This is a genomic window from Chelativorans sp. M5D2P16, assembly GCF_034427935.1.
Classification (GTDB): domain Bacteria; phylum Pseudomonadota; class Alphaproteobacteria; order Rhizobiales; family Rhizobiaceae; genus Chelativorans.
Genome location: NZ_JAXQNM010000003.1, coordinates 279775 through 324495 on the forward strand (window position 1 = coordinate 279775; position 44721 = coordinate 324495).

Here is a 44721-nt window from a genome sequence, read left to right on the forward strand (position 1 = left end):
GATCGCCATCGGGTCCGGAACCGAGCCGCTCGCCACAGCGGCCGCCGCGCTCAAGGATCTCGAACACATCCTGACGGCAAGAGCGGCTGGGGTCACTCAAGGTTCAGGAGGAGAAGCATGACAGGCAGGACCGCGCAGGCCATTCGCCATATCGGCTTCGAGGACCTGGGCAGCTTCGCGGTCCCGTTGCAGGAGGCCGGCTACGACATCGAATATATCGATATCGCGGAGCGCGATCCGGCGGCGCTCGACCCCCTCGGCCCCGATCTCCTCGTGGTTCTGGGCGGCCCGATCGGCGTTTACAACCACGATGCCTATCCGGTCGTCACCAGCGAGATACAACTGCTGCGGGTACGGCTCGCGGCCGACCGGCCGACGCTTGGCATATGCCTCGGCGCGCAACTGATGGCGGCAGCCCTCGGTGCGCGTGTCTATCCGGGTGCGGCCAAGGAGATCGGCTGGTCGGCACTCGATCTGTCGGACGCGGCCGCGCCCAATCCTCTCGCCGTGCTGCGCGACGTTCCAGTGCTTCACTGGCATGGCGATACGTTCGACCTGCCGGAATGCGGCACTCTCCTCGCATCTACCCCGCTCTGCGCAAACCAGGCCTTCTCGCGCGGATCGAATGTGCTCGGCCTCCAATTCCACCCGGAAGTTCTGGGCGCGAGGTTCGAGCACTGGCTTCTGGGCCACGCCAATGAACTAGTCACAGCAGGTATTAGCCCCATTACGCTGCGCCGCGATGCTCGGCGCTATGCCAGCAGGCTTGAGCAAGCCGGCGCGGCCCTCTTGACCAGTTGGCTGTCGCGCCTGACACGGTAGTTCCTTGGCAAGCCTTTGCCTGCAGGGCGCCGCCCGTGACCAATCACTGCAACGCGATGACACGTAGCGGATCGCGCACTGCCCGGCGATAATCGGTCGGGCTCATGCGTTGATGCTTGACGAAGACCCGGGCCAGCACCTGGTTCGAGGAATATCCCACCTCTTGGGCGATCTCGGTGACTGGAAGGTCCGTCCTCTCAAGGAGTTCGCAGGCTTTCTCCATCCTCAGTCGGGTCAGATAGACCCGCGGCGGCACGCCGACGCTCTGCTTGAACATGCGTGCGAAGCGGAAAGGAGACAGCCGCGCCTCGGCTGCCAGTTCGTCGAGGCTGATGTCTTCGGAAAGCCGCTCTCGCATGAGGTCCAGACAGCGCCGCTGTGCCCAGGGGGCCAATCCTCCGCGCTCCGAAGCGAGCGGCGAGCCAGCCAGGCGGCAAAGCTCGGCCAGGATCTCGCAACCGGCGGCTTGCGCCAAAAGTCGCGACGGCGCGCCCTCCTCGTGGCAAAGGCGCCAAAGTTGGCGCTGCGCGGACCGGATGTTGGACGAGGCGAACGTACCGCGATGCAACGCGCCGAAATCGAAAGAGGAGGCCCGATCCGGGGTGTCCTCGAAAAACCGCCTCCAGTAGGCGGTCGAAAACGTCATGGAGCGAATCTGGTGGTTTCTGTCCACCCTGACCGAGTTGGCGAAGTTCGGCGCTGCCAGCAAGAAGTCGCCTTGGTGGGTGGTCGTACTGAAGCGACCCGAGCCAAGGTCTGCGTCCAGGCCAAAGCCGCCGATCAGATCGTAGTGCAGGACGAGGTCCGGCACAGCGGGATCCGACATTTCGACCGCGGGCATGGCGGTCTCCATCAGATCGAGAAAGCCGCCGGGGGACTTGATCGTGCGTACATAGGACGCAAAGGGGCCCTCACGGAACCACTGGGTGAAGGAGGAGTAGCGCGGCGGCGTCATTGTCATGCCTCTGCCGCCGCGAGCGCAGTCTCTTGCGCGTTCAGAAAGATTTGGCGCGCCGGATCGCGGACTGCGCGGCGATAGTCGGAGGGGCTCAAGTGCCGATGCTTGATGAAGACCCGGGCAAGCACCTGGTTAGAGGAGTAACCGACCTCTTGGGCGATCTCGGTGATCGGAAGGTCCGTCTGTTCGAGAAGCTCGCAGGCTCTCTCCATCCTCAGTTGTGTCAGGTAGACCCGTGGCGGAACGCCGACGCTCTGCTTGAACATGCGTGCGAAGTGAAAAGGAGACAGCCGCGCCTCGGCTGCCAGTTCGTCGAGGCTTATGTCTTCCGAAAGCCGCGCCCGCATCAGCTCCACGCTGCGCCTCTCTGCCCAAGGGGCGAGGCCGCCCTTGACTTGCCCGAATGGCGCCCCGCCCAATCGGCAGAGCTCGGCCAGGATCTCGCAACCCGCAGCCTGCGCCAGCAGCCGCGACGGCGCGCCCTCCTCATCGCACAAGACCCACAGGTTCCGGATTGCCGATCGGATAGAGGGCGAGGCGAAGGTCCCCATACATAGTTTCTGGTAGTCGACAGGGAACCGCCCCTCGGCGGCTTCATCCAGAATGGACTGCCACTGCGCCAACGGAAACGACAAGCTGCGAAGCTCATGAGCGGCGTCAACAATGACCGTATTTGCGAACCTCGGAGCGGAGAGAAAAAAGCCGCCCTTTTCGCTCCTCGCATCGAAACGCCCCCCTCCCATATCGCCGCTGACGCGGCTGCCACCATGCAAATCTTGATAGAGGACGATATCCGGGACGGCGGGGTCGGACATGTCCCCGGCCGGCTGCGCGGCTTCAAGCAGATGAATGATACCACCTGCCGACTTCTTCGTGCGCACATAGCTCGCCAGGTGACCGTCGCTGTACCATTGGGCAAAAGAGCTATAGGCAGGCACGCTCATGCTGTGTCTCCAATGCTATCGCTGATCGGGCTGAGCCGGCGGCCCCTTCGCGCTTCGCAGATCGATCGGGCGCGAGTGTCAAACCGGTGGCGTGCGAAAGGCACCGCCGCGATCCTCGTCTCAAGCCACCCGCAGCCAATCACAAATACCCGTTGAAGCCCGTTTCAACCTCTTCTCACTCATTGGTTGAAACGCTACCGTTCCATCCACAGTGGAGGATTTTTGGATGGAACGCAAGAGTATCGACCGCAAAAAAAGGCGGAAACCGAGCGGGGCGGCTGTCATGCGACCTGAACTGACGACAGCCCTGTACAGGGCGCTTTTCGAGGAGTGGGCGCAGACCGGCTACACGGGAATGAGCCTGGAGCGGGTGGCGGATCGGGCAGGCGCGGGCAAGGCCGCCATCTATCGGCGATGGCCGTCGAAACTTGAGTTCGCGTGCGACGCGATACAGAGCGTCGCGTTCATGCGGTTGGGTTTCGCCGACCAGGGCTCTCTACAGGCAGATATCCTTGCATACCTTAGAGCCACGCGCACGGTTCTGCGACATCCTCTTGTGCGCCGGATAATCCCTGATCTGATTGCACAACGTTCACGTTCGAATGAACTGTCGGCGATTCTGCATGACATAGCAGTGGCACGGAGACAGTTCGGAAATCAACTGCTGGACCGCGCAATCGCCCGGAATGAACTCCACGAGCACCTCGACAGGGAACTCGCGATGGATCTGCTCTTTTCCGCGCTCTATGGGCGCATGATCATCCGGAGGAAAACCTTCACGAATTCTGACCTCGACAGGCTGGCCATTGCTATGGATGCAGCAATCAAGGCCTGCTGACCAGCCCGCTGGCTGCTGCGTTAGGCCTCCACAAATCAAAGCGCAAGATCGGCATCTTCACAGCATGGATCGCGACGCGGCTGCTGCAGCTTCTCTCTAGGGTTCTTTCCTGTACACCGTTCGGCGCCTCGCTGCCGAGCGACGGGGTCACGGACCAGCCCCTGATCGTCCGGAAAAAACTGAACCATGAGGAAGAGACCGACGACCATGCCCCCGCACGACGATCAGAACCTGCGCCTGACAACAACCGCCGGCACCCCCGTTTCCGACAACCAGAACAGCCTCACCGCGGGCGATCGCGGACCGGTTCTCATGCAGGACTGGCAGCTGATCGAGAAGCTGGCTCATCAGAATCGCGAGAGGATTCCCGAGCGCGTCGTCCACGCCAAGGGTTGGGGCGCGCACGGGCTGTTCAGGATAACGGGCGACATATCGCATCTGACCTGCGCCAAGGTGCTGCAGCCCGGCGCCGAGACTCCCATGATTGCGCGTTTCTCGACGGTTGCGGGAGAAATGGGGGCGGCCGATCATGAGCGGGACGTTCGTGGCTTCGCGCTTAAATTCTATACGGAAGAAGGCAATTGGGATCTGGTGGGCAACAACACGCCGGTCTTCTTCGTGCGTGATCCGCTCAAGTTCCCCGATTTCATCCACACGCAGAAGCGCCACCCGCGCACCAATCTGCGATCAGCGACGGCGATGTGGGACTTCTGGTCCCTGTCGCCGGAGAGCCTGCATCAGGTGACGATCCTCTTCTCCGACCGCGGCCTGCCGGTCAGCCCGATGCATATGAACGGCTACGGCAGCCACACCTACAGTCTTTGGAACGACAAGGGCGAGCGGGTCTGGGTCAAGTTCCACTTCAAGACGTCTCAAGGGCATCGCCACTACACGAATGCCGAGGCGGAGGAGGTCGTGGGGCGAACCCGCGAAGGGTATCAGGAAGCGCTGTTCGGCGCGATCGAGGAGGGAAACTATCCTCGCTGGATCGTGCAGGTTCAGGTCATGACGGAAGCGCAGGCGGGCGAGTTGCCCTTCAACCCGTTCGACGTCACGAAGGTCTGGCCCCATGCCGATTTTCCACCGATCGAGATCGGCGTGCTTGAACTCAACCGCAATCCGGACAATTACTTTGCCGAGATCGAGCAGTTGGCCTTCAGCCCATCGAACGTTGTGCGCGGCATCGGCCACTCGCCCGACAGGATGCTGCAGGGCAGAATCTTCGCCTATGCCGACGCCCATCGCTACAGGCTGGGCACGCACTACGAGGCGCTGCCGGTCAACCGGCCCCGGTGCCCGGTGCATCATTATCACAAGGACGGGGCGATGCGCTTCTTCGGCAACATGCCCAATGCCGATGCCTATTACGAGCCGAACAGCTTCGGCGGCCCGGTGGAGGACCGATCGTTCATCGAACCACCGCTCCAGATCGAAGGTCCGGCTGCCCGGTTCGATCACCGGGACGGAAACGATGACTACAGCCAGCCCCGCGCGTTGTTCCTGCTGTTCGACGACGCGCAGAAGGCCAGGCTGTTCGCCAACATCGCCGCCGCAATGAAGGGCGTTCCCGAATTCATCATCGAACGCCAGATCGAACTTTTCCGCCAGGTCCATCCGGATTTCGGCGCCGGCGTCTGCGCGGCGCTTGACGCGGTGGACCCGCAATTTTGATCTCGCCGGGCCGATGCGAAAACCCATCTGAAGGTCCATAAGCAATAAGGGAAACCAGGCGCGGAAGGCATCACGGGAATGACCAGCGGCATACACCACGTCACCGGCATCACCTCCAATGTGCAGGCCAACGTCGACTTCTATGTCGGCTTTCTGGGGCTAAGGCTTGTGAAGCGCACCGGAGGCTACGCGGACGCCGAGCAGTTGCATCTTGTCTATGGAGATGGGCTCGGCAGTCCCGGCTCGTTGCTGACGTTCCTTGTCTGGGAGGCGGCGGGCCGCGGCCGTACGGGCATCGGCCAGGTATCGGAAGTGGCGTTGGCGGTGCCGCCAGTTTCGCTCGGTGACTGGATTACCAAGGCGCTCGCCGCCAACATTCCGCTCGAGGGTCCATCTCGCGAGTTCGCGGAGCCGGTCCTCCGGCTGAAGGATCCGGACGGGCTGATCGTAAAGCTGGTCGGAGTGGACATGGCAACGCCGGCCCCACTTCCGGACGCACCCACCCGGCTGCGGGGCGTCACACTCCTGACAGACAAGGCGGTAGAGACCGCACGCTTTCTCACACGTTTCGGGTACACGGAAGACCAGCGCTCAGGCGTTACACAGCGCATGGGTTCCGATACCGACATCGTCGATATCAGGGAGGTGTCGGGTTTCGTGCCTTCCGTGTCCGGCGGCGGGGTGCCCGACCATGTCGCCTTTCGGGCGCGCGACATCGATGAGCTCCGCTCCATGCGGCTTTCGCTGAAGAGCCACGGGCCAACCGAGGTTCATGATCGGAAGTACTTCGTGTCCCTCTACGTTCGCGATCCCGCCGGCATACTGATGGAATACGCGACCGATGGGCCGGGCATGACCATTGACGAAGCGCCTGCCGAGCTTGGCCAGACACTGTTTCTGCCGCCGCATGATGCCGATCGCGCAGAGGATCTGAGGGCAATGCTTCCACAGTTTGCCCTGCCCGGCGAAGAGCGGTTTCCGGCCCGCGACCTTCCTTTCATACACCGTTTCAACCGGCCGCAAAATCCGGACGGCACGACCTTGGTGCTGCTGCATGGCACCGGCGGCAACGAAGCCGATCTGATGCCGATCGCACGACGCATAGCCCCGCATTCGGCGCTGCTCGGCGTGCGTGGCCGAGCGACCGAGGAAGGAACCAATCGCTGGTTCCGCCGTATCGATGCAACGACGTTCGATCAGCAGGATATCCGTGGCGAAGCCGAAGCCTTCGCGGCGTTTGTCGAAGGCGCCGTAACCGGCTATGGCCTCGACCCCGACAAACTCGTCTTCCTCGGCTATTCCAACGGCGCCAACATGCTGGCGGCGGTCCTCCAACTTCATCCCGGCGTCGTGCGCCGCGCGATTCTGCTTCGTGGCATCCAGCCCCTGGCGAAACCACCGGCCTTGGATCTCTCGGACACGAGCGTACTGGTGCTAACCGGACGTGATGATGCCTTTGCTCGCAACGCGCCGACGTTGGCGGACGCCCTTCTGGCTCATGGAGTGCGCGTCAACAGTCTGGAGCTCTCAGCCAATCATGAACTGGCCGCTGCAGACGTCACTGAATCAACTGAATGGATTCAGCGAAAACTCTCTATGAACAGGTAGTCCCTTTGCACGAGCAGTCCTATTCGTGGGCAGGCCTCGCGATCACCTCGACGAATGCCGCTTACGATCAGCCCCTGCGCATCAGGATCATCTTTTCCTGTGTCATGTCGCGCATTGTGTAGGGAATGCCGCCGGTGCCGTATCCGGACTCCCTGCGGCCGGCAAAGGGCATCCAGTCGGTGCGGAACGCGGTGGGGTCGTTGATCATCACGGCTGAGGCATCGAGGCGGTCGGCGGCGCGCATCGCGACGTCGATATCCTGTGCGAAGATGCTGGCCTGGAAGGCCGTCGGTAGCCCGTTGGCCTGACGGATTGCATCGTCGAGATCGCGGTAGCGATAGACCGCGACCACCGGGCCGAACACCTCCAGCGTCGATATCTTCGCGTCGGCGGCCGGGTTGAGCAGAACCGCCGGCTCCAGCGTCGTCTCGGAGAGGCGCTTGCCGCCGGTCGCCAGCTTGGCCCCTCCGGCAACAGCCTCATCGATCCACTGCGCGACCCTGTCGGCCTCGCGCGGCAGGATCAGCGGCCCGACTTCGGTGTCTTTCAAGATGGGATCGGCGGTACGCAGTTTTTCGACGCGGGCGACGAGCCTCTGCGTGAAATCCTCGGTGATGTCGGCATGAACGAAGATGCGCTGCGTCGACACGCAGACCTGCCCGGCATGATAAAACCCTCCCTTGACGATGGGCTCGATGACCTTGCCGACATCGGCGCTGCGGTCGACGATGGCCGGTGCGGCCCCGCCATGCTCCAACGCCGAACGCGTGCCGGGGGCGAGCTTAGCATGCAGCGACCAGCCGACCCGGGCCGAGCCGATGAAGCTGAGGAAGGCAACGCGGCCGTCGGTCGCCAGCTTTTCGGCCAAAGCGTTGTTGTCGGTGACGAAGGTCTGGCACCACGGCTCGGTTAAGCCCGCCTCGCGGGCCAGCGCCACGAAGTCGAGGCAGGAAAGCGGTGTCGTGATCGCCGGCTTGACGATGACCGGGCAGCCGACCGCGATGGCCGGCGCGACCTGATGGACGATCAGGTTCAATGGATGGTTGAAGGCGGAGATCGCCGCGATGACGCCGATGGGTTCCTTCGTGGTGAACGCCCAGCGGTTCTCGGCTGCGGTCGACAGTCCCATCGGGATCTCGCGGCCGGCGGAGTTGCGCAGTTCGTCGGCAGCGTTGTGGACCCCATCTATGGCGCGATTGGTCTCGACAATGGCATCGGGCAGCGGCTTGCCGCCCTCGCGCGCGATCTGCATCGCGAGATGATCGCGTTTGCCCTCCATCAGCGCGGCCAGCCTGCGCAGGATGGCAATGCGCTCGTGAGGCTTGAGCCAGCCGTCGCGATCCCTGAACGTGCGCTCTGCCGCTTGCAGCTTGCGCTCCAGCGCGGCGGCATCGTCCGTCTCGATTTCCGCGATCGGCACGCGGTCAAACGCCTGAACGACCTTCAGCATTTTCGGTCTCCCTGAACTTCCGTTACTTGCACTCCACGTCCGGTGTACGGTTGCGCAGCTCGTCGACCAGCACGCGCGTGTTCTCAGAATAGTCGATCGGCACATCGACCAGATGAACACCGCCGCCGGCGAACGCCGCCTCGAGCGTCGGCACGAGATCCTCGACCGCGCTCACCCGGGAACCCGTCGCGCCATACGCCTCTGCATAGCGCACGAAGTCGGGATTGCCGAAGCTCATGCCGAAATCCGGAAAACCGTCGACCGCCTGCTTCCAACGGATCATGCCATACGCGCTGTCGTTCAGAATGACCACGACGAGGTTCAGCCCGAGCCGCACGGCGGTCTCCATCTCCTGCGAGTTCATCATGAAGCCACCATCGCCGCAGACCGCCATGACGCGGCGGTCCGGATGGAGCATTGCCGCCATCATCGCCGAGGGCAGGCCGGCGCCCATCGTCGCGAGCGCATTGTCGAGCAGCAGCGTGTTGGCGACATGGGTGCGGTAGTTGCGCGCGAACCAGATCTTGTACATGCCGTTGTCGAGGCAGACGATGCCGTCTTCCGGCATCACCTCGCGGACATCGTGGACGAGGCGCTGGGGCGTGACCGGGAAACGCTCTTCTTCGGCGCGGTCATTGAGGCGGGCGAGGATACGCTGGCGTAGATCGAGCATTCCCTCGTCAGGCGTCAGCCTTCCTTCGAGCCGTGCGGCAAGCGCCTCGACGGCGGCACCGATGTCGCCGATCACCTCGATATCCGGGTGATAGACCTGCTCGACAGTGGCCGACTGGTAACCGATATGGACGACCCTTGACCCGCCGGCGCTCTTCATCAGGAAGGGCGGCTTCTCGACCGTGTCGTGGCCGATGGCGACGATCAGGTCAGCGCGTTCGACAGCCTCGTGGACATAGTCGCCCTCCGAGAGCGCTGCGGTTCCCATATAGAGGTTCGAGCCGCCGGTGACCGCGCCCTTGCCCATCTGGGTATTGAAGAACGGCAGCCTCGTGCGCCTCACGAAGCTCGAAAGCGCCTCGACCAGCGCAGGCCGGTTGCCTGCCGCGCCGATCATCACGAGCGGCCGCTTGGCGCCGAGGATCATCTCCGCGCCCCTGTCGAGCGCGGTGGCAGGGGGAACGGAGCGCTCCAACGAGTGGCGCGGAATGACCGAGGCATTCTCGACCTCCTCGGCCGCGACGTCCTCCGGCAACTCCAGATGCACCGGCCCCGGCCGCTCCTCCATCGCGACGCGAAACGCGTCCCGCACCGTCGCGGGGATGGCGCCGGCGCTGACGATCTGCCGCGTCATCTTGGTGAGCGGCTTCATCGAGGCGACGATATCGACGATCTGGAAGCGGGCCTGCTTTGCGCTCATCACCGGCTTCTGGCCGGTAATGAGGATCATCGGCATGGCGCCGAGGTGAGCGTAGGCCGCGCCGGTCAAGAAGTTCAGCGCGCCCGGTCCGAGCGTGGCGAGGCAGACGCCGGGCTTGCCCGTCAGCCGCCCATGCGTCGCGGCCATGAAGGCCGCGGCCTGTTCATGACGCGTCAGGACCAGTTCGATGCTGGAGGTCCGCAGCGACTCCAAGAGGTCGAGGTTCTCCTCGCCCGGCACACCGAAGACGCGGTCCACGCCCTCGTTCTCCAGCGCGGCGACAAAAAGGTCCGATCCTTTGAGCATGGTTTAGAGCCTTGTGTTGACGGTTTCGACGGAACGCGCGGCGATCATGAACGGTCAGACGAACCTTCCGATCACGTATATTGCGCTGGAGGCTGGGGACTCTTGGAATCAGGTCCCCGCACGGGTTTTCTCAGGCACATGCGGTTGTGCCCATCCGACCATAGACGAGCGGTCCGCGATCCCGTCTGCTCTATAGCGCTGCAGTGACCTTCACCAACACCTCTACAGGTTCAAGCCTCGGCCGCGGAGCTCTCACCTGCGCCATATCAAGGCCCCGCCGTAATGGCGATCATCGCCGTTCCTGCCAGCATCGCGATCACCGATCGACGGGAGTGCCCTGGTGTGATGAGCGAGCATTGACGTGTCACGCTTGCTCGGAGCCGGACGGCGCAGTGGCTTCTCGGACAGCCGCTACCGCCTCGGCGATGGGTACGTCGCCGCCGGTCACCTCCAGGATCAGGCGGCTCAGGTCGGGCGATTTGAGCAGCGCGACGACCGTGGTTGCGACGTCGTCGCGCGTGATCTCCTCGTGGACCTTGGCGAGACCAAGATCGACCCGACCCGTCCCCGGATCGTTGAGAAGCGCAGAGGGGCGCACGATCAGCCAGTCGAGATCTGTCTGAACGAGCGCGATTTCCGCCCGCTTCTTCTGAACCATGTAGTGCTCGAACGAAGCGTCCATGCGCCGCTCGCGCCAAGCTTCGGGGAAGACGGAGACGAGTATGAACCGTCGCACGCCGGCGAGCGCTGCCGCCTCTGCGAGCTTGCCCGGTCCATCGCCATCGATGCGGGTCGTCGCATCGTCGCCGTCCTTGCCGCCGGCGCCGGCGCTGAAGACGACCGCGTCGGCGCCGCGCACCGCGTCGGCGAGCTCATCGACCGACATCGCGACGAGGTCGCCGAACTTGGCCTTGATGCCGAGGGACGCCAGCGCCTCGACCTGACGCTGCTGACGTACAAGACCGGTGGGTTCGTCGCCCGCCGCGGCGAGTTGCTCCCGGACACGACGGCCGACGCCGCTGCCGATACCAACGATGAATACCTTCATGCTTTTTCTCCATCGTGGGGAAGCGCAAGATCGCGACCCCGTCGACCGGCTCGCCCTCAAGCACCTCGTGAGGGCCGTAGAAGGCGAGCGGTTCTAGCGGATGCGCGTTGCGCGCGGCCGGCGTCCGCTCCCGGTAGCGATCGAGCGCCTGCTCGTCGGTAACCGTGTCACGGACGAAGACCACGTAGGCGCTCATGCCGACGCTCCGAGTTCCTCGACCAGGCGCCGGGCGGCGCCTGCGGACGAGGCCGGGTTCTGGCCGGTGATCAGCAGGCCATCCTGTACGAAGTACGGACCCCAGTCAGGACCCTTCGAATAGATGCCGCCCTTGGCCTGCAACTCGTCCTCGACGAGGAACGGCACGACTTCCGTCAGGCCGACGGCGGCCTCCTCGCTGTTGGTGAAGCCGGTGACCTTCTTTCCTTCGACGAGCGGACGGCCGTTCGGCGTCTTAACGTGACGGAGCACGCCCGGCGCGTGGCACACCAGCGCGACCGGCTTGTCCGCGGCAAGGAAGCTTTCGATCAGCGCCGCCGAGACCGGGCTTTCGGCGAGATCCCACATCGGGCCGTGGCCGCCTGGATAAAAGACCGTATCAAAATCAGCCTGGGATATGTCGGCGAGCTTCACGGTATTCGCCAGCGCTTCTCGCGCCTCGGCGTCGGCCTCGAAGCGGCGCGTGTCCTCGGTCTGGAAGTCGGGCTCGTTGCTTTTGGGATCAAGCGGCGGCTGGCCGCCGTCCGGCGACGCGAGCGTGATCTCGTAGCCAGCTTCCTTGAACACATAATAAGGCGCGGCCAGCTCTTCGAGCCAGAAACCGGTCTTGCGGCCGGTGTCGCCGAGCTGGTCATGCGACGTCAGAATCATTACAACTTTCATGACTTTATTCTCCAATAGGATGTTGGTACGGGCCGCCGCAGCGGCAAGAATAATCGCGGGCGCGGAGGTACTCACGCACCGAATGCTGGGGTTCGTGAAGCTCCGCGTCCTCATGGTAGATGGTCCGGATCGCCGCGATGCGCCGTGTAGGGTCGCGCTCGCCGAACACCAGGTCGAGATTGGCCTGCATGAGCTTCTCGAAATCCATCCGTGCCTCCATTGTGTAGTTCTGGGCGGCGACATGGATGACGAGGCTTGGACCTTTCCGGGCCGCCTCGCCATCCCTGCTCGAATCAACCCGCCGAGCTCGGCACCGGCGTGTTGAGCAGTTGCTGTTCCCACAGATAGGCGATGGCGCTGCCGCCGAGATGGTTCCTGAGGGCGTCGTTCAATTCGGTCGCGGTCTCGGCCCGAGCCCAATCGCGCTGCCATTCGGACGCCAGGGCCAGCCACGTCATCATGTTGATGCCGCCCGCGATCATGCGCTGGATCGCGACCTCGTGGGCCTCGACCGACGTGCCGCCGGACGCGTCGGTGATCACGGTCACGTCCCAGCCTTCGCCCGCCGCCTGGATTGCCGGCATCGCCACGCATATCTCTGTCCACAGACCGGCGATGATCAGTTGCTTGCGCCCCGTCGCCTTGACCGCATCCACAACCTTCGGATCCTCCCAGGTGTTGATCGTCGTGCGGTCGATCACCTCCTGGTCGGGGAACACCTCGGTGACATGCGGAAAGATGTCACCGCCCCGGGCAGCGACGACGCTGGTCAGGATCGTGGGCACGCCGAACACCTTGGCGACCTTGGCGAGCGCGGTCGTGTTGTTCACCACCGCCTGCGGGTCGTGGCTGTTCAGGTTCGCGAGCTGGTAGGGCTGGTGGTCAATCAGAACGAGGACCGAATCCTCGGGGCGAAGAAGCGAGGCAAGGCCGTTGCGAAAAGTCATTCCAATCTCCTAGGTCTTGAGGGAAGCGCTCATTGGGTGCTTGAAACTACCAAAGGCTCTCGGGCACTGCGGTGCAGGTCGTGCCACTCTGGTGCCGTTCTTGCTCCGAATCAGGCTCGTCGCTGCGCGAAGACTTGAGTTCGTTAGGTTTCTTGGAAAGGGTACGACGGCATTCGCCTATCTGCTGCCGGAACGAGTGAGTGCCGGGCTGCCCGGCGAGTGCGGAAACTGACATCTCCATCGGTGATACGGTACGGCCTGATCCTGCCAAGCTGTGTTGCGAAACGGGGAGCCGAATAGACACTGAATACTTTTGGACGTTCGTGGAAGTTGCCGATGCGGGGGGCGTTTCGGCCGCCGGCTACGACGATCGCTCGGCAGGATCAGGCGATCCGACGACAGAGGATGATGCACATGAGTTGGAACCCAGCACTCGAACCCGGTTGTCCCGACGAGGTCGGCATACACGCAATCGAGACCCTGATCGTCCCGCGTTCCCGCGACCTCGGCGATTTCCAGGTCCGGCGCGCCCTGCCGGCGCCGAAGCGGCAGATGGTCGGGCCGTTCATCTTCTTCGACCAGGCAGGGCCGGCAGAGTTGCTGACCGGGCAGGGCGTCGACGTCCGGCCGCATCCGCATATCGGCCTCGGCACGGTCACCTACCTGTTCCAGGGCGACTTCCATCACCGCGACAGCACCGGCGCTGACCAGATCATCCGTCCCGGCGCGCTGAACTGGATGGTCGCCGGGCGCGGCGTTACTCATTCGGAACGCACGTCGGCGGCTGCGCGGAGCGGCCCGAATAGCCTGTTCGGCATCCAGACCTGGTTGGCCCTGCCGGACAGCCACGAGGATGTGGCGCCCAGCTTCGAGCATCACGGCAAGGAGACGCTGCCAGTCATCGAGGATCGCGGCGTCTCGGTTCGGCTCATTCTCGGGAACGCCTATGGCAAGACCGCGCCCGCGACGATGCTCTTCGAGACGTTCTACGCCGATGTGGAGCTTGAGCCGGGAAGCCGGCTGCCCATGCCGGACAACCACGAGGACCGCGGCATCTACATCGTCGAAGGCTCGATCTCGGTCGCGGGGCAGGAGTTCGAAGCGGGGCAGATGATGGTGTTTCGGCCGGGCGACCGCATTACGGTGGCCGCCGGAGACGAGGGCGCGCGGCTGATGATCCTCGGCGGCGCGACCTTCAACGGACCGCGTTATATCTGGTGGAACTTCGTCGCCTCGTCGAAGGAACGCATAGAAAGCGCGAAGGCCGAATGGCGCGCCGCGAACTGGGGCAAGGGACGCTTCGACCTGCCTGTCGACGACCGGAATGAGCACATTCCCCTTCCGGAATGACCGGAACCAGCGTGGAGAAACGGCAATGAACAAGTGGCCCCAACTCGATTACCTTAGCTGGCGCGAAACGTGTTCGGCCCTGCATCTCTATCTGCAGATCGCAGGCAAATACCGGCTCGCGCGCACGCCGTGGCTCAACCATTCGTGGCACGCGACCTTCTACGTGACGCCGAACGGCCTGGCCTCCTCGCCCATCCCGGACGGGCCGGGCATCGAGATCCTGTTTGATCTGCGCGAGCACAAGGTTGTGGGCACCTGCGGCAACGGTCGTAGGAAATCTTTCGATCTCGGGCCGATGACCGTCGCGACATTCCACGCGAGCTTCGTGCAACTGATTTCCGAACTCGGCGGCACCCCTACCTTTAACGGCCGCCCGAACGAGGTGCCGTTCCCGGTACCGTTCGCCGAGGATGACCGCGACCGTCCCTATGACCGCGAAGCCGTTCAGCGCTTCCATCAGGGCCTGATCGCGGTCGACAAGGTCTTCAACCGGTTCCGCACCTCCTTCCTCGGCAAATCCAGCCCCGTTCATTTGTTCTGGGGCAGCTTCGACCTCGCCCTCACGCGCTTTTCCGGACGGCGCGCGCCGCTTCATCCCGGCGGCGTCCCGGCACTGCCGGACGACGTGGCGCAGGAGGCCTATGACCGCGAGGTCTCGTCAGTGGGCTTCTGGCCGGGCGGCGGCATCGACTATCCCGCCTTCTATGCCTACGCCTATCCGGCGCCGGGCGGCTACCGCGCCGCATCCGTGCAACCCGATGCCGCGTTCTGGCACGAGGGCCTGTCGGAATTCGTCCTCCCTTACGACGCTGTCCAGGCCTCCGCCGATCCGGACAAAGCCCTCATGCAGTTCCTCGTCTCGACCTATGAGGCCGCGGCCGATCTGGGCGGATGGGATCGAGACCTTCTGGAATGCGCGAACGGCAAGCCTCGACAGGTGCGCACGCCCGACGCGGCGCTGGCACGTTACGCGCCCTCGGTGGGAGACGAGAAGGTCGAGCGGCAAGATGGTCCATCGAAGGGACGCTATCGACTGGTCGTCGATGGCGTCGAGGCAGAAATGACCTACAGCCGCGCCAGCGACGGCTTAATCATCATCGACCACACGGAAGTGCCCGCGGCCCTGCGCGGACGCAAGGTGGGCGAGCGACTGGTGCGCCAGGCAATCGAGGATGCGCGGCGCGACGGGGTCGAGATCATTCCGCTGTGCCCGTTCGCGAAGGCGCAGATCGGTCGCCATTCGGAATGGCAGGACGTGCTGCGTCGGTGATGGGAGGATGGCGGCGAATCTGCGCGGCTCTGCACACCTTCCTTTCCAGCCATCTCCGGAGCGAGAGCAAAAGGTAGGAACATTCCACACGGCAGGAGCGATGAAATGAACGACGTAAAGTATCGGATTGTCGAACACGACAGCGGCTGGGCCTATCGGGTGGACGGGACTTATTCCGAGACCTTTCCCAGCCATGATGCGGCCTTCGGCGCGGCGCGGCGGGCGGCCTGCAAGCAGTTGCGGCCGGGCGAGACCACGGGCATCGTCTGGGAGGACGCGACCGGCCACTGGCACGCGGAACTCTCGCGCGCCGGCGACAGGCCCCAAGCAGAGGTCATCGGCTGATGCAGCACTGCGGGGTGAGGAACGCTCAGACCGCTTTTGGAATGGTACTCGCGCACGCCCTCGTAGCAATCCCGGCTATTTTGGCGTGGCCGCGCCGTAGCGCAGGCCATCCAGCAGCAGCATGACCATTTGTTCGATGTGTGCCGCCCCATCGTCCCCGGACGCCACGGCGAGATTGCCGATCGCGCGCAGCAGATCATAGGCAGCAACGTCGTCACGGATGTCACCCGCATCGGCAGCGGCATTCAGCAGCATCGACAAGGCGGGCGCGAACCGGATTCTGAAATGGTCCGGCAAGGTTGCGAATGCCGGATCGCCAGAATGGAGCGCGGCGGCCAACCCCTGTTTGGTGGCCAGGAAGCGCGTGTAGAGCATCAGCCAGGCCGCCAGGGCCTCCGTTGGGCTCCGCTCGGCGGCAAGCGGTTTAGCCGCATCGGCACAGGCATCGACCTCGCGACGGAACACCGCCGCCACCAGGTCGGCCCGGGTCGGGAAACGGCGGTAGAGCGTACCCAGTCCGACACCGGCTTGTTTCGCGATCTCCCGGATCGGCGCATCAACCCCTGAGCGGGCGAACACAATCTTCGCTGCTTCCAGAAGCGCTTCCTCGTTTCTGCGGGCATCGGCGCGCATTCGCGGCACCGGCGTCTCGTCATCGCTCGCGCTCGATGGCGCGATCTCGGCTGCATTCCAGTTTTTCGGCGACGCCACTTTCACAACCCTCCTTGATAAGCGGATCACTGTTCCGTATATAGGGACCGGATCATTGTTCCGTTTATTAATTCGGAGGTTCGCAGTTCCATGTCAAGTTCATCCACGGAAGACCGGGCAAAGAGCTCCGGCTTACCTGCTGTCATTTCTATCGCTCCCATCGGCTTGCCCTCGCCGAGGCGGGGCGTCGACCTGCAGGTGCGGGTATCCGCGCCGATCGCAGGCGACGCGCTGCCCGTCATCATCTTCTCGCACGGCAACGGACAGTCGCTTTACGCCTATGGCCCCCTCGCTGATTATTGGGCGGCACATGGCTTTGTCGTGATCCAGCCCAAGCATCTGGACTCGCGGATGCTCGGCCTTGCACCGGACGATCCTCGCCGCCCCCAGTTCTGGCGATTCCGCGAGGAAGACCTGGCAACCATTCTCGACGGGCTCGACCGCATAGAGAGCGAAGCACCTCTGATCCGGGGGCGGCTCGATCGCTCGCGCATCGCGGTTGCCGGCCATTCGTGGGGCGGGCAGACCGCCAGTACGCTGCTTGGCGCCACCCATCCCGATCCCGATGACGGATCGGTGGTCAACAGGAAGGATGCTCGTATCAAGGCGGGCGTGCTGCTGGCGACACCCGGCAATGGCGGTGAGGATCTGAGCGAGTTCGCAGCCCGCTCACTGCCGTTCATGCACCCGGATTTCTCCGGCATGACCACGCCCACGCTGGTCATAGCAGGTGACGCGGACAAGGGTGGACTGACCACGCGCGGACCGGACTGGTGGCGCGATGCCTACGACCTGAGTCCGTCGCCAAAAGCGCTGTTCACTGCCTTTGGCGGTGAGCATGCTCTTGGCGGCATCCCCGGTTACGAGGCGCGGGAGACGACGGACGAGCGCCCCCAGCGGGTCGCTGTGATCCAACGTCTTTCAACCGCCTTCCTCCGTAGCGCGCTCTACCCCGGCGACTCCGCCTGGGCCGATGCAGTCGCCACGCTCGCGGCCCACGCCGCGCCGGAAGGCAGCATCGAGACAAAGTGAGCGCGTCCGCTCCATCCCTCACAATCACCACCAACCCCATTGGAGTTTGCATGAACACGATTCTCATCACCGGCAGTTCGTCCGGCTTCGGACGTGAGACTGCCCGCTATTTCCTCGATCGCGACTGGACTGTCATTGCCACGATGCGCTCGCCGCGTGGGGACGTGCTGCCTGCGTCCGAGCGCCTTCGCGTCGTCGCGCTCGATGTAACCGACGCCACCAGCATTGCCCGCGCCGTGGAGGAAGCAGGTCCGATCGACGTCCTCGTCAACAATGCGGGTGCCGGCCTCATGGGCGCGCTGGAAGGCGTGTCGATCGACGCAACGCGCCAGCTCTTCGAGCTGAACACATTCGGCACCATGGCGATGACGCAAGCCGTGCTGCCCGGCTTCCGCGCGCAAGAATCGGGCGTGATCGTCAACGTGTCGTCGGCCGTGACGCTCAAGCCGCTGCCGATGCTGTCGGCCTATACGGCCAGCAAGGCGGCAGTGGAGGCGTTCAGCGAAGACCTCGCGCTGGAGGTGGAACCGTTCGGGATTCGCGTGCGGCTTATCATTCCCGGCCGTGCACCGGAAACGTCCTTCAGCGCAGCCGCCCGTGCCCGCTCGCAGAACGGCATACCCGAAGCCTATGCTGCCTGGGCCAAGCAGGTCTTCTCCGCGGCACCACAGCAGAAGGCCGAAGTCACCACCGCAAGCGACGTGGCGGAAGCGGTCTGGCAGGCGGTGACCGATGCATCCTCTCCGTTCCGCATCCCGGCTGGCGCGGACGCGGTAACGCTTGCTGCCAAGGCCGCATAACGGCGGGGTCTTGACCCTTCACTGGCCGGATCGTTCTACGCGATCCGGCCTTCCCAGCGGCAAGATCAAACGAGACGCGAAGCGGTCGTCCAAGACCATCGGCGTTGAAATCGCTGCGCTAGTCTGTGTTCGAAGTTGCGCTCTTACCGCACCGCCGGACAGGGAAAGTTCTCATTGGATCAGCTTGCTTGGGCGCCCGCGGCGAACTGCCGGAGCAACGCATACCGGGGGTGAGCTGCTCCTTGCGTTTCGAAACAACTCTCTTCCGAAATTTGAGACATGGGTTATCGTTCGCCCAGGTTTTTAGGCTTCCTAACGAACTTCGTGAGGTGTCGAATGGACTCCGGGGGTCTTGAGGTGTTCATCTGCGCAGTGCGCAAGGGCAGTCTTTCCGCCGCAGCCCGGCACCTCAAATTGACAGCTATGTCCGCCACCAGGCGCTTGGCTGCATTGGAGGAAGAGCTGGGGGTACGCCTACTCCACCGAACGTCTCGATCGCTGGCGCTCACGCCCGAGGGCGAGGCTTTTCTCCCGTTCGCGTCCGAGATGCTCGACACGCAGGAAGCTGCAATGGCGACGCTCAGTCCCAGAGAAGGCAGCGCGACCGGACTGCTAAGGGTTACGGCACCCTCGACCCTCGGTCGCAAGAGGATCATGCCAATCATTCCTGAACTGCTGGAGGAAAATCCGCGACTCCGGATAGATCTCGACCTGAACGACGCCATGGTCGATATTGTCGCCTCCGGTGTGGACGTTGCGATCAGAATTGCGCCACTCAAGGACTCAGGTTTGATCGCCCGACGGCTCGTGGACAATCCAAAACATATCTATGCCTCCCCCGCGTACCTGGAGCAGCACGGAACACCTCACACCATCGAAGATCTTGCAGGCCATGAATGCCTGACGTGGACTAATTTCACCCACTGGCGGTTCGTCATCGACGGCAAAGAGCGATCGGTACCGGTGAGCGGCCGTTTCTCATCAAGCAGCGTCGACGGTTTCCTGTCGGCTTGCGTCTCAGGCTTTGGATTGGCGCAACTCTCCGCCTGGGATGCCCAGGACGAGGTAGCGAAGGGAAGGCTAGTCCCTGTTCCGATTGAGGATGCATCACCGCGCGAGCTCACTATTTGGGCTGTCTTTCCGTCGCGGCGGCAAGTCCTTCCCAAGCTCCGTGTTTTCTTGGACAGGTTTCAGAAAAGCTTGGCCTGAACCTGCTGGTCCAACTTGGTCGTGGGGGACCGGACCGCTTTGCCTTGCAGCTCCTGCAACGCTACCGGGTTAAGACATCCTGTTACCTGCAACCGCGAATGGGGTGCCCGTTGGCGGCGTCAATTTCTATAACGATTCACGTTACTAAGCTTCACATAGAATGTATATGGTAACGATAATTGGAGCGATTTACATCCTCGCCATGAAAACCAGCAGAGGTTCACATGGCACAGGACAATCTTTTTACTCCGCTCCAGCTAGGTGCGCTCACCCCAAAGCACCGTGTGGTTATGGCCCCGCTCACCCGCATGCGCGCCAAGCAGCCGGGCGACGTTCCGCATGAACTCAACGCCGAGTACTACGGACAGCGCGCCAGCGATGGCGGGCTCCAGATCAGCGAAGCGACCGACATCACGCCTCAGGCACACGGTTATCCATGGGTGCCGGGGATCTACTCGGAAGAACAGATAGCCGGTTGGCGCCTCGCGACGAATGCCGTGCATGCGAAAGGCGGCTTCTTCTTCAATCAGATCTGGCATGTCGGCCGCGTTTCGCATTCGACGATGCAGCCCAAGGGCGCACTCCCGGTCGCGCCGTCGGCGATCGCAGTCGCCGGCGATCACATGGACGCACAGGGTAATGCGGTTCCATTCGAGACGCCACGCGCTCTCGAGACCGAAGAGATTGCTGCGATCATTGGCGATTTCGTCCAGGCCGCCCGTAACTCACGCAGCGCTGGCTTCGATGGCGTCGAGATCCACGGCGCGAATGGCTATCTGCTGGACCAGTTCCTGCACGATGGCAGCAACCAACGTACCGATCAATATGGCGGATCGATCGAGAATCGTGCCCGCCTGCTTCTCGAAGTCGTCGATGCTGTCGCAGCGGAGATCGGCACGGGTCGCGTCGGCGTTCGGCTGTCGCCCTGGAGCGGCATCCTGGACATGAAAGACTCTACCGGTCTCGCGCTCTGGGATCATGTGATCAGCGAGCTTGGTACGCGGAACATCGCCTACCTTCATCTGATCGAACCGCGCGCCGACTTCACCAACGACGAGAAGCCGCTCGACATGGACGCGCCCGATGTCGCTTCATTGTTCAAGAAGGCATTCGGCGGTCCGATCATCTCTGCCGGCGGATTTCTGCCGGAAACTGCGGCAGCGGCCGTGGCCTCCGGAAAATCCGATGCCATCGCTTTCGGCCGCCCGTTCATCGCAAACCCCGACTTGCCGGAACGTATCCGCAGAGGCGCTCCACTGAACAAGCACAACCGGGCCACCTTCTATGGCGGGGGAGCCGAAGGATACACCGACTATCCATTCCTCGTTGCCGCGCAGGCTGCCTGAATAAACGGGGGGCCGGTCAAGACCGGTCTGCCTCCATCATTGGAGAAATCTCTATGGCTTCCAAGAGCACCGATCCCGCGACCGGCGAGACCGTCGCGGAATTTTCCAACCACTCTGACGACGAGATCGAGAACGCCCTTGCTGAGGCAGACGCGGTCTACGGGTCGGACTGGTCGCGAGGGTTCAGTGCTGGCGCGACGAGCGAGCGAGTTCGCGCGCGAGGTCGACGAAAACTTTGAAGGCTGCAGGCGGATTGCGCCGGCTCGGGTAATAGAGGCACAGGGGCGAAAGCGGAGGCGTCCATTGCTCGAGAATGTGCACAAGCCGTCCCGAGTCGATGTCGTCGCGAACGTCTGATTCCATGAAGAAACCGATGCCCACTGATTCAAGCACGGCAATGCGCGCCAGGCTTGCTTCGTCCAGGGTGATCGGACCGTCGACATCGACCTGCACGGGCTGCCCTTCGGCCTCGAACTGCCAGCGAAAGATCGCGCCGTTGGGTAGCCGCGTGCGAATGCAGGCATGCGCGAGAAGGTCGGACGGGACACGCGGCCGATCACGGTCCGCGAAATACGAAGGTGCGGCAACCACGGCGTATCGCCTTGCGGAACCGAGCGGGATCGCGATCATGTCCGTGGGTACGAGATGTTTACTGCGCACGCCGAAATCGAACCCCTCCGCCACGATGTCGACGAGATTCCCTTCCGTCACAAGATCGACGTGAACCTCTGGAAAGCGTCTCAGGAACTCGATCACCAGTGGCGCGATGATCTCGCGCCCAGCCGTCGCAAAGGTGTTGATGCGCAGCCTGCCGGTCGGCGTCTCCTGCTGCGAGCGCACGGTATCGAGCGCCTGATGGATATCCTTCAGGGCGGGCGTCATCTGGTCGACGAATTTGCGCCCCGCGGCGGTTAGCGAAACGCTGCGTGTCGTGCGGTTGAAAAGTCGCACGCCCAACTGCCCCTCCAACTTCGCGATCGCATTGCTGAGCGCGCTCGTCGACATTCCAAGATCGAGCGCAGCGGCGCGAAAGGAACCCCTGCGGCTTATCGCGAGGACTGCATCGAAATCGGTGAGATTGTAGTTCCGCATTATCCTGGGAAACGCAATTCTTCATCCTGCTTTATCCCACTTATGCGGACGCTGTCAAAGGCCTAAATCGGGGCTGAACGAGCCCGCGGAGCACGCGGGACCAGACCTGGAGACACGCCATGACCATCGAACTACCCGGGGCGATCGCTGCCTATTTTTCCGCCGACAAGAAGGGCAATGCGCAAGCGATTTCGGAATGCTTTACGCAGGATGCGGTCGTCGTCGATGAAGGCAATACCCATACCGGTCGGGATGCGATCCGGCGGTGGATAGCGAATGCCTCCAAGCAATATACCTATACCGCCGAGCCCTTTGCGCTGTCGGAAGAAAGCGGACGAATTGTCGTCGCCAGCCACCTCGTGGGCAATTTTCCGGGAAGTCCCGTGGACTTGCGATATTTCTTCGTCCTTCAGGGCGACAAGATCGCCGAACTGGAGATCGTCCCATGATCCCGTTCGTGACCCTGGAGGGAAAACGGGCCCTCATCACCTCCGGCACGCGGGGCGCGGGAGCTGCCACCGTGACCCTGTTCGAGCAACTCGGAGCGCGGGTGCTGACCACGGCGCGTTCCAGGCCGTCGGAGATGCCGGAAGCGCGGTTCGTGGCGGCCGATCTCACCGACCCCGACGGCTGTGCCAGAGTGGCCGCTGCCGTGCGCGAGCGACTCGGCGGTGTGGACATTATCGTCCACATGCTGGGCGGATCGTCGGCGCCGGGCGGTGGCTATGAGGCGCTATCCGATCAGGAGTGGAGACAGGAACTCGACTTGAACCTCATGCCCGCGATCCGTCTAGATCGCGAGCTGGTTCCCGCCATGGAAGCGCAGGGGTCCGGAGTCGTGATCCACGTGACCTCCATTCAGCGACAGCTGCCTTTGCCCGAGGCGACCACTGCCTACGCCGCCGCGAAAGCGGCCTTATCGACCTATAGCAAAAGCCTTTCGAAACAGGTCTCGCCCATGGGCGTGCGCGTCGTGCGGGTTTCGCCCGGCTGGATCGAGACCGAGTCGTCGGTCGACCTGGCCAGGCGACTGGCGGCAGAGCATCGGGTCGACCTCGAACAAGGAAAACAGATGATCATGGACTCGCTTGGCGGAATACCCATCGGCCGGCCATCGAAGCCCGAAGAGGTAGCGAGCCTCATTACCTTCCTCGCGTCAGACCGAGCCGGTACCATTACCGGCACCGAATATGTGATCGACGGCGGCACGGTGCCCACGGCCTGAGACGGGATGTTCGTCCTGGGCCGGGCCGGCCACGCCAGGACGATACAGGCCAAAAGAGAGGTCTGGACACTGCTCAGCAAGCGCGCGGCGGACAGCAAAGCTCGCCGGCGTTCATCGGAGATCGGGGTTGTGCTTGAGGGCTTGGCTGGTGTTACCCGCCTCTGGTCGAAACCTGCCATGCGGCTTGGTCGGTCACGTCGGCGACGGCCCTCGGCTGGTCCATGAAGAGGCGGGCTGGCAACCGGCGTTAGCTTGAGCCATGCGCCTGGTCGTCAGCCCGCTTGGTTCGCTCAGCTGCGAAAGAAGGCTAGGAGATCGGGATTGATGATCTCCGGATGGGTCTGGGCCATGCCGTGGGGCAGGCCCTCGTAGGCCTTCAGCGTGCCGTTCCTGAGCAGGTCGACCGCCTTCGGAGCATGGTTGGCGAACGGCACGATCTGATCGTCGGTCCCGTGCATCACCAGTACCCAGTACCGGCAGGTCGATCGCCCTCAGGTCCTCCGTGAAGTCGGTTTCCGAGAAGGCGGTGATGCAGTCGTATTGCGCCTTGGCGCCACCGGCGAGACCTTGGCGAGACCAGTTGTCGATCAAGCCCTGGCTGACCTTCGCACCTTCGCGGTTGAAGCCGAAGAACGGCCCGCTTGCGATGCCGCGGTAGAACTCCGGGCGGTTGGCGATGAGCTGGGCGCCGAAATCGTCGAACACCTCGACCGGCACGCCCTCTGGGTGCGCATCCGATCTCACCATAACCGGCGGCACGGCGCCTATCAGAACGGCTTTCGCAACTCGGCCCGGCTCGGCGCGAGCCACATAGCGGGCAACCTCGCCGCCGCCGGTCGAATGGCCGACGTGGATTGCGTTCTTGAGGTTGAGCGCGGCCACAAGTTCTGCGACATCGGCGGAATAGGTATCCATTTCATTGCCGGTGTCGGTCTGGGTCGAGCGCCCATGGCCGCGCCGGTCGTGGGCGATAACGCGGTAGCCGTGGCCGAGAAAGTAGAGCATCTGGCTGTCCCAGTCGTCGCTCGAAAGGGGCCAGCCATGGTGGAACACGATCGGCTGCGCGTCCTTGCTGCCCCAGTCCTTGTAGAAGATTTCGGTGCTGTCCTTGGTGGTGATCGTCGCCATGATAAGTCTCCTTGGTTCAAGCGGCAGAAGCGCCGCTGCTGAGGGTTTTTAGCTGCCGCAGGGCAGCGGCACGCTTGGTGGAAGTGACACAATAGGGGTGGAAACCGACATGCGGACGGGCCGGGCTCAGCCAGTGTTGCGCCCGGCCCGCCTGCTCAGTTGGCACCCGCGGCGTTGGACTCGCCAGCTTGCTCGCGACTCTCACGTGCCGCACGGTCGATCACGTCGGTCACCGCCTGCGCCTGGGTTATGAACAGCGCATGGCTTCCGGGCACCTCGGTGATGTCGGCGTTCATGCGCCGCGCCATGTGCAGCAGCATACCCTCACCAAAGGCTTTGTCTTCGCGGGCGATCACAGCCCAGCTGGGCTTACTCCGCCAAGCGGCTTCGCTGATCGGGGTGGCGAAAACCGACATATTGATCGGCACCTGCGAATCCCTCAGAAATGCGGCATCGCTGTCGCTCGCGTCGGCCGCGAAGGCAGCCTTGAACTTTTCCGGGTTCACGAAGCCGAAGCCATCGTCTTGCGTGTCGATTACGAACTCGGTGGCAGTGGGGAACCCCTCGTACTGCTTGGCGGTCGTCTCGCCCGTATCGGGTGCGAGCGCCGAGACGTAGACGAGGCCCGCCACTTTCGGGTGGTTGCCGGCCTCGGTGATCACTGTGCCGCCCCAGCTGTGCCCAACCAGGATGACGCGCCCGGGCTGGCGCTCGATCACCCGGTTGGTGGCATCGACATCGTCCTTGAGCGAGGTCAGCGGGTTCTGCACGATAGCCGCTCGATAGCCCTTGGCGGTTAGCCGGTCGTAAACGCCGCGCCACCCCGACCCATCGGCAAAGGCGCCATGAACCAGCACTACGCTGGTCGTGTCTTCGGCCACTGTGGCAGACTGGGCATTGGCAGTGCCGGTCATGGCTAGCGCTGCCGCGGCTCCGAGCGCCACGTTACGATACTTGCTTCTCATGATAGTCTCCTTCTTCGTCGATCCGGCGAAAGTGCCGCGATGAAAGGAAGCTACCGGAATGGCGGCTTCAGCACGCTTGGGGAAAGCGACAGAATGCGGGACAAGACTGACAACGGTGCATCGAGCCGGATCGTCGCGGAGGTCGCGCTGGTGATCTATCCCGAATGCCAGCTATCGGCGGTCTACGGGCTTACCGACCTTTTCCGCCTTGCTGTCACGGCAGCGCAGATGGCGGGCGAGTGCGAGCCGCCGGTCATCCGCGTCACCCACTGGCAGGAGACAGACGATGGCGTCGCCTGCATCTATGACAGCCATCCCGGCGAGCCACACCGCGTCACCTACGTCATTACTCCGCCCAGTCTGGTCATGCCGAACGACCTGCCCTCGATGCGCGTGCTGGCCGACTGGATGATGGACCATCACGGAAAGGGTGCGATTTTATGCTCGGTCTGTGCCGGGGCGTTCGTCCTCGCGGAAACCGGGCTGTTCGAAGGACGAGAGGTCACCACGCACTGGGCGTTCGCCGACGCCCTGAGTTCACGTTTTCCGGAAGTGAACGTGAATGCCGACCGCATCATAGTGGACGACGGCGACATCATCACCGCGGGCGGCATCCTCGCCTGGACGGATCTCGGCCTGACGCTGGTCCAGCGGCTGCTGGGCGCGAGCGCGATGCTACATACCGCACGCTTCCTGCTCATCGATCCGCCACGGCAGGCGCAGCGGCCCTATAGCAGCTTCATCCCGAAGCTCGACCATGGCGACGCGGCGATCCGCTCGGTACAGCACTGGCTTCAGACCCATGCGACGGCGGAATGGTCGGTGACGACGCTCGCCGATCGCGCAGGTCTGGAAGAGCGGACTTTCCTGCGCCGCTTCAAGGCCGCGACGGGGCTCCGCCCCACTGAATACGTCCAGCAGATCCGCATCGCGAAAGCGCGCGAGGCGCTGGAGTTGACCCGCCGGCCGATCGAACTGATTGCTTGGGAAATCGGCTATGGCGACCCGTCCGCCTTCCGCAAGCTGTTTAACCGGATCACGGGGCTTCCCCCGGCAGAATATCGGCGGCGCTTCGGCGTTGCGCTGCACCCCCGGAACGATCTGGAGGTTCAGGCCTGACGAGCCTATTTAAAGTCGCTTACGTTTAGCATCTTTGATATTTAAATATCGATGGGACTGTTAAATAGCGCCACACTGCCATGATGGCGCTGTGATCGATTCCAACCCAGATCAGCGCCTAGGCAAGCGGGGGCGGGCATTCTGCTACCAGCGCTATCTTGCTATCCTCACTGAGGGAACGATCCTTTGCCTGCGGCCACTGAAATTTTCCGTCGGCCGTGCCCCCAAACTGTTGTTGGATCTGTTTCCTACGCTGCTGTGCGAAATAATTCTCCAAGGAGCGCTGTGTCCATCTGGAGCAGCAGGGGAAGCGGAGAGAGCGGTCGCAAGTAAAGATGTTTGCAGGCCCCCGCAACCAATTCCAGCTAAGATAATCCAATTTGGTCATTCGGTTAGCCAAGATAGGCTAATTTCACCCGTCGTTCGCATCACCGAAGACCAATGAATTAGCGTGCAGGTTTCAAATCACCTCGCAACCAATATGAATGTGGGTGATGTTCCACCGGACGACGGCACGTTCAGACCGGATCCGTTCCCATGTGGTCGATCGCAGGCCGGATTCTGCTCATACGCCTAAGCCGCCACTGCCGAAACGAACTGGATGCTACCGGCCACGACGAGGGCTACGCACCACACAAGATCGATGTTGAGCCATTTGCTGCGGAGTGCACCGAGGCCGACCCACTCGAAGAAGAGCAGCGCAACGGTCGCGGTGGCGGCCAGCATCGCCGCGGTATGGACGGAGATGGCACCGAGTGCGAGACCGAGCGAGCTGCCGACCATGCTGACACCGCCGGCGCGGACCGGCCTCGCCGACGCCGCAGATCGTCATGGTGCCGTAGAGCAGCACCGGTACGAGCATGAGGCCGGCGCCATGGCTCGTGGCCATGAGGAACGACCAGAAGGTCAACTGCCCTGGGCCGGCCCGCATGCCGACGCGCAGGCGGTGGCGGTGTCCCCGCCACAGCCGGTAGAGAGCCCTAGCCGGCGGCGACAAGCTGAACGAGGTCCAGATCGACATAGGACCATGCCAGCTCCACGACCAGGATGGCTGCTTGGATGGAGGCAGCGTGGCCGAGAACGGTAATACCATCCCTCTGTCCCGACCTGTCATCCGGCAGAGCGCTGCGCGCAAGGTCTGTCCATGAGGCCGTCTTCGGCACCGGCGACAGCCGGCGAGAAGCGTCCTGGACAGATCGAGCACGGCGCTACCATCCAGAAAACGGAACGACAGCGCCTTCAGCCTTTGCCCGGTTACCGCCACGACTTAGGCCTTGATTAGTGGTGGGAGGTCCGCAACCAATTCCAGCTCGCGCTGCGGCCGCAGTCGACCTTCGCTGCCCCTTGCTTCGCAGCAATCCATCGTCATCGAGAACGGTATCCGCGGGCTGTCGCGTAGCTTCCTTCGGTCTGAAGGTTGGCATCCTCGGCGCCAGCAGGGCAGACGCATTCATCCTTCGTCACTGGAAGCAGGCTAGCGAATCCGTAATCCCCTGTGGTCGAATAAGAGAACCCGTTTCAGATCGAAGGTGATCCAGCAGTTTGCTCCCTTTTTGAAGCGCTTGCTTCCTGGCGCGGCGACGGTGACCAGCTCGGAAATTTCCGGCAGGCGGATATGCATCAACGTTTCGCTTCCCAGATGCTCGACCAGTTCAAGTTTGCCGGGGATGGCGCCTGCCGTTGCTCTGCTTGAAACGATTATTGCGTCGGGCCGTATGCCGAGCACCGCCGCCGCGTCCGGCGTGACTTTGCCGGACAGGCCACTTGGAAGTGTCACCTCGTGTCCGTCGGAAAGGCGGAGAACGGTCGCACCCTGCTTCGCTTGCATTGTGACGTCGAGGAAGTTGATCTTGGGCTGTCCGAGGAAACTCGCCACGAACATGCTGTCGGGGCGCTCATAAAGATCGAGGGGCGCGCCCTGCTGCTCGATGCGGCCCTTGTTCAGGACGACGATCCGATCGGCAAGAGTCATCGCCTCCACCTGATCATGCGTTACATAGATCATGGTGGCGTTGAATTCGGCGTGCAGGCGGGCAAGTTCGACGCGCATCTGTGCGCGCAGGCCGGCATCCAGGTTGGACAAAGGCTCGTCGAACAGGAAAACATCCGGGTTGCGGGTGATCGCCCGGCCGATGGCGACACGCTGGCGCTGGCCACCGGAAAGCGCCCTCGGCTTGCGCCCCAGCAATTCCTCGATCTGCAATATGGAAGCTGCTTGCGCGACCTTGGCCTTCACCTCTTCCCTTGGCACACCGGACATCTTCAGGCCGAAACCCATGTTTTCACCCACCGTCATATGCGGATAGAGTGCATAGGACTGGAACACCATAGCGATGCCACGATCGGCCGCCGGTATGTCATTCACGCGCCTGCCGCCGATGCTAATCTCGCCCGCGCTTATTTCTTCCAGTCCGGCGATCATCCGGAGCAGGGTGGACTTGCCGCATCCCGAGGGCCCGATGAAGACCACGAACTCGCGGTCCGGGATCGTCAGAGAGACGTCCCGTACGGCTTTCACATTGCCGAAGCTCTTGCTGACCGATTTCAATTCGACGGATGCCATGAACGATCCTATTTCTCGGCCTTTACGGCCCACATCTCGATTTCCACCAGGAAGCCTGGAAGAAGCACCGCCTGAACCGCCGTCCTGACGGGGCGGGGTTCGGGCAGAATCGCTTCGTAGACCATGTTGAAACGATCCCAATCGGCAAGGTTCAGAAGGTAGATGTTGGCCTTGAACACATCCGCCAAACCGCAGCCGACCGTGGCCAGCTGCCGCGCGCAATTGTCGAGCGTAGTACGCGTCTGCTCCTCTATATTCGCGCCGATCACATGGCCGTCCTTGTCCACCGCCACCTGGCCCGAGATCACCACCAGCCGGCGGGCATCGACTTCAAGAACCGGTGAGTAGGGACCGGCGGTCTTGTGCTGCGCAGCCCCTGCCGGCAGATGCTTGAGCGGGTGGGGACGGTTCTGATTTCCTGACTCCATTGTCTCCTATCCTTTGACCGAGCCCGAGAGCAGACCCTCGACGACGAAGCGCCAGACCAGGACCACAAGCACGAGCGTGGGGATGATAGCGATGAAGATGCTGGTGTTGAGCAGGCTCCACGACACGTCCGTGTTGCGCGCAAGCGCGGCCATGACCACTGAGACGGGGCGCGATCGCGCCTCGCCGGACAATACCAGGGAGAAGATGTACTCAGAGTAGGAGAGCATGAAGGCAAAGAGGCCCGTCGCCCCTATGGAGGGCAGGGCCAGCGGCACGGCGATGCGGATGAAGCCCTGGAAGCCGGTGCAGCGGTCGAGCATCGCCGCCTCGAACAGTTCCGTCGGCAGCTTGCGGAAGAAAACTGACAAGATAAGCACCGTAAAAGGTAGCGCCTGCGCGGTATGCACGAGGATGATACCGTAGATGGAGCCGATCAGCCCCAGCGACTGCATCAGCATGTAGATCGGCACAACGAGCGCCGTCGTTGGCACCAGCGGCGAGAGGATGATGAACATGAAGCTCAGCTTCTTGGCCGGAAAGGCGTAGCGGGCGAAGACATAGGCTGCCGGCGCGCCAAGCAGGATGTTGAGCGCCATGGCCGAAAGCGCGATGCGCGCGCTGTTCCACAGGCTCTGCGGCACCTGCCGGGCGGCATCAGAGATCATCGACCGGTTGGCGCCCTCCACCAGATAGGAGGGCGGCAGCTCGCCGAAGAAGACATAACGATAGCTCTCGAGCGAAAGCCCGTAGTCGAAAACGGAAGTCTCCCGGCTGAGCAGGACCCGGTCGGGAACAAGGCTCCCATAGAGCGCCAGAAGCACTGGCCCGCCCGTGAACATCAGGATCAGCGTGGCGATGAGGAAGGTGGAAAGGCGGTTGCCGCGGCCGGCCATCATGGACGCTCCCCGAACAGATCCGACGGCAGGGCGCGGGTGATGAGGACGATCAGCAGGGCCGCCACGGCCACCATGACGAAGGCGAGCGCCGAACCCGCGCCGAAATCATACATCGCGAAGCTCTCGCGCCAGATCTGGAAGGCGAGCAGCGTCGTGGCCGTGCCCGGCCCGCCGCCGGTCATCGCATAGACGAGATCGTAAGTGGTGAAGGCGATGAGGGCGTTATAGATCAGAAGCACGACGATCATCGCCTTGACCTCCGGGAAGACGACATACCAGAAGCGCTTCCAGCCGTTGCGGCAGTCGATCGTTGCCGCCTCCAACGTCTCGGAATTTATGGCGGAAAGTGCGGCCATGGTGAGCACCACCGCGAAGGGAATTTGCGTCCAGACATGGGCGACCAGGACACAGGCGAAGGCCAGCCGCGGCGTGTTCAGCCATTGGATCGGCCCATCCACGGCGCCGACCCCCAGAAGTACGCCGTTTATGATGCCGAAGCTGGGGTGGAAAACCCAGATCCAAAGGACCGCACTGATCGCGCCCGGCAGCACCCATGGCAGCAACACGACGGAGCGGACCAACATCGAGCCGGCGAAGCGCCGCTGCAGGAACAAGGCCGCAGAGACCCCCAGGATCACCACAAGGGGCGCGGCCAGGAGCATGAAGACGACGGAATTGAGAAATGCGGTCCTGAAGTAGCTGGAGGCGAGCACCCGGGCGTAGTTGTCGAAGCCGACGAAAGGCTCGCCCGGAAACAGGAGCATCACCTGATGCAGGCTGGTCCAGAACGCGAAAGCCACCGGGTAGACGATGAAGGCCGCGACCGGCAGGAGCGCGGGCAGCAGCCAGAGCAGCGGATAACGTTTGATGGCCCACATCGGCGAGATGGCATCCTGGAAGTGGAGGTTGAGCGTGTATGGAGGGCGGCCTGTGAACAAGCCGCCCGTGAGCTAACCGCTAGCGGTTGGCAAACTGCTCGCGCAGCGTGTTCCAGCGCTCGGCGCCGTCGTTCATGGCTTGCTCGACGCTGATCTCGCCCACCATGGCGCTCGCCAGCAGCGGCCGGAAAAAGGCCGACCAGACGGCCGTCCACTCGGTCCAGGTGCCGGCTCGTGCGTTCTCTATCTGATTGGAAAGCACGTCCATGTCGACCCACTCGCCCCACGCTTCTCTGACCTCTTGGTCCTCCAGGAGCGGCAGTTGTCCGAAGCCCAGCCCGTGCTCGACTGCCCAGCGCTTGGCGACATCGTAGGGCTGGCCTGCCATGAACTCGACGAACTTCCAGGCAGCCTCTGCCCTTTCGGGATCGTCGGCCGTCGTGGCCGTGACGGCGTAGAACTTGGCGAAGCCCAGCGTCGAGTGTGCCTCGCCCGGCATCGGGGCCAGCGAGAACTGGCCGGCAAGCGGTTGCTCCGCCTTGTTGTTCATGGCCGCCAGCACGTAATTGTAGACGATGGTGAAGGCATGCTGGCCGGTATTCATCGTCGTGATGATGTTGGATTCGTGGTTCTCCGGCTGCACCAACTCCTTCTCGAAGGCATCGCGCAGCCATTCGAGGTGCTGGTAGGCGGCATTGTCCGGTTGGTTGAACACCGCGTTCAGATCCTCATCGAAGAGATCGCCGCCGCGCCCATAGACCTGCGCCACGAATGCATCGAAGAAGTTGGGCAGTTCCTGATTGTATTCGTAGACGATGGGGCGATCCATGCCGGCCGCCTTGAGCTTCTCGGCCGCCGCCGTCACGTCCTCCCAGGTCTCCGGCACCTCGATGCTGTGCTCCTCGAGGATCTCGGAATTGTAGAGGAAGGAGATCGTGTCGGCGTAGTAGGGCAGACCGTAGACCTGGTCCTCATAAGTGACATCGGAGAGGGCGAAACCGGCCATCTCGCCACTCAGCGTGTCGATCATGGCTTCCGGCACGATCTTGTCGAGCGGCGCGATCCATCCGGCCGAGGCCCAGGCCGGCAACCAATCCTGACCGCCATAGAGCACGTCTGTCTGCGTGCCGCCACGGAAGCGCAGCACTAGGCTGTCCTGATAGTCGGGCCAGGTATAGTCGGTAACGTTGACCTTGATGCCCGGATTGGCCTCCTCGAAGCGGCGGACATTGTCCTGGATCGTGTCCAGCGCATAATTCCAGACGACGAATTCCAACGTGATATCCTGCGCGGAGGAGGGCTGGGCCGCGAGGGTCGCGCCCGCCAGCATGGCCGCTGCGGGAAGCTTCTTCAGTGACATTCTATTCCTCCCTTGGCTCACCCCACTGGGCATGGCGTGCCGGCCGCGATCGCGGCCAAAGATCATTGACACTTTACCCATTGGCTGCACTATAGAGACCATTCCAAATCAATTGCAACCTTTACTGCGAGCTTTGAGTGCGCCATGAATTTCACATTCGACGGCAGGACGGACTTCATCGCCGGGCAGTGGCAGGGCGAAGCGTCGGGCGCCACCAAGGAAGCGCTAAGCCCCATCGACCGCAGGCCGATTGGGCGCATGGCGTGGAGCAGCCGCGAGACGGCGCGGCAGGCGATCGCGGCAGCGCGAAACGCGCAAGCCGCGTGGGGGCGCACATCGCTTTGGTACCGCGCGGCGCTCCTGCGCCGCATGGCAGATCGCATCGAGAAGAGAGCCGAGCCGCTTGCAGCCTTGCTGACGCTGGAGCAGGGCAAGCCCATCGCCGAAGCGCGCTTCGAAATCGGCAAGGCGGCCGATGGATTCAACCTCGCAGCCGACCTGGTCAAATATCTCGAAGGACGCACCATCCCGACCGAGGACCCCTCGAAGAGGGTGATTACCTTCTATCGTCCGCGCGGCGTCTATGCCGTCATCACGCCCTGGAATTTTCCGGTCAACATTCCCGTGGAGTATCTGGCGCCCGGCCTCGCGGCGGGCAATACCATCATCTGGAATCCAGCGCCCACCACCGCCCTGATTGCAGCCGCCCTGACGGAGGTGATCGCCGAGGCCGATCCGCCCGCCGGCATTCTCAACCTCGTCACGGGTGCCGGCCCGGAAGTGGGCGACGAGATCGTCTCCAACCCGGGCACCGATGCTGTAGGCTTCACCGGCAGCGTGCCTACCGGCCGGAAGATCGCCGCGCGCGCCGCAGGCAAGGCGCAGCTTCTGGAACTGGGCGGCAACGGCCCGGTGATCGTGCTCGACGATGCCGATCTCGACAAGGCCGTGCGCGCGACCGCCTCCGGCTGCTTCGTGAATGCCGGCCAGGTATGCTCCTCCTCCGAGCGCGTCCTCGTTCACACCGCCATTTATGACGCCTTCGCCGAACGCATGGTGGAGGAAGCGGGAAAGGTCGTGCTCGGCGATCCTCGCCGGGAGAATGTGACCATGGGCCCGCTCAACAACCCGGCCGTCGCGGCAAAGGTGGCCGAGCATGTCGACGATGCGCTGAAGCGGGGGGCGCAGGCATTGGCAGGCGGCCGCCCCGCCCAGGGCTTGCCAAGCGACCTCTATTTCCAGCCCACGGTGCTCGGCAATGTTGGCCGCGACAGCCTCCTGAACCAAGAGGAAACGTTCGGTCCTGTCGCACCGCTCATCCGGGTGGAGAGCGATGAGGAAGCGCTCGCCGCGGCCCACGACAACCGATTCGGGCTCGTCGCCTCCGTCTTTACGCGCGACATAGACCGCGCGTTCCGCTTCGTCGAAGAGGTGCAGGCGGGGATCGTGAATGTCAACGACACCAGCAATTACTGGGAGCTGCATATTCCCTTCGGTGGCGCATCCGGTAAGGAAAGCGGGGTTGGCCGCATCGGTGGACGCTATTCGCTGGAAGCCATGTCCGACCTGAGGACCGCAACCTTCACCATCGGATAGGAGGGCCGCAGGTGCGCTTCGAGGAGATGACCTCACCCCAAATCGACGCGCTCGACCGGGAGAGAACTGTGCTTGTCCTGCCGATCGGGTCGGTGGAGCAGCACGGCAATCACATGCCGCTCGGTACGGATACGATGCTCTCCGAGGGCCTGTGCCTTGCCGCCGCCGAGCGGCTGGCGCCGCATGTTCTCGTGCTGCCGCCACCCTGGTACGGCTATTCCCCGCACCATATGCAGTTTGCCGGCAGCATTACGCTCAGGGAGGAAACGCTGATGGCGCTCGGCGCGGACATCGTGGGAAGCGTCGTGAAGCACGGCTTTCGTCGCATCGTCCTCGTCAACGGCCATGGCGGCAACGCCAATCTCATCGACATGATGGCCACGTCCCTCGGGCATGAGCACTATGGGAAGGCGCGCATCGCCGGCTTCACCTACTTCAAGCTGGCCGCCGCCGAGATCGCCTCCCTGCGCAAGTCACGTAAGGGAGGCACGGGCCATGCCGGCGAGTTCGAGACTGCGATGATGCAGCATCTGAAGCCGAGCCTCGTGCGCATCGACGAGGCCGCTTCGATCTATCCGGAGAGCGGAACGCCCTATCTCTCCACAGATCTCGTGGAAGGAAGCCGGGTCAGCACCTATCTCGATTTCGCCGACCTCTCGCCCACTGGCACGCTGGGCGACCCGTCGCTCGCCAGCGCCGAACAGGGGGAACGGTTCTTCTCCGCCTGCACCGAGACGCTGGTGCAATTCCTGCAGGATTTCGCGCAATGGCCGATCGGAGAGGGGCGGCAGAGATGAATGAGCTTGGGGTCGGCGTCATCGGGCTTGGCTATTTCGGGGCGCGGCACGCACGCCTTTATGCCCGGCACCCGGCGGCGAAGCTCGTTGCTGTCTGCGACAAGAACCCGGACGCAGCCGCGGCAGTGGCAAGCGCCACCGGCGCTGAGGCCCATGCGGAATTCACGGAACTTCTGGCGCGTGCCGATATCGAGGCGGTGAGCATCTGCCTGCCGGACCGCCTGCACGAGGAGGCGGCAGTCGCCGCGGTCCGTGCAGGCAAGGCGATCCTACTGGAAAAGCCCATGGCCCATGATACGGCCACCGCCGGCAGGATCGCGGCGGCGGTCGAAGAGAGCGGCGCCAAGCTGATGGTCGGGCACATATTGCGTTTCGACCCGCGCTACGTGCAGGTTCACGAGGCGGCCGCGCCTGAACGCCTGGGTGAGGTGATCCATCTGCGCGCCAAGCGCAACGGCATCCGCTCCACGGCCCGGCGGCTGGGGCCGGCGAGTTCCATTCTCTTCTACATGGGCGTTCACGACATCGACGCCATGCAGTGGATCGCCCGCTCGCGGATCTCGCGGGTCTATGCCCAGAAGCGCGAGGTGCTGGGTACCGGAAATGAGGATGCGCTTTACGCCGTCGTCAATTTCGAGAACGGCGCTATCGGCAGCATCGATTACAGTTGGGCCTGGCCGGATGGGCTGATGAACGGGTTCCGCGCCGCCCTGGAAGTCGTCGGCACCAGGGCCGCCACCTATCTCGATGTTACCGACCAGGGCTTTTATGCCGTTTCTGACGCCGGCACGATTGGCGGGGACACACATCTGTGGCCGGAGATCAACGGCCGGATCACCGGCGACCTTGCCGATGAAATCGACCATTTCGTCACCGCGACCCGCGACGGAACGCCCTATCTCCAGCCATGGCAGGAAGCCTTCGACACGATCCCGGTGCTGGATGCGCTTGCGCATTCAGCGGCGAGCGGGGAACCAGTGACGGTCCAGAGGTAGAACGATCCGGATTGAACCAGAATGGTTGACTTCACGCATAAGACAGGGTTTCTCAAGCGCATTCGACTCGTTCAGAAGAGAAAATGGACACCAGCGCCCGCCCCATCGAACTCAATGTCGTGACCTCACAGGAGAGGGCTACGCCTTCGCTCGTTTATCGCGCGCTTCTGCGGGCGATCCGCGATGGCATCATGATACCAGGCTCCAAGCTGCCCAACGAGCGCGAGCTGGCGAGCCAGTTGAGGACGAGCCGCACCGCCGTGCGCAGCGCGCTTTCGATCATGGAGCGCGAAGGGCTGGTGCGCCGCCGCGTCGGGGCAGGGACCTTCCTTACCGAAGATGCCGACCAGGTCTTCGAGCGCATGGACCAGACCGACGCTGGCACGCATGACGCCGTACCCTCCTTCGTGGAAATCGTCGAGGGGCGGCTCCTTTTCGAGCCCGCCATGATGCATTTGGTGGTCAGCCGTGCCGATGAAGGCGATGTAGCGGCCATGCGGCAGATGCTCGAAAACGTCCTCGATGCGCCGACCTGGGCCGACTTCAAGGAAAGCATCTATGCGCTCCACGAACAGATGTTCGCGGCGACCAAAAACCGGTTTCTCATGCAGATCATGGAGAGCATCCTGGCCGACCGGCGGGCCGTTGCCTTCGACGGCAGGGAAACCGAAAAACCTGCGCCGCAGCCGGTGCGCACGCAGACACACAAGGACCTTTCGGCGATTGTCGAGGCAATCGCCGAGCGAGACGCGAAACTTGCCGAGAGCCTTCTCTCCGATCACTTGATGCGGACACTGGCCACGATCAACATCTGGCAGTGAGGGTTGTTCGCTTCGCAGAAGCATCCGGTATGATGAACGACTGACCGATTATGGCTGCGGCGTCAGTTGCATTGTCGATGCGGTCAAGAGGGGTCACTCATCAATAGAGCATCAGCGTCGAGCAAAATGCGCCGGCATCGGATCGCGTGGTTGACTTCCGCGCCCCGGCGTCAGCGCCTTCCAACTCTCATCTCGGATTCGGCAGTCACGATGGCACGCTGAGCGGTAGGGAGTGGGCAAACTAAGCCGCACTCTGGGACGAACTATTGAGAGCATATTTGGACTATCTTTGCCCATCATGCCGCCACCTCGAAAAGCCCTTGCTGATATCGACGGTTGCGCGCCCAGGCTACGTAGAGGTCGGGTCGGACGAGTATCGAACCATTCCCGCCGCCGAGCAGCTCTCGCAGTAACCCCGACCCGTCTTCGAAGCCACCCGGGCCGATGCGAATCATGTGATCTACAGGCAATTCGGCGGCGGCATTCCGGCTCTCCGCAACCTAGAGAACGACCGGCGCGTTCGGCAGCAGATCGTAGAGACGAGTTCTGTTTCCCTCAGGGCATCGCAGTATCGGGTTGGGCAGGCGGACGCCGGCCGCGCGGTCTTGCCGAACAAGCAACGGCGACTCCTCATAGCCAAGGCCGATCATCGTTGCCCGCCTGATCATCAGCTTGCGCGGGCCCGAAAAGGACAGCCAGAGGCGCAGAAAAAGGAACGCAGCGGCACGCACTGTTGAGGGCACCTGCAGGAAAAGGCGGGTTAGCACATCCGTATAGGTAGAGACATCCTCCACCACCACGGCGCGGCGCTCGACATCGTAGGAGTCGAGGAGACGATCCACATCGCCCCTTTGAAGCGCGGTTGCCAGCTTCCAGGCGAGATTGTGGGCGTCCTGGATGCCGGCATTCATTCCAAGTCCACCGACAGGGCTGTGTACGTGGGCGGCATCGCCGGCAAGCAGCACGCGGCCAGACCGGAACCGCGGCGCCGAGCGCAGGTGAATGCGGAAGCGGTTCGCCCATTCGATTGCAAACGGACCATCGCCGAGGGTTTCCGCCACGCGATCGCCGATCTCCTCTTCCGGCACGTCGTCGTCCTTTGTCGGGTCGCCGCGCTCCAGACGGATGATCCGCCAGAGCCCGTCCTTGAGGCGAATGGCTACCGACGGTCCATCTCTCCCGTTCCAGACGCGCGGCCATTCAAGCTCGTCCCGCCCGTCGCCGATCCGCACATCGGCAAGAATTGGCCTGATTGAGTATGTGAAGCCTTCGAAGGGAAAGCCGAGCGCTTCGCGGACGAAGCTACCCGCACCGTCGCAGCCGACGACGAAGTCCGCCTCAAGCGCCTGTTCCGACCCGTTCTGGCGGTATCTCAGCCGCGTCGCGCACCCTGCTCCAGGCCGACTGCCTCAGCGGTGAAGTGGATATCGCACAGCCAGTCTCGCGCACGACCTCCAGCAGAAGGCTTTCTGTTTCGGCTTGCTCCAGCAACAGCAAGCCGGGATGATCAGCCTCGTTGGCCAGTTCGGAGAAGTCGAGCGTGGCCAGCGGACGGTGTGCCGAGGTTGACGAGTGAAGAGTCACGACTGACCGCAACGTGCCGGCCGCAAGGAAACGATCCTCGATATCCCATTGCCGAAACACCTCGCGCGTCCGCTGCTGAATGGCAGGCGCCTTGGACCGTTCGCTCGTCCGCTCCTTGCGCTCGATCAGGACCGACCGCACGCCATGGTGGGCAAGACCGAGCGCCAGCGACAGTCCCACCGGCCGGCGCCGACGATAGCAACTGCAGTCTTCGTAAAAGGTTCTGGCGCGCTCATCACTCTCGACACGATCCCAGTTCAGGTAACTTTACTCCAACCCCCGAACAGGGCGGGATTGATCCACCCGGTTGCGTCCCAAGCTCGCCCTACGGACCTCCCGCGCACCTGCCAAATTGCCGGTCTAGTCTGACAGAAGCCGGTAAGGGGCAGCATTAATACAACGAGCGCTGGCGCATCGCATCCGGAGAAGGAAGATGGTTGCCCACCGCCGCAAAACTGCACATTACTCGATCTAACCGGTAGGACACGCCATGGCCGGACCACTACTGTCCTTTCGGGAGATGCGAGGGTCGGTTCTGGTATGGCGTCATATGGGGGCGGCCACTATGAGCCGATCCCTGCGGCGGCGGAACCGGTTCGCGCGGGTGACGTTGCCCTCCACCATGCGAAAAAAAGCAAAGCCTGATCGATGACCTTCTCGATCGTCGCCAAATGCGCAAGGACCGGCCAGTTCGGGGTCGCTGCGGCCACTGCGATGCCTGCTGTCGGCAAGTTGCTGACGCATGCTTTCACCCGCGTGGGCGCCATCGCCACGCAGGCACGGCTCAATCCCTATATCGGGATAGACGGCCTTGATCTCTTGCGGCAAGGGCTTTCCGCTGACGAAGTCGTGGAGCGCCTGAAAAACCTTGACCCCCGAGCCGACCTGCGCCAGTTCGCCATCGTCGACGTATCGGGTGGCAGGGCCGCCTGGACGGGCTCCGGGTGCCCCGACTGGGCGGGTCATCACTTAGATGACGGGTTCACCGTGCAGGGCAACCGCTTAGCCGGCCCGCATGTTCTGCGCGCCGCGGCGGAGACATTCAAGCAAATGGCCGACAGTCCGCTCGACAAGCGCTTGGTCGAGGCGCTGACAGCCGGCGATCAAGCGGGCGGCGACACCAAGGGCGAGCGCTCGGCGACGGTTTACGTCGTCGACACGGAGGAATACCCGCTCTGGGATATCCGGGTGGACGAGCACGAGCGGCCGGTGGAGGAGCTGAAGCGCCTGCACGATGTATTCAGCCGGGACCTTCTTCCACAGATCCGAAAGATGCCGACCCGTGCCAACCCCGCCGGCGAGCATGGTGAAGACATTGCCTAAGAACGAAGATGAGCAGGACGCATCGCGAGTTGGGCCCTTCTGCCAGGGAAACACTGCAGGAGATGACCGTGCGGCGACACGACCCTGCAGGATCAAGCACGCCGGTGGTCTTTGATTCCCCCCATAGCGGCGCGGTCTATCCGCCGGATTTCCGGCCGGCCGTGCCGCTCCACCTCCTCCAGGGCGGCGAGGATCGCTTCGTCGACGAACTCGTCGCCGACGCGCCGCGACATGGAGCGGTGCTCGTCATCGCCCGTTTTGCCCGGACCTACATCGATCCCAATAGGACGCTCGTCGATCTCGACGAGGAACTGCTCGAAGAGCCCTGGCCGGGTCCGGTGAGCCCGAGCGATCATACCAAGCGCGGAGTCGGCCTGATCTTCCGCGAAATCGGAGACAAAGTACCGATTTATGATCGGCTTCTCAGTATCGCGGAGGTGCAGCGCCGCATCGATCTGTGCTGGCGGCCCTATCACGAGGTGCTGGATGCCGCGCTCGACGAGGCGCACCGATGCTGGGGCACGGCATGGCACGTCAATTGCCACTCGATGACCGCCTTCGGAAATGCTTTGTCGCCGGACCCCGGCCAGCCGCGGCCCGCCTTCGTTCTCGGCGACCGTGACGGCACCTCTTGCGCGCCCGAGTTCACAGCCTTCGTGGCATCCGTGCTCAAGGACATGGACTATAGCGTCGCCATTAACGATCCCTACAAGGGCGCGGAACTGGTCTCGCGGCATGGCCGACCGACGGAAGGGCGGCACAGCCTGCAGATCGAAATCAACCGCGACCTCTATATGAACCCAAACACACTGGAGAAGAACGACGGCTTCCCGGCGCTACGCACCAGTCTCGGGCGTCTCGCCGAGCGCATCTGCCGCTATGCGCGCGATGCCGCGCCCAGCGACCCGGCCTTCTAGGCGGTCGCTCAGCGCCCGGCCCACCGACCACTTGCCGCTTTTCGCCGAGGCGCTTGGCGTGGGCGACCGGACGGCTTTCCTGGCGGCAGAACCGGACAGGCAACAAACGGCCCCTGGGCCGCCGAGCAGCAATGCGCCCATGTCCGGCCACAGCCGGCCGTGCCGCGGCCGCTCCAAAAGGACGTTCTCCGCGGCAGTTTGTTAGGTCAGGAAGCGCCCCGCTAACCACAACCCATTTACCCGAAAGAGAAAAGGGGCGCTGCTTGCACCCCCTCCTTTGAGGTTTCCCGGGCTGCAGGTCACATGTCCAATGTCTGAGCGATCTCGATCGTGCCGCCATGCGCCAGCATTGGGCAGCCCTTCGCCTTCTTGTGCGCGTCCTCGAGGCTCGAGGCCTCGATGAGGCTGTAGCCGGCAACGGGATTCGCGCCGCCGCCCTCGGCCAGCGAACCGTCGGACTTGACCGTGCTCGACTTCCCGACCGGGTTGCCGCCGTCGATGACGGCCGCTCCCATCGAGCCGAATCAGGCGCCCAAGCGTCCATCGCATTCTTCTGCTCAGCGGGATCCGTGGGCGGCTTGGCGCCGTGTGCAAGATACACAAACAAGTACTTTGCCATTGTCTCACTCCTTCATTTCCGTTCGATCTTGAGGCCTCGATCAATCCGAGCGAGATGGAGCTTCCGGAGCGAGCACAGCGCATTGCGAATGCGATATCTGCCGCGATCGCAACCACGCCTATCCGGATGTTGGTCGGCATCCGCAACAGCATGGTCACGGCTGTGTTCTCGGATGTCAGGCGCCAATCGGGCTGGACCGCCCCGCAAGCAAATCTCGCCACACGCCTACATCCGCTCTTGCTCAGCCTTGGGCCGGCGGTTCTTATCGGCATGAGCACCGACAAACCGTCTACGTCTTTCCTCCCCAGGGCGTTGCAGGAGGCGACGATCGCGCTCGACTTTACGAGCGTCATCAATCGGGTCGTGCAATTCGCCGAACTCGATTTAAGGAGTCTGATGCTGCATCGTGGAGGTGAATATGTCCGGTCCGTAGCTCCGCCGTGGACCTCATCGTTCCTCAATGCGGATGCGAAGGCCAAAGGCTCGCTTGTCCGCACATTGCGGGCGCTCGCCGATGCCGATCTGAACGTGCAAGAAGCCGGACGCCGGCTCGGCGTACATCCGAACACAGTCTACTCGCGCATCGGCCGCATTAAAGAACTCAGCGGCCTCGACGGCCAACGTTACCACGACCTGGTCGAGCTATTGCTGGCCGCCGATTGTTGGCACACTTGATTTGACACCAGAGCTGGTGACATCCGCTCCAGCGTCTGCCGAACGGCGGCTTACTCAGTCTTTCGGCCAGAACCGGACAGGCAGAAAACGGCCCCTTTTCGTCGAGTAGCAGCCGGACGGCTACGCGGACCAATCGGACATCTGCCTCAGAGATAAGTTCACCATGTTCCGGGGAGCATGCCAGCAATCCCCCGTTCAGAATATTCGACAGGAATTAGCCGGAAATTGACCTCCGGTCGGGCAAGCTCCGCCATGGCCGCTAACGAATGACATTTCCTCATCCCAGGATTGCGCGGCGACGTTCAAGGCTTTCGGCTGGCCACTCTTTCTTCGTGTCGTAATAGACCTCGAAAGCGCGAGCGCTATCCGGCAGCCGAATCCAAGGAAGTTTCGAGCGGGTGAAGATATGAACGTCTGGCTCAATCCCTGTGGGGTCGTCGAGTGTGCCGACCCGCACAAAACGCATCGCACGGCGGCCGTAATCGCTCCATAGCGCAACCATGCAGGACGGGCAGCGATAAATGTCGTGTGGGCGGCCGCTGTCGGTCCCCATTGCCACCGGTTCCGGTACGCCCGACGAGAGCGTGATCCGGTCGGTCTCGATCAGCGCGTTGATGACGAAGGCACTGCCGGTCTGGCGTTGACAGACGCGGCAATGGCAGCAATGCACGAACATCGGTTCGGAATTCAGCCGGTAGCGCACCGCTCCGCAGGAACAGCCGCCTTGAAAGGTCCGGGGCATATTCTCCTCCCAACTTTGCGGCGAAAGTTTAGTTAAGGCACTGAGGGCGGTCAAAGCGACGATGACGCATCGGAATTCGGCGTGGGTCCAGATTTTGAGAGGTCAGTGGTCCGCAAAGGGTGGGAGGCGGTCGGACAGGTTTCGGGCAGAAAGTCTTCATAGCTGCCGCACTTGAAGCCCGGTATCGGGCAGGAAAGACCGAGAGGCTTAGCGTCGCCAGCAGGACAAGTTTCGATTTACCGGCTAGACGCTTATGCATTGAGGCCGCTTTGCACATGCGCTCGGTCTCGCTCTCGTTCGGTGGGTCTTGATATCAGCTGGCTGGCCGTGCGGTCCCGAGGTGACGTGGGAGAGCACAGGCTGAAAGCGCAACTAGCGCGAAAGCGATGCCAGCGATCGGTGCGTTTGCCGTATCGAGAAGAAGACCGAAGATTGGCGCACCAGCGACTTGGCCAGCTGCGATGGCCAGAAAGCCGATGGTGATCCCGGTTGCGGGACGCTCCTGCATGGCACGAATGCCCCAGACGAGGTAGACGCCGGTCAACGCCATATAAGCCACACCGAAGAGACCACCGCCTACGAGCGCCATCACCGTGTTCTGCGCCATCGCGACGAGTATGGTGGCGGCCGCCAGAACAAGCAGGAACGAGCCCTGGACCCGGTTGAGGCCAAAACGCTGGATGAAGTGCCCGCAGGCGCCACCCGTCAGGCCGACAAGACCGATCGCGAGCCAGAGCGTGCCAATCTCGGCGCTCGACCAGCCGAGCGACCGGCGTGTCAGCTCCCCGCCAAAGGACCAGACCGCCGTACTCGCCGCGCCCATGAGAAAGGCTGCCGCGAAGAGACGCTTTACGTCGTCGTTTAGGGCCGGCAATCCGCGAGGATGGTCACCCGAGCCTGTTGCGGCCCGTGGTGTTATCAGGATGATGATCACGGTTTCGATAAGAGCAACGCCGACGAAAATCGCGAAAGCGAGCCGCCAGTCGCTACCGAGGATGAGCGCGGCCGGGGCAGAGAGGGCGACGCCGCCGCTTGCCCCGGCATTGATCAGTGTGTTCGCCCGGTCTTGAAGATTGGTGACGACGCGCTGAGAAACCGCCGCAGCCAGCGGTGGCGAGGCCAGCCCGGTGCTCATGCCCGCGAAGAGGACAGCCGCCGCAAGCGTTACGCCACCCGGCGCCGAGGCGATGCCGAGAATGCCGATGGTCGCCACACAACCGGCGAGCCCGGCGACGAAGCGCGGGCCGAAGCGTTCGGTCAGTGCCGCCGAGACAACAATGGCCAGGCAATAGCCGAAAAAGGAGCCACCGGAAATCAGGCCGCTGAAGGAGGCAGACAGGGAGAGATCGACCGCGATTGCCGGCAGAAACAGGCCGAAGGCGAAACGCGCGAGACCGTAGCACACGGCAATCAGGCCGAAGCCGCTCGCTGTCAGCCCAAAAGCGCGCCTATCCATCGGTCCGTTCCGCCGAATGTCGTGCCGCTTCTACGAGGGTTGTGGCCGCCTGGCGGGCAGCCTCCACGGCGTTCGTTCCGCGATAGACGGCGGCGTGGGTCGCGCCCTCGAAAAGCATGAGGATCTGGTCGGCGAGCACTATATCTGCTTCACCGAGATCGGCGGCGACGCAGTTGGCGATCAGAGCCGCCATGGCCTCCTTGTGGGCGGCGACCCGATCGCCGATCGCCGGATCTCCCGCGCCGGCCTCGCCCAGCGCCCGGAGGAAGAAGCATCCATGGGCGCCCTGGGCCTCGACCCATTCGCCGAGGGCGCGGAACAGGCCGTCCACCCCATCGCACGGCATGGCGGCAAGGAAGCGCTCGCTCCGAGCGTCGAGTGTACCGACGATCAGCGCGGCACGGCCGCCGACATGTTTGTAGAGCGTGCGGCTGGAGACGCCGGCGGCCCTGGTGAGCCGGTCCATGCCGGTGGCGGAGAAGCCCTCCCTGTCGAGCAAGGCCTCGGCGGATGCGATGATGGCAGCGTGATCGGTCATGGCACACATGTAAAACGATCGTTTTACATGTCAAGCACGATCGAAGAGGCGCACGGCTGCTCTCACGGTAATGGCCGAGCCGATCATCGCTGCGGCA

46 protein-coding genes and 2 pseudogenes (1 of these 48 only partly in view) are annotated in these 44721 nt (G+C 63.1%); 22 read left to right on the plus strand and 26 right to left on the minus strand.

The window, feature by feature from the left end; all coding sequences use genetic code 11:
* Together SIN08_RS02125 and SIN08_RS02130 are read left to right on the plus strand one after the other, a co-directional pair.
* Positions 1 to 121, plus strand: the 3' end of a protein-coding gene (locus tag SIN08_RS02125; RefSeq protein WP_322449841.1) for a homoserine dehydrogenase. Its footprint begins 908 nt before the window's first position; the window shows 121 of its 1029 coding nt (coding positions 909-1029); the start codon falls outside the window, past its left edge; it ends in the stop codon at positions 119 to 121.
* Entirely contained in the window at positions 118 to 822 is a 705-nt protein-coding gene (locus SIN08_RS02130; RefSeq protein ID WP_322449842.1) for a glutamine amidotransferase, read from the plus strand. The genes SIN08_RS02125 and SIN08_RS02130 overlap by 4 nt, the downstream gene beginning before the upstream one ends.
* Before the next feature lie 43 nt (positions 823 to 865).
* Here SIN08_RS02130 and SIN08_RS02135 read toward each other — a convergent pair whose 3' ends face one another.
* Both SIN08_RS02135 and SIN08_RS02140 read right to left on the minus strand, forming a co-directional pair.
* Positions 866 to 1777 carry an AraC family transcriptional regulator gene (locus tag SIN08_RS02135; RefSeq protein ID WP_322449843.1) on the minus strand — a complete coding sequence of 304 codons (912 nt, stop codon included), beginning with the start codon at positions 1775 to 1777 and terminating at the stop codon, positions 866 to 868.
* A gap of 2 nt (positions 1778 to 1779) precedes the next feature.
* Positions 1780 to 2724: an AraC family transcriptional regulator gene (locus tag SIN08_RS02140; protein ID WP_322449844.1), complete on the minus strand. Its 945-nt coding sequence runs from the start codon at positions 2722 to 2724 to the stop codon at positions 1780 to 1782.
* A gap of 226 nt (positions 2725 to 2950) precedes the next feature.
* Between SIN08_RS02140 and SIN08_RS02145 the strand changes: the two genes are divergently transcribed.
* The 3 genes from SIN08_RS02145 (at position 2951) to SIN08_RS02155 (ending at position 6841) form a co-directional block, all read left to right on the plus strand.
* On the plus strand, positions 2951 to 3562 hold the full coding sequence (locus SIN08_RS02145; RefSeq protein WP_322449845.1) for a TetR/AcrR family transcriptional regulator: 612 nt from the start codon (positions 2951 to 2953) through the stop codon (positions 3560 to 3562).
* 207 nt (positions 3563 to 3769) lie between these two features.
* Positions 3770 to 5233, plus strand: coding sequence for a catalase (locus tag SIN08_RS02150; protein WP_322449895.1), 1464 nt, complete (start codon positions 3770 to 3772; stop codon positions 5231 to 5233).
* Between the two features lie 78 nt (positions 5234 to 5311).
* Positions 5312 to 6841: a VOC family protein gene (locus tag SIN08_RS02155; protein ID WP_322449846.1), complete on the plus strand. Its 1530-nt coding sequence runs from the start codon at positions 5312 to 5314 to the stop codon at positions 6839 to 6841.
* A gap of 67 nt (positions 6842 to 6908) precedes the next feature.
* Here the strand turns inward: SIN08_RS02155 and SIN08_RS02160 are convergent, their stop codons facing one another.
* From SIN08_RS02160 to SIN08_RS02185, 7 genes and pseudogenes are all read right to left on the minus strand, one after another.
* Positions 6909 to 8291 carry an aldehyde dehydrogenase family protein gene (locus tag SIN08_RS02160; protein ID WP_322449847.1) on the minus strand — a complete coding sequence of 461 codons (1383 nt, stop codon included), beginning with the start codon at positions 8289 to 8291 and terminating at the stop codon, positions 6909 to 6911.
* Between the two features lie 22 nt (positions 8292 to 8313).
* Positions 8314 to 9969 (minus strand): acetolactate synthase large subunit, encoded by a 1656-nt coding sequence (locus SIN08_RS02165; RefSeq protein ID WP_322449848.1) that lies wholly within the window; start codon positions 9967 to 9969, stop codon positions 8314 to 8316.
* Positions 9970 to 10333: 364 nt separating this feature from the next.
* On the minus strand, positions 10334 to 11017 hold the full coding sequence (locus SIN08_RS02170) for an NAD(P)H-binding protein (protein ID WP_322449850.1): 684 nt from the start codon (positions 11015 to 11017) through the stop codon (positions 10334 to 10336).
* A 58-nt stretch (positions 11018 to 11075) separates the two neighbouring features.
* A pseudogene (locus tag SIN08_RS23580) lies at positions 11076 to 11213 on the minus strand (DUF1330 domain-containing protein); the annotation flags it as partial.
* A complete protein-coding gene (locus SIN08_RS02175) occupies positions 11210 to 11896 on the minus strand; it encodes a type 1 glutamine amidotransferase domain-containing protein (protein ID WP_274425485.1) in 687 nt (228 codons plus the stop codon). The pseudogene SIN08_RS23580 and the gene SIN08_RS02175, both read right to left, overlap by 4 nt.
* Positions 11897 to 11900: 4 nt before the next feature.
* Positions 11901 to 12104, minus strand: a complete 204-nt coding sequence (locus tag SIN08_RS02180) for a hypothetical protein (protein ID WP_322449851.1) — start codon at positions 12102 to 12104, stop codon at positions 11901 to 11903.
* 85 nt (positions 12105 to 12189) lie between these two features.
* Positions 12190 to 12843 (minus strand): hydrolase, encoded by a 654-nt coding sequence (locus SIN08_RS02185; RefSeq protein ID WP_322449852.1) that lies wholly within the window; start codon positions 12841 to 12843, stop codon positions 12190 to 12192.
* Between the two features lie 414 nt (positions 12844 to 13257).
* Here SIN08_RS02185 and SIN08_RS02190 point away from each other — a divergent pair, with 414 nt between their 5' ends.
* The 3 genes from SIN08_RS02190 (at position 13258) to SIN08_RS02200 (ending at position 15808) form a co-directional block, all read left to right on the plus strand.
* Positions 13258 to 14193: a pirin family protein gene (locus SIN08_RS02190; protein ID WP_322449854.1), complete on the plus strand. Its 936-nt coding sequence runs from the start codon at positions 13258 to 13260 to the stop codon at positions 14191 to 14193.
* Positions 14194 to 14218: 25 nt separating this feature from the next.
* Positions 14219 to 15463 carry a DUF5996 family protein gene (locus tag SIN08_RS02195; protein ID WP_322449855.1) on the plus strand — a complete coding sequence of 415 codons (1245 nt, stop codon included), beginning with the start codon at positions 14219 to 14221 and terminating at the stop codon, positions 15461 to 15463.
* A 105-nt stretch (positions 15464 to 15568) separates the two neighbouring features.
* Positions 15569 to 15808, plus strand: a complete 240-nt coding sequence (locus SIN08_RS02200; protein WP_322449856.1) for a DUF2188 domain-containing protein — start codon at positions 15569 to 15571, stop codon at positions 15806 to 15808.
* A gap of 75 nt (positions 15809 to 15883) precedes the next feature.
* Here SIN08_RS02200 and SIN08_RS02205 read toward each other — a convergent pair whose 3' ends face one another.
* On the minus strand, positions 15884 to 16441 hold the full coding sequence (locus tag SIN08_RS02205; protein ID WP_322449896.1) for a helix-turn-helix domain-containing protein: 558 nt from the start codon (positions 16439 to 16441) through the stop codon (positions 15884 to 15886).
* 168 nt (positions 16442 to 16609) lie between these two features.
* Between SIN08_RS02205 and SIN08_RS02210 the strand changes: the two genes are divergently transcribed.
* From SIN08_RS02210 to SIN08_RS02225, 4 genes are all read left to right on the plus strand, one after another.
* Positions 16610 to 17551 (plus strand): alpha/beta hydrolase family protein, encoded by a 942-nt coding sequence (locus SIN08_RS02210; protein WP_322449857.1) that lies wholly within the window; start codon positions 16610 to 16612, stop codon positions 17549 to 17551.
* A 50-nt stretch (positions 17552 to 17601) separates the two neighbouring features.
* Complete coding sequence (locus tag SIN08_RS02215; RefSeq protein WP_322449858.1) at positions 17602 to 18351, plus strand: SDR family oxidoreductase; 750 nt, start codon at positions 17602 to 17604, stop codon at positions 18349 to 18351.
* Positions 18352 to 18687: 336 nt separating this feature from the next.
* Positions 18688 to 19560, plus strand: a complete 873-nt coding sequence (locus tag SIN08_RS02220; RefSeq protein WP_322449859.1) for a LysR family transcriptional regulator — start codon at positions 18688 to 18690, stop codon at positions 19558 to 19560.
* A gap of 224 nt (positions 19561 to 19784) precedes the next feature.
* On the plus strand, positions 19785 to 20906 hold the full coding sequence (locus tag SIN08_RS02225; RefSeq protein WP_322449860.1) for an alkene reductase: 1122 nt from the start codon (positions 19785 to 19787) through the stop codon (positions 20904 to 20906).
* A 183-nt stretch (positions 20907 to 21089) separates the two neighbouring features.
* Here SIN08_RS02225 and SIN08_RS02230 read toward each other — a convergent pair whose 3' ends face one another.
* Positions 21090 to 21998: a LysR family transcriptional regulator gene (locus tag SIN08_RS02230; protein ID WP_322449861.1), complete on the minus strand. Its 909-nt coding sequence runs from the start codon at positions 21996 to 21998 to the stop codon at positions 21090 to 21092.
* A 119-nt stretch (positions 21999 to 22117) separates the two neighbouring features.
* Here SIN08_RS02230 and SIN08_RS02235 point away from each other — a divergent pair, with 119 nt between their 5' ends.
* Positions 22118 to 22447 (plus strand): nuclear transport factor 2 family protein, encoded by a 330-nt coding sequence (locus tag SIN08_RS02235; RefSeq protein WP_322449862.1) that lies wholly within the window; start codon positions 22118 to 22120, stop codon positions 22445 to 22447.
* Positions 22444 to 23223, plus strand: coding sequence for an SDR family oxidoreductase (locus tag SIN08_RS02240; protein ID WP_322449863.1), 780 nt, complete (start codon positions 22444 to 22446; stop codon positions 23221 to 23223). Before SIN08_RS02235 ends, SIN08_RS02240 begins: the two co-directional genes overlap by 4 nt.
* A gap of 290 nt (positions 23224 to 23513) precedes the next feature.
* On the opposite strand, the pseudogene SIN08_RS02245 reads toward SIN08_RS02240, so the two are convergent.
* Positions 23514 to 24351 (minus strand): annotated as a pseudogene (locus tag SIN08_RS02245) (alpha/beta fold hydrolase).
* Positions 24352 to 24506: 155 nt separating this feature from the next.
* Positions 24507 to 25316 (minus strand): alpha/beta fold hydrolase, encoded by an 810-nt coding sequence (locus SIN08_RS02250; protein ID WP_416207996.1) that lies wholly within the window; start codon positions 25314 to 25316, stop codon positions 24507 to 24509.
* Positions 25317 to 25409: 93 nt separating this feature from the next.
* Here SIN08_RS02250 and SIN08_RS02255 point away from each other — a divergent pair, with 93 nt between their 5' ends.
* A complete protein-coding gene (locus SIN08_RS02255) occupies positions 25410 to 26435 on the plus strand; it encodes a GlxA family transcriptional regulator (protein ID WP_322449864.1) in 1026 nt (341 codons plus the stop codon).
* A gap of 573 nt (positions 26436 to 27008) precedes the next feature.
* On the opposite strand, the gene SIN08_RS02260 is transcribed toward SIN08_RS02255, so the two are convergent.
* The 7 genes from SIN08_RS02260 to SIN08_RS02290 form a co-directional block, all read right to left on the minus strand.
* Positions 27009 to 27218 carry a hypothetical protein gene (locus SIN08_RS02260; RefSeq protein ID WP_322449865.1) on the minus strand — a complete coding sequence of 70 codons (210 nt, stop codon included), beginning with the start codon at positions 27216 to 27218 and terminating at the stop codon, positions 27009 to 27011.
* Between the two features lie 197 nt (positions 27219 to 27415).
* Positions 27416 to 27598 carry a hypothetical protein gene (locus SIN08_RS02265; RefSeq protein ID WP_322449866.1) on the minus strand — a complete coding sequence of 61 codons (183 nt, stop codon included), beginning with the start codon at positions 27596 to 27598 and terminating at the stop codon, positions 27416 to 27418.
* Between the two features lie 311 nt (positions 27599 to 27909).
* Entirely contained in the window at positions 27910 to 28998 is a 1089-nt protein-coding gene (locus tag SIN08_RS02270) for a sn-glycerol-3-phosphate ABC transporter ATP-binding protein UgpC (RefSeq protein WP_322449898.1), read from the minus strand.
* Positions 28999 to 29006: 8 nt separating this feature from the next.
* Entirely contained in the window at positions 29007 to 29426 is a 420-nt protein-coding gene (locus SIN08_RS02275; protein WP_322449867.1) for a RidA family protein, read from the minus strand.
* Positions 29427 to 29432: 6 nt separating this feature from the next.
* The gene (locus SIN08_RS02280; RefSeq protein ID WP_260905113.1) at positions 29433 to 30323 is read right to left on the minus strand and encodes a carbohydrate ABC transporter permease; all 891 of its coding nucleotides are present in this window, start codon (positions 30321 to 30323) and stop codon (positions 29433 to 29435) included.
* Positions 30320 to 31201, minus strand: a complete 882-nt coding sequence (locus SIN08_RS02285; protein ID WP_322449868.1) for a sugar ABC transporter permease — start codon at positions 31199 to 31201, stop codon at positions 30320 to 30322. The genes SIN08_RS02280 and SIN08_RS02285 overlap by 4 nt, the downstream gene beginning before the upstream one ends.
* A 79-nt stretch (positions 31202 to 31280) precedes the next feature.
* Positions 31281 to 32561, minus strand: coding sequence for a sugar ABC transporter substrate-binding protein (locus SIN08_RS02290; protein ID WP_322449869.1), 1281 nt, complete (start codon positions 32559 to 32561; stop codon positions 31281 to 31283).
* Between the two features lie 144 nt (positions 32562 to 32705).
* On the opposite strand from SIN08_RS02290, the gene SIN08_RS02295 reads away from it, so the two are divergent.
* The 4 genes from SIN08_RS02295 to SIN08_RS02310 all read left to right on the plus strand — a co-directional run bounded on the left by SIN08_RS02295 (position 32706) and on the right by SIN08_RS02310 (position 36770).
* Positions 32706 to 34157 (plus strand): aldehyde dehydrogenase family protein, encoded by a 1452-nt coding sequence (locus tag SIN08_RS02295; protein ID WP_322449870.1) that lies wholly within the window; start codon positions 32706 to 32708, stop codon positions 34155 to 34157.
* Between the two features lie 11 nt (positions 34158 to 34168).
* Positions 34169 to 34954 (plus strand): creatininase family protein, encoded by a 786-nt coding sequence (locus SIN08_RS02300; protein ID WP_322449871.1) that lies wholly within the window; start codon positions 34169 to 34171, stop codon positions 34952 to 34954.
* A complete protein-coding gene (locus SIN08_RS02305) occupies positions 34951 to 35949 on the plus strand; it encodes a Gfo/Idh/MocA family oxidoreductase (protein ID WP_322449872.1) in 999 nt (332 codons plus the stop codon). The genes SIN08_RS02300 and SIN08_RS02305 overlap by 4 nt, the downstream gene beginning before the upstream one ends.
* A gap of 83 nt (positions 35950 to 36032) precedes the next feature.
* Positions 36033 to 36770: a FadR/GntR family transcriptional regulator gene (locus SIN08_RS02310; RefSeq protein WP_322449873.1), complete on the plus strand. Its 738-nt coding sequence runs from the start codon at positions 36033 to 36035 to the stop codon at positions 36768 to 36770.
* Between the two features lie 500 nt (positions 36771 to 37270).
* Here SIN08_RS02310 and SIN08_RS02315 read toward each other — a convergent pair whose 3' ends face one another.
* Positions 37271 to 38146 carry an FAD-dependent monooxygenase gene (locus tag SIN08_RS02315; RefSeq protein ID WP_322449899.1) on the minus strand — a complete coding sequence of 292 codons (876 nt, stop codon included), beginning with the start codon at positions 38144 to 38146 and terminating at the stop codon, positions 37271 to 37273.
* A complete protein-coding gene (locus SIN08_RS02320) occupies positions 38109 to 38534 on the minus strand; it encodes an FAD-dependent oxidoreductase (RefSeq protein ID WP_322449874.1) in 426 nt (141 codons plus the stop codon). The genes SIN08_RS02315 and SIN08_RS02320 overlap by 38 nt, the downstream gene beginning before the upstream one ends.
* Before the next feature lie 468 nt (positions 38535 to 39002).
* Between SIN08_RS02320 and SIN08_RS02325 the strand changes: the two genes are divergently transcribed.
* On the plus strand, positions 39003 to 39677 hold the full coding sequence (locus SIN08_RS02325) for a DUF1028 domain-containing protein (RefSeq protein ID WP_322449875.1): 675 nt from the start codon (positions 39003 to 39005) through the stop codon (positions 39675 to 39677).
* A gap of 8 nt (positions 39678 to 39685) precedes the next feature.
* Positions 39686 to 40594, plus strand: a complete 909-nt coding sequence (locus tag SIN08_RS02330; RefSeq protein ID WP_322449876.1) for an N-formylglutamate amidohydrolase — start codon at positions 39686 to 39688, stop codon at positions 40592 to 40594.
* A gap of 299 nt (positions 40595 to 40893) precedes the next feature.
* On the opposite strand, the gene SIN08_RS02335 is transcribed toward SIN08_RS02330, so the two are convergent.
* Entirely contained in the window at positions 40894 to 41109 is a 216-nt protein-coding gene (locus tag SIN08_RS02335) for a hypothetical protein (protein ID WP_322449877.1), read from the minus strand.
* 71 nt (positions 41110 to 41180) lie between these two features.
* On the opposite strand from SIN08_RS02335, the gene SIN08_RS02340 reads away from it, so the two are divergent.
* Positions 41181 to 41888, plus strand: coding sequence for a helix-turn-helix domain-containing protein (locus SIN08_RS02340; protein WP_322449878.1), 708 nt, complete (start codon positions 41181 to 41183; stop codon positions 41886 to 41888).
* Between the two features lie 277 nt (positions 41889 to 42165).
* On the opposite strand, the gene SIN08_RS02345 is transcribed toward SIN08_RS02340, so the two are convergent.
* From SIN08_RS02345 to SIN08_RS02355, 3 genes are all read right to left on the minus strand, one after another.
* On the minus strand, positions 42166 to 42630 hold the full coding sequence (locus SIN08_RS02345) for a GFA family protein (RefSeq protein WP_322449879.1): 465 nt from the start codon (positions 42628 to 42630) through the stop codon (positions 42166 to 42168).
* Positions 42631 to 42943: 313 nt separating this feature from the next.
* The gene (locus tag SIN08_RS02350) at positions 42944 to 44086 is read right to left on the minus strand and encodes an MFS transporter (protein ID WP_322449880.1); all 1143 of its coding nucleotides are present in this window, start codon (positions 44084 to 44086) and stop codon (positions 42944 to 42946) included.
* The gene (locus SIN08_RS02355) at positions 44079 to 44624 is read right to left on the minus strand and encodes a helix-turn-helix domain-containing protein (protein ID WP_322449881.1); all 546 of its coding nucleotides are present in this window, start codon (positions 44622 to 44624) and stop codon (positions 44079 to 44081) included. The genes SIN08_RS02350 and SIN08_RS02355 overlap by 8 nt, the downstream gene beginning before the upstream one ends.
* Positions 44625 to 44721: the final 97 nt, after the last annotated feature.

Coding starts and splice junctions, on each gene's coding strand:
- SIN08_RS02155 (WP_322449846.1), top strand. CDS start 5,312: ATGACCAGCGGCATACACCACGTCACCGGCATCACCTCCAATGTGCAG.
- SIN08_RS02290 (WP_322449869.1), bottom strand. CDS start 32,561: ATGTCACTGAAGAAGCTTCCCGCAGCGGCCATGCTGGCGGGCGCGACC.
- SIN08_RS02275 (WP_322449867.1), bottom strand. CDS start 29,426: ATGGAGTCAGGAAATCAGAACCGTCCCCACCCGCTCAAGCATCTGCCG.
- SIN08_RS02175 (WP_274425485.1), bottom strand. CDS start 11,896: ATGAAAGTTGTAATGATTCTGACGTCGCATGACCAGCTCGGCGACACC.
- SIN08_RS02335 (WP_322449877.1), bottom strand. CDS start 41,109: ATGGGAGCGGCCGTCATCGACGGCGGCAACCCGGTCGGGAAGTCGAGC.
- SIN08_RS02230 (WP_322449861.1), bottom strand. CDS start 21,998: ATGCGGAACTACAATCTCACCGATTTCGATGCAGTCCTCGCGATAAGC.
- SIN08_RS02180 (WP_322449851.1), bottom strand. CDS start 12,104: ATGGATTTCGAGAAGCTCATGCAGGCCAATCTCGACCTGGTGTTCGGC.
- SIN08_RS02285 (WP_322449868.1), bottom strand. CDS start 31,201: ATGTGGGCCATCAAACGTTATCCGCTGCTCTGGCTGCTGCCCGCGCTC.
- SIN08_RS02260 (WP_322449865.1), bottom strand. CDS start 27,218: ATGGTCGGCAGCTCGCTCGGTCTCGCACTCGGTGCCATCTCCGTCCAT.
- SIN08_RS02330 (WP_322449876.1), top strand. CDS start 39,686: ATGAGCAGGACGCATCGCGAGTTGGGCCCTTCTGCCAGGGAAACACTG.
- SIN08_RS02195 (WP_322449855.1), top strand. CDS start 14,219: ATGAACAAGTGGCCCCAACTCGATTACCTTAGCTGGCGCGAAACGTGT.
- SIN08_RS02325 (WP_322449875.1), top strand. CDS start 39,003: ATGACCTTCTCGATCGTCGCCAAATGCGCAAGGACCGGCCAGTTCGGG.
- SIN08_RS02210 (WP_322449857.1), top strand. CDS start 16,610: ATGTCAAGTTCATCCACGGAAGACCGGGCAAAGAGCTCCGGCTTACCT.
- SIN08_RS02135 (WP_322449843.1), bottom strand. CDS start 1,777: ATGACGCCGCCGCGCTACTCCTCCTTCACCCAGTGGTTCCGTGAGGGC.
- SIN08_RS02190 (WP_322449854.1), top strand. CDS start 13,258: ATGAGTTGGAACCCAGCACTCGAACCCGGTTGTCCCGACGAGGTCGGC.
- SIN08_RS02310 (WP_322449873.1), top strand. CDS start 36,033: ATGGACACCAGCGCCCGCCCCATCGAACTCAATGTCGTGACCTCACAG.
- SIN08_RS02220 (WP_322449859.1), top strand. CDS start 18,688: ATGGACTCCGGGGGTCTTGAGGTGTTCATCTGCGCAGTGCGCAAGGGC.
- SIN08_RS02170 (WP_322449850.1), bottom strand. CDS start 11,017: ATGAAGGTATTCATCGTTGGTATCGGCAGCGGCGTCGGCCGTCGTGTC.
- SIN08_RS02165 (WP_322449848.1), bottom strand. CDS start 9,969: ATGCTCAAAGGATCGGACCTTTTTGTCGCCGCGCTGGAGAACGAGGGC.
- SIN08_RS02295 (WP_322449870.1), top strand. CDS start 32,706: ATGAATTTCACATTCGACGGCAGGACGGACTTCATCGCCGGGCAGTGG.
- SIN08_RS02225 (WP_322449860.1), top strand. CDS start 19,785: ATGGCACAGGACAATCTTTTTACTCCGCTCCAGCTAGGTGCGCTCACC.
- SIN08_RS02270 (WP_322449898.1), bottom strand. CDS start 28,998: ATGGCATCCGTCGAATTGAAATCGGTCAGCAAGAGCTTCGGCAATGTG.
- SIN08_RS02235 (WP_322449862.1), top strand. CDS start 22,118: ATGACCATCGAACTACCCGGGGCGATCGCTGCCTATTTTTCCGCCGAC.
- SIN08_RS02160 (WP_322449847.1), bottom strand. CDS start 8,291: ATGCTGAAGGTCGTTCAGGCGTTTGACCGCGTGCCGATCGCGGAAATC.
- SIN08_RS02350 (WP_322449880.1), bottom strand. CDS start 44,086: ATGGATAGGCGCGCTTTTGGGCTGACAGCGAGCGGCTTCGGCCTGATT.
- SIN08_RS02145 (WP_322449845.1), top strand. CDS start 2,951: ATGGAACGCAAGAGTATCGACCGCAAAAAAAGGCGGAAACCGAGCGGG.
- SIN08_RS02185 (WP_322449852.1), bottom strand. CDS start 12,843: ATGACTTTTCGCAACGGCCTTGCCTCGCTTCTTCGCCCCGAGGATTCG.
- SIN08_RS02150 (WP_322449895.1), top strand. CDS start 3,770: ATGCCCCCGCACGACGATCAGAACCTGCGCCTGACAACAACCGCCGGC.
- SIN08_RS02240 (WP_322449863.1), top strand. CDS start 22,444: ATGATCCCGTTCGTGACCCTGGAGGGAAAACGGGCCCTCATCACCTCC.
- SIN08_RS02140 (WP_322449844.1), bottom strand. CDS start 2,724: ATGAGCGTGCCTGCCTATAGCTCTTTTGCCCAATGGTACAGCGACGGT.
- SIN08_RS02305 (WP_322449872.1), top strand. CDS start 34,951: ATGAATGAGCTTGGGGTCGGCGTCATCGGGCTTGGCTATTTCGGGGCG.
- SIN08_RS02355 (WP_322449881.1), bottom strand. CDS start 44,624: ATGACCGATCACGCTGCCATCATCGCATCCGCCGAGGCCTTGCTCGAC.
- SIN08_RS02250 (WP_416207996.1), bottom strand. CDS start 25,316: ATGAGAAGCAAGTATCGTAACGTGGCGCTCGGAGCCGCGGCAGCGCTA.
- SIN08_RS02345 (WP_322449879.1), bottom strand. CDS start 42,630: ATGCCCCGGACCTTTCAAGGCGGCTGTTCCTGCGGAGCGGTGCGCTAC.
- SIN08_RS02215 (WP_322449858.1), top strand. CDS start 17,602: ATGAACACGATTCTCATCACCGGCAGTTCGTCCGGCTTCGGACGTGAG.
- SIN08_RS02255 (WP_322449864.1), top strand. CDS start 25,410: ATGCGGGACAAGACTGACAACGGTGCATCGAGCCGGATCGTCGCGGAG.
- SIN08_RS02200 (WP_322449856.1), top strand. CDS start 15,569: ATGAACGACGTAAAGTATCGGATTGTCGAACACGACAGCGGCTGGGCC.
- SIN08_RS02130 (WP_322449842.1), top strand. CDS start 118: ATGACAGGCAGGACCGCGCAGGCCATTCGCCATATCGGCTTCGAGGAC.
- SIN08_RS02280 (WP_260905113.1), bottom strand. CDS start 30,323: ATGATGGCCGGCCGCGGCAACCGCCTTTCCACCTTCCTCATCGCCACG.
- SIN08_RS02205 (WP_322449896.1), bottom strand. CDS start 16,441: ATGCGCGCCGATGCCCGCAGAAACGAGGAAGCGCTTCTGGAAGCAGCG.